The organism is Rhizobium sp. RU36D (genome assembly GCF_900176345.1).
Classification (GTDB): Bacteria; Pseudomonadota; Alphaproteobacteria; order Rhizobiales; family Rhizobiaceae; genus Allorhizobium.
On sequence record NZ_FWXU01000001.1, the window covers coordinates 455,753 to 512,940 of the forward strand.

At 61.3% G+C, this 57,188-nt stretch carries 52 protein-coding genes (2 of these 52 running past the window's edge); 30 read left to right on the forward strand and 22 right to left on the reverse strand.

Going from position 1 to position 57,188, the window contains the following annotated elements; all coding sequences use genetic code 11:
• Positions 1-840 carry the 3' portion of a 2-dehydro-3-deoxygalactonokinase gene (locus tag B9A97_RS02200; protein WP_348532385.1) on the forward strand. Its footprint begins 123 nt before the window's first position, so 840 of the gene's 963 nt are visible here — the last part of the coding sequence; its start codon lies off the left edge, out of view; the stop codon is at positions 838-840.
• Position 841: 1 nt separating this feature from the next.
• A complete protein-coding gene (locus B9A97_RS02205) occupies positions 842-1,480 on the forward strand; it encodes a 2-dehydro-3-deoxy-6-phosphogalactonate aldolase (RefSeq protein WP_084363322.1) in 639 nt (212 codons plus the stop codon).
• Between the two features lie 24 nt (positions 1,481-1,504).
• Here B9A97_RS02205 and glgX read toward each other — a convergent pair whose 3' ends face one another.
• Positions 1,505-3,592, reverse strand: a complete 2,088-nt coding sequence (glgX, locus tag B9A97_RS02210; protein ID WP_084363496.1) for a glycogen debranching protein GlgX — start codon at positions 3,590-3,592, stop codon at positions 1,505-1,507.
• Positions 3,593-3,748: 156 nt separating this feature from the next.
• Here glgX and B9A97_RS02215 point away from each other — a divergent pair, with 156 nt between their 5' ends.
• Positions 3,749-4,531: an SDR family oxidoreductase gene (locus B9A97_RS02215; protein ID WP_084363497.1), complete on the forward strand. Its 783-nt coding sequence runs from the start codon at positions 3,749-3,751 to the stop codon at positions 4,529-4,531.
• Positions 4,532-4,536: 5 nt separating this feature from the next.
• On the opposite strand, the gene B9A97_RS02220 is transcribed toward B9A97_RS02215, so the two are convergent.
• Together B9A97_RS02220 and B9A97_RS02225 are read right to left on the reverse strand one after the other, a co-directional pair.
• Positions 4,537-5,013, reverse strand: coding sequence for an MgtC/SapB family protein (locus B9A97_RS02220; protein WP_084363323.1), 477 nt, complete (start codon positions 5,011-5,013; stop codon positions 4,537-4,539).
• A gap of 62 nt (positions 5,014-5,075) precedes the next feature.
• The gene (locus tag B9A97_RS02225) at positions 5,076-5,462 is read right to left on the reverse strand and encodes a hypothetical protein (protein ID WP_084363324.1); all 387 of its coding nucleotides are present in this window, start codon (positions 5,460-5,462) and stop codon (positions 5,076-5,078) included.
• 155 nt (positions 5,463-5,617) lie between these two features.
• On the opposite strand from B9A97_RS02225, the gene B9A97_RS02230 reads away from it, so the two are divergent.
• Entirely contained in the window at positions 5,618-5,863 is a 246-nt protein-coding gene (locus tag B9A97_RS02230) for a hypothetical protein (RefSeq protein ID WP_084363325.1), read from the forward strand.
• 100 nt (positions 5,864-5,963) lie between these two features.
• Here B9A97_RS02230 and B9A97_RS02235 read toward each other — a convergent pair whose 3' ends face one another.
• From B9A97_RS02235 to B9A97_RS02265, 7 genes are all read right to left on the reverse strand, one after another.
• Complete coding sequence (locus B9A97_RS02235) at positions 5,964-6,275, reverse strand: BON domain-containing protein (protein WP_084363326.1); 312 nt, start codon at positions 6,273-6,275, stop codon at positions 5,964-5,966.
• Between the two features lie 62 nt (positions 6,276-6,337).
• Positions 6,338-7,450: a glycoside hydrolase family 88/105 protein gene (locus B9A97_RS02240; RefSeq protein WP_084363327.1), complete on the reverse strand. Its 1,113-nt coding sequence runs from the start codon at positions 7,448-7,450 to the stop codon at positions 6,338-6,340.
• A gap of 4 nt (positions 7,451-7,454) precedes the next feature.
• Positions 7,455-8,966 (reverse strand): polygalacturonase PglA, encoded by a 1,512-nt coding sequence (locus tag B9A97_RS02245; RefSeq protein WP_084363328.1) that lies wholly within the window; start codon positions 8,964-8,966, stop codon positions 7,455-7,457.
• 51 nt (positions 8,967-9,017) lie between these two features.
• Positions 9,018-10,277 (reverse strand): ABC transporter substrate-binding protein, encoded by a 1,260-nt coding sequence (locus B9A97_RS02250; protein WP_084363329.1) that lies wholly within the window; start codon positions 10,275-10,277, stop codon positions 9,018-9,020.
• The gene (locus tag B9A97_RS02255) at positions 10,274-11,434 is read right to left on the reverse strand and encodes an ABC transporter ATP-binding protein (RefSeq protein ID WP_084363330.1); all 1,161 of its coding nucleotides are present in this window, start codon (positions 11,432-11,434) and stop codon (positions 10,274-10,276) included. The genes B9A97_RS02250 and B9A97_RS02255 overlap by 4 nt, the downstream gene beginning before the upstream one ends.
• Positions 11,435-11,437: 3 nt before the next feature.
• Positions 11,438-12,214 carry a carbohydrate ABC transporter permease gene (locus B9A97_RS02260; RefSeq protein ID WP_348532390.1) on the reverse strand — a complete coding sequence of 259 codons (777 nt, stop codon included), beginning with the start codon at positions 12,212-12,214 and terminating at the stop codon, positions 11,438-11,440.
• Positions 12,215-12,357: 143 nt separating this feature from the next.
• Positions 12,358-13,242, reverse strand: a complete 885-nt coding sequence (locus tag B9A97_RS02265; RefSeq protein WP_084363332.1) for a carbohydrate ABC transporter permease — start codon at positions 13,240-13,242, stop codon at positions 12,358-12,360.
• A gap of 269 nt (positions 13,243-13,511) precedes the next feature.
• On the opposite strand from B9A97_RS02265, the gene B9A97_RS02275 reads away from it, so the two are divergent.
• Positions 13,512-14,435, forward strand: a complete 924-nt coding sequence (locus B9A97_RS02275; RefSeq protein WP_084363334.1) for a helix-turn-helix transcriptional regulator — start codon at positions 13,512-13,514, stop codon at positions 14,433-14,435.
• Between the two features lie 9 nt (positions 14,436-14,444).
• Here B9A97_RS02275 and B9A97_RS02280 read toward each other — a convergent pair whose 3' ends face one another.
• Both B9A97_RS02280 and B9A97_RS02285 read right to left on the reverse strand, forming a co-directional pair.
• Complete coding sequence (locus B9A97_RS02280) at positions 14,445-15,353, reverse strand: sugar kinase (protein WP_084363335.1); 909 nt, start codon at positions 15,351-15,353, stop codon at positions 14,445-14,447.
• Positions 15,350-16,051 (reverse strand): GntR family transcriptional regulator, encoded by a 702-nt coding sequence (locus B9A97_RS02285; RefSeq protein WP_084363336.1) that lies wholly within the window; start codon positions 16,049-16,051, stop codon positions 15,350-15,352. The genes B9A97_RS02280 and B9A97_RS02285 overlap by 4 nt, the downstream gene beginning before the upstream one ends.
• 95 nt (positions 16,052-16,146) lie before the next feature.
• On the opposite strand from B9A97_RS02285, the gene uxaC reads away from it, so the two are divergent.
• From uxaC to B9A97_RS02325, 8 genes are all read left to right on the forward strand, one after another.
• Positions 16,147-17,553 carry a glucuronate isomerase gene (gene uxaC / locus B9A97_RS02290; RefSeq protein WP_084363337.1) on the forward strand — a complete coding sequence of 469 codons (1,407 nt, stop codon included), beginning with the start codon at positions 16,147-16,149 and terminating at the stop codon, positions 17,551-17,553.
• Positions 17,554-17,580: 27 nt separating this feature from the next.
• Positions 17,581-18,570, forward strand: a complete 990-nt coding sequence (locus tag B9A97_RS02295; protein WP_084363338.1) for a TRAP transporter substrate-binding protein — start codon at positions 17,581-17,583, stop codon at positions 18,568-18,570.
• A gap of 148 nt (positions 18,571-18,718) precedes the next feature.
• Complete coding sequence (locus B9A97_RS02300) at positions 18,719-19,156, forward strand: TRAP transporter small permease (RefSeq protein WP_348532386.1); 438 nt, start codon at positions 18,719-18,721, stop codon at positions 19,154-19,156.
• A gap of 2 nt (positions 19,157-19,158) precedes the next feature.
• Positions 19,159-20,439 carry a TRAP transporter large permease gene (locus B9A97_RS02305; RefSeq protein WP_084363339.1) on the forward strand — a complete coding sequence of 427 codons (1,281 nt, stop codon included), beginning with the start codon at positions 19,159-19,161 and terminating at the stop codon, positions 20,437-20,439.
• A gap of 8 nt (positions 20,440-20,447) precedes the next feature.
• Positions 20,448-20,771 carry a cupin domain-containing protein gene (locus tag B9A97_RS02310; protein ID WP_084363340.1) on the forward strand — a complete coding sequence of 108 codons (324 nt, stop codon included), beginning with the start codon at positions 20,448-20,450 and terminating at the stop codon, positions 20,769-20,771.
• A gap of 15 nt (positions 20,772-20,786) precedes the next feature.
• Positions 20,787-21,608: a 5-dehydro-4-deoxy-D-glucuronate isomerase gene (gene kduI, locus B9A97_RS02315; RefSeq protein WP_084363341.1), complete on the forward strand. Its 822-nt coding sequence runs from the start codon at positions 20,787-20,789 to the stop codon at positions 21,606-21,608.
• Entirely contained in the window at positions 21,605-22,351 is a 747-nt protein-coding gene (gene kduD / locus B9A97_RS02320) for a 2-dehydro-3-deoxy-D-gluconate 5-dehydrogenase KduD (protein ID WP_084363342.1), read from the forward strand. Before kduI ends, kduD begins: the two co-directional genes overlap by 4 nt.
• Entirely contained in the window at positions 22,341-23,786 is a 1,446-nt protein-coding gene (locus tag B9A97_RS02325) for a mannitol dehydrogenase family protein (RefSeq protein ID WP_244564088.1), read from the forward strand. Before kduD ends, B9A97_RS02325 begins: the two co-directional genes overlap by 11 nt.
• 91 nt (positions 23,787-23,877) lie before the next feature.
• On the opposite strand, the gene B9A97_RS02330 is transcribed toward B9A97_RS02325, so the two are convergent.
• Positions 23,878-24,795, reverse strand: coding sequence for a LysR family transcriptional regulator (locus B9A97_RS02330; RefSeq protein ID WP_084363344.1), 918 nt, complete (start codon positions 24,793-24,795; stop codon positions 23,878-23,880).
• Positions 24,796-24,887: 92 nt separating this feature from the next.
• Between B9A97_RS02330 and B9A97_RS02335 the strand changes: the two genes are divergently transcribed.
• Complete coding sequence (locus B9A97_RS02335; protein WP_084363345.1) at positions 24,888-26,075, forward strand: acyl-CoA dehydrogenase; 1,188 nt, start codon at positions 24,888-24,890, stop codon at positions 26,073-26,075.
• Positions 26,076-26,111: 36 nt separating this feature from the next.
• Here B9A97_RS02335 and B9A97_RS02340 read toward each other — a convergent pair whose 3' ends face one another.
• Positions 26,112-26,843 (reverse strand): GntR family transcriptional regulator, encoded by a 732-nt coding sequence (locus B9A97_RS02340; protein ID WP_244564089.1) that lies wholly within the window; start codon positions 26,841-26,843, stop codon positions 26,112-26,114.
• A gap of 240 nt (positions 26,844-27,083) precedes the next feature.
• On the opposite strand from B9A97_RS02340, the gene B9A97_RS02345 reads away from it, so the two are divergent.
• The 11 genes from B9A97_RS02345 (at position 27,084) to B9A97_RS02395 (ending at position 39,654) form a co-directional block, all read left to right on the forward strand.
• On the forward strand, positions 27,084-28,160 hold the full coding sequence (locus B9A97_RS02345) for an ABC transporter ATP-binding protein (protein ID WP_244564106.1): 1,077 nt from the start codon (positions 27,084-27,086) through the stop codon (positions 28,158-28,160).
• Positions 28,161-28,162: 2 nt separating this feature from the next.
• Positions 28,163-29,086, forward strand: coding sequence for an ABC transporter permease (locus tag B9A97_RS02350; RefSeq protein ID WP_084363347.1), 924 nt, complete (start codon positions 28,163-28,165; stop codon positions 29,084-29,086).
• Entirely contained in the window at positions 29,079-29,882 is an 804-nt protein-coding gene (locus B9A97_RS02355; RefSeq protein WP_084363348.1) for an ABC transporter permease, read from the forward strand. Before B9A97_RS02350 ends, B9A97_RS02355 begins: the two co-directional genes overlap by 8 nt.
• A 77-nt stretch (positions 29,883-29,959) precedes the next feature.
• Positions 29,960-30,952 carry an extracellular solute-binding protein gene (locus tag B9A97_RS02360; protein ID WP_244564107.1) on the forward strand — a complete coding sequence of 331 codons (993 nt, stop codon included), beginning with the start codon at positions 29,960-29,962 and terminating at the stop codon, positions 30,950-30,952.
• Positions 30,953-31,023: 71 nt separating this feature from the next.
• Positions 31,024-32,205, forward strand: coding sequence for a serine hydrolase domain-containing protein (locus tag B9A97_RS02365; protein ID WP_084363350.1), 1,182 nt, complete (start codon positions 31,024-31,026; stop codon positions 32,203-32,205).
• Positions 32,206-32,226: 21 nt separating this feature from the next.
• Positions 32,227-33,894, forward strand: a complete 1,668-nt coding sequence (locus B9A97_RS02370) for an amidohydrolase (protein WP_084363351.1) — start codon at positions 32,227-32,229, stop codon at positions 33,892-33,894.
• Between the two features lie 10 nt (positions 33,895-33,904).
• Positions 33,905-34,777: an N-carbamoylputrescine amidase gene (aguB, locus tag B9A97_RS02375; RefSeq protein ID WP_084363352.1), complete on the forward strand. Its 873-nt coding sequence runs from the start codon at positions 33,905-33,907 to the stop codon at positions 34,775-34,777.
• 87 nt (positions 34,778-34,864) lie between these two features.
• Positions 34,865-35,674 carry a TIM barrel protein gene (locus B9A97_RS02380; protein WP_084363353.1) on the forward strand — a complete coding sequence of 270 codons (810 nt, stop codon included), beginning with the start codon at positions 34,865-34,867 and terminating at the stop codon, positions 35,672-35,674.
• 385 nt (positions 35,675-36,059) lie between these two features.
• The gene (locus B9A97_RS02385) at positions 36,060-36,989 is read left to right on the forward strand and encodes a sugar ABC transporter substrate-binding protein (protein ID WP_084363354.1); all 930 of its coding nucleotides are present in this window, start codon (positions 36,060-36,062) and stop codon (positions 36,987-36,989) included.
• A gap of 74 nt (positions 36,990-37,063) precedes the next feature.
• The gene (locus tag B9A97_RS02390) at positions 37,064-38,602 is read left to right on the forward strand and encodes a sugar ABC transporter ATP-binding protein (protein WP_084363355.1); all 1,539 of its coding nucleotides are present in this window, start codon (positions 37,064-37,066) and stop codon (positions 38,600-38,602) included.
• Between the two features lie 23 nt (positions 38,603-38,625).
• Complete coding sequence (locus B9A97_RS02395) at positions 38,626-39,654, forward strand: ABC transporter permease (RefSeq protein WP_084363356.1); 1,029 nt, start codon at positions 38,626-38,628, stop codon at positions 39,652-39,654.
• Positions 39,655-39,724: 70 nt separating this feature from the next.
• Here B9A97_RS02395 and B9A97_RS02400 read toward each other — a convergent pair whose 3' ends face one another.
• The 8 genes from B9A97_RS02400 to B9A97_RS02435 form a co-directional block, all read right to left on the reverse strand.
• Positions 39,725-40,219 (reverse strand): DUF3833 family protein, encoded by a 495-nt coding sequence (locus tag B9A97_RS02400; RefSeq protein WP_084363357.1) that lies wholly within the window; start codon positions 40,217-40,219, stop codon positions 39,725-39,727.
• A gap of 193 nt (positions 40,220-40,412) precedes the next feature.
• Positions 40,413-41,525 carry a Gfo/Idh/MocA family protein gene (locus B9A97_RS02405; protein ID WP_084363358.1) on the reverse strand — a complete coding sequence of 371 codons (1,113 nt, stop codon included), beginning with the start codon at positions 41,523-41,525 and terminating at the stop codon, positions 40,413-40,415.
• Positions 41,526-41,549: 24 nt separating this feature from the next.
• Positions 41,550-42,365, reverse strand: coding sequence for a 5-deoxy-glucuronate isomerase (gene iolB / locus B9A97_RS02410; protein ID WP_084363359.1), 816 nt, complete (start codon positions 42,363-42,365; stop codon positions 41,550-41,552).
• Positions 42,362-42,604 (reverse strand): hypothetical protein, encoded by a 243-nt coding sequence (locus B9A97_RS02415; protein WP_084363360.1) that lies wholly within the window; start codon positions 42,602-42,604, stop codon positions 42,362-42,364. The genes iolB and B9A97_RS02415 overlap by 4 nt, the downstream gene beginning before the upstream one ends.
• Positions 42,605-42,606: 2 nt before the next feature.
• Positions 42,607-43,506 (reverse strand): myo-inosose-2 dehydratase, encoded by a 900-nt coding sequence (iolE, locus tag B9A97_RS02420; RefSeq protein WP_084363361.1) that lies wholly within the window; start codon positions 43,504-43,506, stop codon positions 42,607-42,609.
• Positions 43,507-43,508: 2 nt separating this feature from the next.
• The gene (gene iolD / locus B9A97_RS02425; protein WP_084363362.1) at positions 43,509-45,332 is read right to left on the reverse strand and encodes a 3D-(3,5/4)-trihydroxycyclohexane-1,2-dione acylhydrolase (decyclizing); all 1,824 of its coding nucleotides are present in this window, start codon (positions 45,330-45,332) and stop codon (positions 43,509-43,511) included.
• A 4-nt stretch (positions 45,333-45,336) separates the two neighbouring features.
• The gene (gene iolC / locus B9A97_RS02430) at positions 45,337-47,244 is read right to left on the reverse strand and encodes a bifunctional 5-dehydro-2-deoxygluconokinase/5-dehydro-2-deoxyphosphogluconate aldolase (RefSeq protein ID WP_084363363.1); all 1,908 of its coding nucleotides are present in this window, start codon (positions 47,242-47,244) and stop codon (positions 45,337-45,339) included.
• A 131-nt stretch (positions 47,245-47,375) separates the two neighbouring features.
• Positions 47,376-48,194 carry a MurR/RpiR family transcriptional regulator gene (locus B9A97_RS02435; protein ID WP_084363364.1) on the reverse strand — a complete coding sequence of 273 codons (819 nt, stop codon included), beginning with the start codon at positions 48,192-48,194 and terminating at the stop codon, positions 47,376-47,378.
• Between the two features lie 258 nt (positions 48,195-48,452).
• On the opposite strand from B9A97_RS02435, the gene iolG reads away from it, so the two are divergent.
• The 5 genes from iolG to bcsN form a co-directional block, all read left to right on the forward strand.
• Positions 48,453-49,448: an inositol 2-dehydrogenase gene (gene iolG, locus B9A97_RS02440; protein ID WP_084363365.1), complete on the forward strand. Its 996-nt coding sequence runs from the start codon at positions 48,453-48,455 to the stop codon at positions 49,446-49,448.
• Between the two features lie 359 nt (positions 49,449-49,807).
• Positions 49,808-52,060 (forward strand): UDP-forming cellulose synthase catalytic subunit, encoded by a 2,253-nt coding sequence (bcsA, locus tag B9A97_RS02445; protein WP_084363366.1) that lies wholly within the window; start codon positions 49,808-49,810, stop codon positions 52,058-52,060.
• Positions 52,053-54,353 carry a cellulose biosynthesis cyclic di-GMP-binding regulatory protein BcsB gene (locus B9A97_RS02450; RefSeq protein ID WP_084363367.1) on the forward strand — a complete coding sequence of 767 codons (2,301 nt, stop codon included), beginning with the start codon at positions 52,053-52,055 and terminating at the stop codon, positions 54,351-54,353. The genes bcsA and B9A97_RS02450 overlap by 8 nt, the downstream gene beginning before the upstream one ends.
• Positions 54,346-56,394 carry a hypothetical protein gene (locus B9A97_RS02455; RefSeq protein ID WP_084363368.1) on the forward strand — a complete coding sequence of 683 codons (2,049 nt, stop codon included), beginning with the start codon at positions 54,346-54,348 and terminating at the stop codon, positions 56,392-56,394. The genes B9A97_RS02450 and B9A97_RS02455 overlap by 8 nt, the downstream gene beginning before the upstream one ends.
• An 11-nt stretch (positions 56,395-56,405) precedes the next feature.
• Positions 56,406-57,188, forward strand: partial view of a cellulose biosynthesis protein BcsN gene (bcsN, locus tag B9A97_RS02460; protein WP_084363369.1) — the 5' portion only. It continues 72 nt past the right edge of the window; the window shows 783 of its 855 coding nt (coding positions 1-783); the start codon lies at positions 56,406-56,408; the stop codon falls past the right edge of the window.

Sequence of the window (57,188 nt, forward strand, 5' to 3'; positions counted from 1 at the left end):
CAGTCCGGCGAAGGCATGGGCACGATCGCCAATCCCGCCGGTTTCAGCGACGTGCTGGAAGGCCATCTTCAAGCGCTTGCAGCACCGGTGGGCCTGCCCGTGGCCATCGCTGGCATGGCGGGCGCCCGGACGGGCTGGATCGAAGCGCCCTATCTCACCGCCCCTGCCGATCTGCGCGCCCTTTACCAGGGCGCCGTCCGCGCACCCTCGGATCATCGCAAGGCCTTTATCCTTCCTGGAGTGTGCCAGCGAGAGCCCCTGCCCTACGACGTGATGCGCGGCGAGGAAACCCAGCTCGCCGGCGCAGTTTTCGCAGGCAAGGATTCGGGACTGTTCTGCATGCCCGGCACCCATTCCAAATGGGTGCTGTTGAACCAGGGTGTGATCGAGCAATTTGCCACCGTCATGACGGGCGAGCTTTTCGACCTGATCAGCAAGCAGTCCATTCTTCGGCTGTCGATGGCCGGCGCCGAACGTTCTGGCGCCGAACATCCCGCCTTTGTCGCTGCCGCCAAGGAAGCGATGGAACCGGGCTTTTCCATCACCGCACGGCTGTTCTCGATCCGCGCCAGCGGTCTTCTGTCCGGAGCTACCGCAACCGACGCGGCCGCACGCCTATCGGGTCTGCTGATCGGCGCGGAAGTTGCGGCCATGCGTCATCTCGTGCCCACGGGCGGCACTGTCCGCATCGTCGCATCAGAAAGCCTGACGGGTCTCTACAGCGCGGCACTTGCTGCCAGCGGGCTATCGGCAGAGCCGCTGGATGGCTCGGCCCTCGTGCGCAGCGGGCTTTTCGCCGCCGCCACCGCTTTGTTTGCAAACCAGAATACGGATGTCTGACATGACCTCTTCCACCGTCGCATGGCCGAAGCTCCAGCGAAACCTCGTCGCCATCCTGCGCGGCGTCAAGCCGACGGAAATCGAAGGCATGATCGACGTGCTGGTGGAAGCCGGCTTCGAGGCCATCGAGATCCCGCTCAATTCTCCCGACCCGTTCCTGTCGATCGAAATGGCGAGAAAGCGCGCGCCTGCCTCGGTGCTGATCGGCGCGGGCACCGTACTCAGTGTGGAAAATGTCGACCGCCTGAACGATGTCGGCGGCAATATCCTGGTCACGCCCAACACGGATCCGGACGTGATCCGCGCGGCGGGCGGCCATGGCATGGTCACCATGATCGGCGCCTTCACGCCAACCGAGGCGCTGACCGCCATCAAGTCAGGCGCGTCGGCCATCAAGTTCTTCCCGGCCAATGTGCTGGGACCGAAAGGCATTGCCGGCATCAAGAGCATCCTGCCACCAGACGTGCCGATTGGGGCCGTCGGCGGCGTGTCGGAAGTGGACTTCGACGATTATATGAAGGTCGGCGTCAGCGCCTTCGGCCTCGGTTCCAGCCTCTACAAGCCCGGCGCAACGACTTTGGATGTCGCCGCCCGCGCCAAGCTCACGATCGAAGCCTATGACAAGGCCGTCTCGGCCTGATGGCCGAAACGGCTGCAGCCTCTATCACGTATCGCCAACCATGCGGAACAGGGCAAGACTGCGCGGCGGCATCTTGAGGCTCTCGCCGGGATCGAGATGGTCGGCGGTCATGTCGGCATCGCCGGTTGTCAGCTCAAGCACCCAGCGCTTGCCGTTTTCCGGAATGCTGAACTCCATCTCGCTGTCGATGGGGTTGAAGAACACCATGATCTCTGACCAGACACCTTCCTGATCCCGCAGATCATCACGCTGCAGATGCATGACAAGGGCGTTGTCGGCAAGCCAGTCGTCCGGCAACTGGCGCCCGCCGGTATAGTTGTACCAGTCGATGATCATGCCATCGCGCCAGTTTTCGCGACGTAGCAGCGGCTGCTGCCGGCGCATCTCGATCAGCTTGCGGGTAAACTCGCGCAGCTCATCGCAGGTCGGCGGCAGGTTTTCCCAATGCAGCCAGCTGATCTCGCTGTCCTGGCAATAGCCGTTGTTGTTGCCCATCTGCGAGCGGCCGAATTCGTCACCTGCCAGCAGCATCGGCGTACCGTGCGAGAAGAACAGCGTCGCGAGGAAATTGCGCTTTTGCCGCTCGCGCAGGGCAATGATGCCCTCGTCTTCGGTCGGTCCCTCTGCGCCGTAGTTATGGCTGCGATTGTGGTCGTGACCGTCCTTGTTGTCTTCGCCATTGTCCTCGTTGTGCTTGCCGTCATAGGAGACGAGATCGTTGAGCGTGAAGCCGTCATGGGCAGTGATGAAGTTGACGCTGGCCCAGGGGCGCCGGCCACGCTGGTCATAGATGTCACCGGAGCCCAGCAGCCGCGCCGCGAAATCCGGTGCGGTGTTATCGCTGTTCAGCCAGTATTCCCGCGTGGAGTCGCGATACTTGTCGTTCCATTCGGCCCAGCCGGGCGGGAAGCCGCCGACCTGATAGCCACCCGGGCCGATATCCCAGGGCTCGCCGATCAACTTGACGCGCGAAAGGATGGGGCACTGGGTGACAGCATCGAAAAAGCCGCTGCGCTGGTCGAAGCCTTCGGGCTCGCGACCAAGGATGGTTCCGAGATCGAAGCGGAAACCATCGACATGCATGTCCTCCGCCCAGTAGCGCAGGGAATCCATCACCATCTGCAGTACCCGGGGATGGGACGTATTGACCGTGTTTCCGGTGCCGGTGTCATTGATGTAGTAGCGATGCTGGTCCGGCATCGTTCGGTAATAGGAGAAATTGTCGATGCCCTTGAAGGACAAGGTCGGCCCGAGTTCGTTACCCTCGGCGGTATGGTTGTAGACCACGTCGAGGATGACCTCGATACCGCCATCGTGGAAGGCCCGCACCATGTCGCGGAAGCCCTGGATGCCGCGGGGGCCGTAATACCGCGATGCCGGTGAGAAGAAGCCGATCGTGTTGTAGCCCCAATAGTTCTTCAGCCCCTTGTCCAGAAGATGGGCGTCATCGGGGAAGGAATGGATCGGCAGCAGCTCCACCGAGGTAATGCCGAGGCTCTTGATGTAATCGACCGCCGCCTTGTGGCCCAGCCCTTCGAACGTCCCGCGCAGTTCCTGCGGAATCGCCGGATTGAGCATGGTGAAGCCCTTGACGTGGGTTTCGTACACGATGGTGTCGGCCCAGCCGACCGCGGGCCTCCGGTCATTGCCCCAATCGATTGCAGCGGGGTCGATCACCCGGCATTTCGGCATGCCCTGCGCATTGTCTTCGTCGTTGAAGCTGAGGTCCTTGTCCTCGCTATCGAGGATGTAGCCGAAATGCGCCGGCGACCAGGCGATATCGCCAACCAGTTCCCGAGCATAGGGGTCCAGAAGCAGCTTGTTGGCGTTGAAGCGATGCCCGTTTTCCGGATCATAGGGTCCGTGCACCCGGAAGCCATAAAGCGCACCGGGCTTCAGCCCCGGAACATAGCCGTGCCAGACTTCATTTGTATATTCCGGCAGCTCCAGACGCGCGACTTCGATCTTGCCGCTCGCATCATAGATGCAAAGCTCGACCCGCTCCGCGTGAGCCGAAAAGAGTGCGAAGTTCGTACCTTCGCCGTCGAAGTGTGCGCCCAGCCGCTGCCATTCGCCTGAGGTGATTGAGAATTGCATGTTGCGCGCGTCCATGATGGTGCCCCTGTGACTGACTGCGACAACAATTCCGCGCTGCGGCATTTGTTCCGAGGCCAATGAAATCTGGCCGCCGAGAGATGGTTTGATGAAAAGGAACAAAGGCGAATGAACTTGGTTTCCGAACCGGAAATCATGGCAACGGAGAACAAAATGCAGTCAAGCGATACTGTCGCACTCATCACGGGCGCCGGCTCCGGAATTGGCAAAGCCACCGCTACGCTTCTGGCCAAACGCGGCAGTTATGTCGGTCTACTTGGTCGCAACGAGGAAGAACTGCTTGAGACGCTGAACGAGATCCGGGCCGATGGAGGCGACGGCATGGTGCTGACGGCCGACATTGCCGATAGCAAGGAGATGCGCGTGGCAGCGGATCGGCTGTTCGCTGTGCGTGGTCGCCTTGATAGTGTCGTTGCAAGCGCTGGCGTCAACGGCGTCTGGGCCCCGATCGACGACCTGACGCCGGAGGAGTGGGACAAGACCATCGCCATCAATCTGCGCGGCACCTATCTGACGCTTCATCATACGGTTCCGAAGATGAAACAGACCGGCGGCGGCGCCATCGTCGTGGTGTCCTCGATCAACGGCACGCGCACCTTCACATCGCCTGGTGCAACCGCCTATTCGGCGACCAAGGCCGGACAACTGGCCATGGTACAGCAATTAGCGCTTGAACTCGGCCGACACCAGATTCGGATCAACGCGGTGTGCCCCGGCAAAATCGATACCGAGATCAGCGACAACACCGCGCAGCGCGGTAAGGAAGAGACCGAGATCCCGGTGATCTGGCCGGAAGGTGACATACCGCTGACCCAAGGCGCGGCAGGAAAAGCTCAAGACGTTGCAGAGGTCATCGCCTTTCTGTGCTCCAGCGGCGCACGCCATGTCACGGGAAGCCCGGTCTGGATCGATGGCGGCCAGAGCCTGCTGCGATAGAATTGTTATTCAGCGTCTGACGAACCTGATGCGGCAAGGCGGAGCAGCCACAACACGACGATCGCCAGCACCGTGGCGATCACCGCGATCTGCCAAAAGCCGAGACCGCAGGCAAGCCCGATCGCACCGGAGAACCAGAGCCCGGCACCGGTGGTCAAGCCTTTCACCTCTCCCTTGGCAAAGACGATCGTGCCAGCGGCAAGGAAGGCGACACCCGCGGTGACAGCCTCGATGACCCGCAACGGATCGATCCGGGCGGCATCGGAGGCAAAAGCGTCGTGGTGGGTGATTTCTATCGTGAGGATGGCAACGAGTGCGCTCGCCAGGCAGACGAGAATGTGGGTGCGAAATCCGGCCGCGCGGTTGTTGCGCTCGCGCTCAAAGCCAATGGCGGCGCCACACATCATGGAAACGAACAGCCGGACAAGAATGGTTGTCAAAGGCAACCAGGTGTCCGTGAAGTGATAATCTTCCAGGTTCATGGGTTTTGTTCTTGTAAATGCGGCGACCGCCGATCCTCAAGGACCGGCGGTCGACATTCTTATCAGTGGCTGCCGTTCTTCTCACCGCCACCTGCGGTCACCGAATGTGTGACCGAGACGGGGTCACTGGCGGGAAAGCTGTCCTCAAGCCCTTCGTCCAGCTGGTCTTCAAGCTCATCCCGGTCACCGGAACTGCGAGCGCTTTCCGTCGAGGCAGGCTGGTCGCGATGACGAAACTCCAGCGGCGATTTCAGATCGGTTTCATCGAAGTTGGCGGCCTGCAGCAAGATCACCTTCGCCTTTTCCATCGCATTGGCCCTGTTGATGGAGGTGCCGTCGCCCTGGCGCATCTGCACGGATACCACCTCGCCACCATCTCCTACAAACTCAACGATATAGCCGAGCTTGCCGCCCATTTCCTCATGAACCTGTGTTCCGACGATCTGCATCTATGTCACTCCGGTTGAATTTGTCGGGACTCAAACGTCGATCTCGCGGTCCGGTTCCCTCAGGACAGCAAAGCGCCTCGGCAAAAAGTGGCAGAACAGGCGGAACCTTCGCATCCGACAGGCGTTAAAGCGAGAAAAGTAGCGGAGGAGAAACCATGTCTGAAATCTATTGCGATATCCTGCCCCAGCCCACCGGATGGGTCTTCGCAGTCGAAGGCGCACACTCGCCGGCCTATCCCAGCTATCGACTGGCATATGAAGCCGCGCAACGATATCGCGATACGAGCACCGACGATCGCAACCGCATCGTTCTGCGCCACCAGGATCTCAAGGGCCAGATGCGCCGCGTGACGACCGCAATCGCGGTTCCAGCCTTCCATCGCATCCAGAACGGCCATTAAGCAGTGATGACAATCATAAAATATCCGCAAGGGGCTGGTCTCCTGCGGATACTATGCTGTGTAGGGAAGCCCTGGCGGACCGCCGGGGCTTCGCTCATTCTTATCCCTGGCCGCGAGGACCGACCGCCAGATTGACCGACACCTTGCGAACGCCGGGAACGGACAAGGCGATCTCAACAGCTCTGTCGATCTCCGCTGGCCACATCACCGTGCCCGAAAGGCAGATTTCATGGTCGATCGCAGTGACAGAAATTGCTGTTGCATCGACACCATCGGAAACCGCCAGGGCCGTTGCAACGGCACCCTCGATGGCGGTTTTATTGTTGAATTTGATCTCCGTTTCAGGAGTTTCCCCGAAGAACCGCGGCGGCTTTTGTACCATTGTCTCACTCTCCTCGTAGGCCCGAAGCATCAGGCGACGCGCCCCTTCAGCGTGCTAACGCAAGGCGGAGAGATTGGTTCATCTGATTTTTCTCATGATGTCACGGCATCGACCGCCCTGTGGGTCTGGCGCTCCAACAGCTGCTCAGCATAGGCCATCATCATCGGCCCCACTCCCTTGATGTCGTCGTCTCGCAACTCCTCGGTGATGTAATAGGCAGCACTGCCGTCACGATAACGACCGCTAAAACCTCCAAGCCCCGCGACACAGCAGATGCCGCCCAGAACCGGCCGCATACCGGGCCTGCTCTTGAGAGCATGCAGCTCCAAGGCGGAAAGCGCCCTACGCCCGATATCGCCATCCACACCGGCAATCCCCAACCTTTCGGCCTTCTGGAAGACATAGGCAAACATGGCCGTCGCGGAACTCTCGGCGTAATTACCAGGCAAGTCAGGATCATCGACAACCTGCAGCCACCGCCCATCGGCAGTGCGCAATGCGGCGAGCCGTGATAGAAGTGCCGACAGCTTGTCCGCCAATCTCTCCCGCCCCTGCCCCTCGGGCAAAACCGCGACGAGATCGACAAGGGCCATGCTCATCCAGCCGATCGCCCGGCCCCAATGGGCGCTGGACAGCCCCGTTGTGGGATGAGCCCAGGCCTGCAGCCGACGCTCATCATAGCCATGGCGGTAAAGACCAGTCGGCGGGTCGAAGGTCAGGTCCAGGGCCGATAGTGTCTCGTCCACCGCCTCTTGCACCAGAGACGGCATCTGCAGGAGCGCTCCGGCCTCGGCCTTGAACGGCTGGCTCATGTAGAGCCCGTCGAGCCAGACCTGGTGCGGATATCGAAGCTTATGCCAATGGCACCCGGCAGAAATGCGCGGATGAGCCCGCAATTGCTGGATCTGCGCCTCAATGGCCTTGCGATAGCGTTCATCACCGGTCAGGCGGAACAGATAGATCAACGCACGGCCGGAGAGGATATTGTCGATGTTGAATTCCTCGATCGCATAGCCCCTGAGATTGCCGACACTATCGATCTGGCCGTCGACCAGCCGGCGCAGATGCGCCAGCCAGCGGTTGTCGCCGGTCGCCTCATGAAGGGCGATCAGGCCGCGATAGAGACACCCGTCCTCGTAACACCAGGCACCATCCTTGTAATAGGCATAGTCGCGGGCATAATCATCAAAATAGGAGTTCAACATGGTATCAGACGGGTTCTTCGAGTTGCGACCGGGCGATCTCGACGCCTGACCTGAGAGAAAATCGGGTATTCTGGGCAATGATCCCACCATGCCGGATGGGTTCGACATGGCACGCCATGACCGGGACGCCGGCTTTGGCGTCATCCGCATAGGTGACGGAGAAACCGTCGATGACGATATCCTCGATCGGCATTTCCGGAAGACCGAGAAACGCGGCCGCCGCTACATGGACATTTTGGGCGCGCAGGCGCCGGATCGTCACCCCCGCTATGCGCGGCGTGGCGTCCGTTACGTCGAGGGGAAGTCGCGACTGCACATAGTCCGAACGTCCGTCCGCATCGCAAAAGTAGAAGGCATTGACCGCAACTGGCGTGAGCACGCCATCCATGTCGCAGTCCTCCAGAAGGATGTCACGCACCTCGCCGCCCCTGCCGCGTCGTGTCTTGATCCTCAAGCCGCGATCGGTGTCGCGCATGGCGCATCTGACAATCCTGACGTGACGAACCGACCCGCTCATTTCGCTGCCGATGACGACGCCGCCATGGCCGCGCTCCATTAGGCAATTGCGAACCGTCACATGCTCGGTGGGGTGATCGAGTCCCCCCTTGGGATCACGCTTTCCCGCTTTGATGGCGATGCAATCATCCCCGACCGAGAAGCGGATGCCGACAAGGTCGACATCACAGGAGCATTCGGGATTGAGACCATCTGTATTGGGAGACTGCGGATCGCTCTCGATCGTCAGACCCGCAGCGACCACATCGGAGCAAAATACGGGATGAACCGTCCAGGCAGGCGAGTTGCGGACCGTGACCCCGGACAGGTTTATTCGTTTTCCATGGGACAGGAACACCGTGCGCGGACGGCGTGCCCCGTCGCGTGTTTCCTTCGGCCAGGTCCACCAGTCGCCCCGGTCTCCGCCGCCGTCGACAATGCCGCTTCCGGTGATGGCTAAATCCTCGCAATCGAGCGCGGTCAGGAGACTGGCATAACATGGCTCGGCCACACCCTCCCATGTCCCGAGAACGCGCCCATCGCCGTGTCTTGCGGGAAGGATCGGGTAGCGGCTGCGATCGGTCAAAGCCTGCAGCACAGCGCCAGGCGCGAGGAGCAAGGTCATGCGGCTTTTCAGGAAAAGCGGCCCGGTCGCCCAGATGCCCGGCGGCACAAGAAGGGTTCCATGATCAGGCAGGCGATCAATCGCTGATTGGATCGCGACCGTATTGTCTGCGGCACCCGGATCGGCACCGACGTCGGCGATATCGACCAACACGCTTTCGGGACCGGTCGAGAACGCCAGCACCGCGTCATCAACCGACAACCGATACGACGTGGCCGGCAACAAGCCCTCGACATGAAAGACCACGGTCTCCGACAACCCGGCAGCGACCATTTGCCCCTGCGCATCCCGCACCGACCAGGCCAGAGGACGCGACAGATGGTAGTGGTGCCGCGAGGCATCCACGGCAAAAGTGGCGGTTCGGGTCGTGGCGACCAGGAGTTCGATGGTTGTCATGGCGCGTATCCGAGTGATGGGGCGGCTCTCACCGAGCCGCCCCGCTTACGGTCACATCCCTCCGAGCACGTCATCGATACCTTCGATGATCTGCTGCGCGGCGGCCTTCGAATCCAGTTGCCCATAGGAAAACTCTTCCAGCGTATCGATGAAGACGCTGCGGATCTTGGGATGTTCGTTGAGCGGCGAAACCGTGGGGCCGGTGCCTGCCATGATGATCTTGTTGGCAGCCGCCAGTTCCGGCTCCACCGACCCGGCATCCATAAGCGCCTTGGCGGCCGCCTTGCTGGCCGGAAGGCCGCGGCTGGAACCGAGGATCTTGATGCCCTCGGGCTCATTCAACAGGCAGTTCAGGATCTGGGCCGCTGCCTTCGGATCCTTCGAGCGCTTGGAGATGGAGAACACCATCGATGGCTTGCGGTAGACACCCTCGGTCACGGCATTGGCGTTCTTCAGCAGCGGCATGGGCGCCAGCTTCTGGCCGTCCTTCAGCGGATCGGCATACTTGGAATAGGTCGAATCCCACTCATATGACCCGGCGATCCGTCCATCGGCCCATTTCGGGTTTTCGAACAGGTTGATATTGCCTTCACCTGCCGAGTCCTTCTGCGACATGACCACGCCCTCGCTCACCATCTTCCCGTAGAAATCGATGGCCGCTGCAAGTTCGTCCTCTGTCCAGGCCACCTTCTTGGCAGCCGGATCGATCAGATCCTTGCCGGTCGACTGGGTCGCATAGAGTGAGATCAGCAAGACCGCGGTCTCCTTCACCGCATTCATCGGATAGCTGTCCGGCCCGTTCTTTTCCTTCAGCGTCTTGGCCGCTGCGAACAACTCATCCCAGGTCTTAGGCAGCGGCACGCCGGCCTTTTCGAAGCTCGTCGTATTGAAGAAGAAGACGCGACCCGTCGTTGATACCGGCAGGCCATTGAGCTTGCCGTTCATGGAGCCGGCGGCCAGTTCCGCATCGGTCCAGTTCGACAGGTCGATCACGTCCTTGTAATCGCGAAGGTCTGCAAAGCCATCTCCGGTCAGGGAGAACAATGGCAGCCAGGGCCAGTTGATCTGCATGATGTCGGCTTCGGTCCCGCCGGCGAGTTGTGTCGTCACCTTTTCCAGATGACCATCAAAGCCCGTGAATTCGGGAGCGACCGTATGTCCGTGCTTTTCGCCACAAACCTTGAGCGCCTCCTGCGTGGCCTTGTGGCGACTGTCGCCACCCCACCAGGACATGCGCAGGTCAGCCGCGAATGCGCTGCTAAGGCTTGATGCCGCAAGGAATGCGGCCATAGTGCTTGCTACCAATCTCATCTCGTTCCTCCCTGATGTGATTTGGATTGAATGCTGGTCTGGCCGATCGCAGCAGCGAGGGAGATGTTCTCCCCGCTCTGGCGATCGAAGATGTGCGCGGCATCTGGCTGCGGCCTCAGCCAGATCTTGTCGTGGCGCAGACGGCCACGGTCATAGCCGGAAGCTGGCGTAACGACGATGAACTTCTGGCTCTCGACCTGAACATGGAGATAGACCTCGTGGCCCATGAATTCGGCATGCGATACCGTGCCGGCCAGCGCATTGTCCGCATCGCTCTCCACGATCTGCAGATGCTGGGGCCGCACACCGAAGATCACTGCTTTCGGGGCATTGGCGGCGAGCCGGGCTCTCAAGCCATCATCGAGGCGCAAGGTCTGGGAACCGAGCCGCAGCAGGCCGTCCGACAATTCGGCGTCGACCAAGTTCATCTCCGGGGAGCCGATGAAGCCTGCGACAAAGGCATTGGCCGGGTGGTTGTACAGCGTCACCGGATCGGAGACCTGCATGATGCGGCCTTCCTTCATGACGCAGATGCGGTCGCCCATGGTCATGGCTTCGGTCTGGTCGTGGGTGACATAGACGACGGTGGACTGCAGCCCGCCCATCTTCAATTGCTTGTGCAGGTCGGTAATGCGTACGCGCATCGAGGCACGCAGCTTCGCGTCGAGATTGGACAGCGGCTCGTCGAACAGGAAGACCTGCGGCTTCTTGATGAGCGCCCGGCCGACGGCCACGCGCTGGGCCTGCCCGCCGGACAACTGCTTCGGCAGCCGCTCCAGCAGTTCGCCGATTTCCAGGATGCCGGAAACCTCCTGGGTTGCCGCCTCGATCTCAGGTTTTGGCCGCCGCTTCAGCCTGAGGCCGAAAGACAGGTTCTTGCGAACCCGCATATGCGGATAGAGCGCATAGTTCTGGAACACCATGGCAATGCCGCGCTCGCCAGGCGCCCGATCGTTGACAAGGCTGTCGCCGATGCGGATCTCACCGCCGGTCACCCGCTCAAGGCCGGCGATCATCCTGAGCGTCGTGGACTTGGCGCAGCCGGACGGACCGACCAGAACCATGAACTCGCCGTCTTCCACCTCAAGATTGATGCCGTGGACGGCCTTGAACCCGCCATAGCTCTTTTCGAGGTTTTTAAGCTGCAGTCTGGCCATGTCTTATCCTTTGATGCCACCGGTGGAGATGCCCTGGATGAAGTATTTCTGCGCCAGGAAGAACACGATGAGCGCCGGCAGGATGGCGAGCACCGACATGGCGAGAATGCGGTTCCATTCGAAGGCTTCGGTCGTGTCGATCGAGAGCTTGAGCGCGAGCGACACCGGGAACTTGTCGACCGAGGAGATGTAGATCAGCGGCCCGAGGAAATCGTTCATTGTCCACATGAACTGGAACAGGCACACCGAGACCAGCGCCGGCGCCAGCAATGGCACGACGATGAAGATCAGCACCTGCCAGGTATTGGCGCCATCGACGCGCGCTGCCTCTTCCATGTCCCGCGGAATTGCCCGCAGGAACTGGACCAGCATGAACACGAAGAAGGCATCGCCGGCAAAGGCGGAGGGAACCCACAGCGGCAGGAAACTATCCAGCCAGCCCAGATCGCGAAACAGCAGGTATTGCGGGATGCGGGTCACCACATTCGGCAGAAGCAGCGTGGCGATCAGGCTCGCAAACAGGATCTTCTTGCCCGGAAAATCGAAGCGCGCAAAACCATAGGCCACGGCCGTGCAGGAGATTGCGGTGCCGATCATCTTCGGAAATACGATCCAGAAGGTGTTCAGGAAGAAATGGCCGAACGTGTATGGCGTGGATGTCTTCCAGCCCTCGATATAGCCGCTCAGCGTCGGCTCCGCAGGTATGAAGCCGGGATTGGCAAAGATTTCAGAATTTGTCTTGAACGAGGCGCCGATCAGCCAGATCAGCGGATAGAGCATCAGCAGTCCGACCGCCCCCAGCAGGATGTAGCGCAAGATGGCGCCGACCGTCTGCCGCCTTTGCTCGCGCTTGGCGACGAGTTCTGCTTCGCTATTGGAACCAAAGGTGTTCGCGGATGTCGTGATGGCATGATCGGTCATCGTCAGCTCCTCTTGTCGCCGGCGTAGTAGACCCAGTGGCGCGAGGACCAGAAGGCGATGAGCGTGAGCACCATGATGATGGCGAACAGGACCCAGGCAATCGCCGAGGCATAGCCCATGTTGAAGCGCTTGAAGGCCTCATCATAGATGTAGAGCGGCAGCAGGTAGGTGGACTTCAGCGGCCCGCCCTGGGTGATGATGTAGGGACCGTTGAATTCCTGGAACGCCTGGACCATCTGCATGATGAGGTTGAAGAAGATGACCGGGGTGATCAGCGGCAGCGTGATGTGCACGAAGGACCGCCAACGCCCCGCACCATCTATCGACGCGGCCTCATAGAGCGCCGGATCGACACTCTGAAGTGCGGCCAGGAAGATCACCATAGCCGAACCGAACTGCCACAGACGCAGCAGCGTGATGGTGAACAGCGCATTTTCCGGATCGCCGAACCAGTTGACCGGCTCGAAGCCGAACAAGGCAAGGCCCATATTGACCAGCCCGACATCGGCGAAAATATACCGCCAGAGCACCGCAATTGCGATCGACCCGCCGAGAATGGAGGGCACATAAAAGGCCGTGCGGAAGAAATTGATGAATTTCAGCCGGTAGTTCAGGATTACCGCGATGAACAGCGCGAAGGCGAGCTTCAGCGGCACGGTCGTGAACACATAGAACAGCGTGACCCACAGCGCCTTGCGGAAATTCCGATCTGACGTGAAGAGCTTCCAATAGTTCTTCAAGCCGACGAAAACCGGTTCGTTCATCAGGTTATAGTCGGTGAAGCTCAGGTAGAAGGAACCGATGAACGGCAGCGCCGTGAAAACCAGGAGGCCGATGATGTAGGGCGACAGGTAGACAAGCCCCATGAAGCGGCTCTCGCCACTCATGACACCGCCCCTTCCGCCGATGCGGCCTCTTTTCCGGCCATCAGGCCATGCGTGTCCGTCAGGAACCTCATAAGAGGCTCACTCCAATATCCCAGATCGTACATCATTATTTCAGGCAGCTCGGCTCCCCTATCGCCACTCCTCAGCGACAAAGGCCAATAATGCCCATACCTCCCAATCATTCCGGCAAAAGCCGGTGACAAATTCCGTTGTGCCGATATTATCCTTCCCAGAGCTGCGACTTGAAATAGAGGCTTCCGGACAAAAAGATGGATAAAATCGAAGGTAGCGTTCTCGGTGGCATGGCGATGAACGCTCTGAGCCTGACCCTCACCCGGTCGGCGATCAAGATGCAGCATTCGCAAAGCTGGAACATCGACAAGGTCAACAGCGTGCATGACCTTTTGATCTGCCTGACCGGCAAGGGCGAATACGAGATCGGCGGCGAAATCATCCAGATGGTGCCCGGCCAGGCCATGCTGATCGAGGCAAACTGCCGGTTCAGGGGACGCACCCTGTCCACCGAACTCTATACCGGCGTCGCCCAGCACTTCAAACTTGACGTGTTCGGCCGCATGGACCTGATCGGCCAGATGCAACTGAAGCGCAGCGTGATGCTGCCGCGATGGGATATGCTCGGCCCCTTGGTGAGCCACTACCGGGAAACGGTGCCGCTGTCCTCCACCACATTCGCACAGCACCATCTCTTCATGGTCTTGCTGATCGAGTTCATCGAAGCGGCCTTCATCGGATGGAAACGACAACAGGCTGTGCCCGTGAACAACCCCGATGCGCTATCCCTCAGCGTAATGGTGGCCGCCAGCCAGATCGCGGCAGACCCGCTGAACGACGAAACGGTGGACAGGGTTCTTTCGTCCGTTCCCTACAATCTCGATTACTTTCGTCGCGAGTTCAGCCGGCAGGTGGGCCTGACACCGCAGAAATACCAGGAGTTCAAGCGCATGGAGCGCGCCATGGGCCTGCTGGCGAGCGGCCGATCGGTAAAGCAGGCAGCCGAATTCGTCGGCTACCATGACAGCTACTATTTCTCGCGCATGTTCAAGCGCTATATCGGCGTCAGCCCGGCAGGCTACAAGGCGGCCGAGAAACGCCATCGCGACGGCAGTTTCCCACGGGGAGAAGAGGATGGACTGGTCGTCTATCCCATTCTGCAACCGAAGATCGAGGCGTAGGCGCCGCGTTCAGATCTGCACGAGCGCACCGCGCGCCCGGATGACCTTAGCGGAAATCGAAGCCCCTGAAGCAATCGCCGCTTCCAAGGGCTGGCCCGCCAGCCGGGCCGTCAGGAAACCCGCATTGAAGCTATCGCCCGCCGCCGTGGTATCCACCACGTCAGTGACCGGGACCGGCTGATAACGCACTTGCCCTTCCTGCTCATCCTCGGCGACCACCTCGCCGGCACCGTTCTTCACGACGACAGTCCGCACACCGGCCGCGCGGTAGCGGGCGATCGTCGCTTCGGGCGTGGCATCGCCGAAATTGGGACCATCCTCGTCAAAGGAGGGTAGCACGACATCGGCAACCGAGGCTGCTTCGGACACCGCCGCGCACATGGTTGCCACATCCGGCCACAGCCGAAGTCGCATATTCGGATCGAACACCACGAGCGCGCCAGCCGCACGGGCCTCGCGCAAGACGGTCAGAAGGTTGGCGCGATGTTCCGCGGAAAGGATCGCCAGCGTGATGCCGGAGAACAGCAGCAAGGTCTTGCCGGCGACGGCCGCGCGCAGCCGCGCCGGGTCTTCGGCCAGCAGTTTCGCCGCCGAGCGGTCACGCCAGTAGATGAAACTGCGCTCGCCCTTTTCCAGCTCGATCATGTAGAGCCCGACGGTACGATCCCCGACACGCGCCACATGCTGGGTGCCGATACCGGCATCCGCGATGAAGGACAGCATGCGGTCTGAGATCCGGTCGGTACCAACGGCCGAACAATAATCGACCGATGCCCCGGCCGGCAGAAGCCGCCGCAGGTACCAGGCCGAATTGAAGCTGTCTCCGGCGAAGTTGCGATTGAACGTCCCATCCTCGCGGGGAGCCAGTTCAACCATGCATTCGCCGATGGTCATGATGCTGTGGGCGTGTCCCGTCATGTCTCTTCCGTTGCGAAATATTGCCCGTAACTCTCGCGGATGCGACCGATGATCGACTTGATCCGCGACAGATGAATTCTCATGGCAGCAGCAGCTGCGTCGCCATCCTGCTTCCTCAGAGCCGCCATGATGTCCTTGTGGTCGTCTAACGCACTTTGGGCGCCAAAGGAAAGGCTGAGATAACGCACGCGATCCATATGCGCCTTGCTCTCGCGGATCAGCGACCAGGCGAAGTCATGGCCGGACATGTCACAGATACGCTTGTGGAACAGATCGTCCAGGGAGTGAAAAAGCACGCGGTCACCCTTGTCGATGGCCGCCTGCTGCTGGACGATCAGGTCGTCAAGCTCATCCATTTGCGCCCCGGTCAGCCGCTCGCTGGCGGCCCTGACCGTCTCCATCTCCAGCGCCGTTCGGATGAAGCGCGCTTCCAGCACGTCCTTCTCGGAAATCTGCGTGACGATGGTGGCCCGCTGCGGACGAATCAGCAGGAAACCGAGCTGCGAAAGCCGGTAGAACGCGTCGCGTACGGGTTGCCGCGACACCCCCATCTGCTTCGACACTTCGAGTTCCGAAAGCTTGGTGCCGGGCACGAGATCGAGCTCGATGACCCTTTGATAAAGCTGCTCGAAAACGAGGTCCGTGACGGACGGCCCGCGCGGAATGTCCACAGCCCGCAGCTGAACCTGATCAGCCATTTCCCCTCCCATTGACTCGTTTTGCATACTAACATATTAGTTTGCGGGCGAAATGCAATCTGCCTTTCGCGGGAGGTGGCAACAGCTGGGAGGCTATGGCATTGCTGCATGAGGATCGGCTTTTTCCTATCGAACCGACGGCGCGCAGTCTCGCCAGAGAGCTGTATGACGGCGTTCGCAACCTGCCGATCGTAAGTCCGCACGGACATACAGACCCACGCTGGTATGCCGAAAACGAGCCCTTCCCGGATCCCGCGCAGCTTTTCGTCACGCCGGACCATTACGTCTTCCGCATGCTCTGCTCGCAGGGCATTCCGCTCACATCCCTTGGCGTTCCCCGCATCGACGGCGGACCGACCGAGACCGATGGACGCAAGATCTGGAAGCTGTTTGCCGAAAATTTCCACCTGTTTCGCGGCACGCCGAGCCGCCTGTGGGTCGAGCAGTCCTTCGCGGATGTCTTCGGCCTGACCAAGCGCTTTTCCGCCGAGACGGCAGACGAGTTCTACGATCACATCGCCGATTGCCTGGCAAAGCCGGAGTTCCGTCCGCGCGCCCTGTTCGAGCGCTTCAACATTGAGGCGATCGCCACGACGGAAAGCCCGCTCGACGAGCTGAAATGGCATGAGATGATCCGCCAGTCCGGTTGGAAGGGCAAGGTGGTCACCGCCTATCGTCCGGATGCGGTGATCGATCCGGAATTCGAAGGTTTTGCTGGCAATATCGAGCGCTTCGGTGCCTTGGCCGGAACCGATGCAACGACCTGGCAGGGCTATCTCGAAGCCCATCGCAACAGGCGCGCCTTCTTCAAGTCATACGGCGCCACCAGCTCAGACCACGGCCATGCCACCGCCCGCACAGAGGACCTGCCACAGGCAGATGCGGCAGCCCTGTTTGCCAAGGCGCTCAAGGGCCAGTGCAGCCCCGCAGAAGCCGACGCGTTCCGCGGCCATATGCTGACCGAGATGGCGCGCATGAGCCTGGAAGACGGGTTGGTGCTGCAGATCCATCCCGGTTCCTATCGCAATCACTCGTCCGCCACGATGGCTATGCATGGCCGCGACAAGGGCTTCGATATTCCGACCCGCACGGATTATGTCCGCGCCCTGAAGCCGATGCTGGATGCAGTCGGCATGCGGCCGGACCTGACCATCATTCTGTTCACGCTGGATGAGACAAGTTATTCGCGGGAACTCGCGCCGCTGGCCGGAGCCTATCCCGCGCTCAAGCTCGGCCCCGCCTGGTGGTTCTTCGACAGCGCCGAGGGCATGCGCCGTTTCCGCGAATTGACGACCGAAACGGCCGGTTTCTACAACACGGTCGGCTTCAATGACGACACCCGCGCATTCTGCTCGATCCCGGCGCGCCACGACGTGGCCCGGCGCGTGGACTGCGCCTATCTCGCAACGCTTGTCGCAACAGGCCGCCTCGATGAGGACGAGGCACCTGCGGTGGCGCATGACCTGGCCTACCGGCTGGCAAAGGAAGCTTACCGGCTGTGAAATCAGCCATTCAAGAGGAGGAAGGAAATGAATTTGTTGAAGAAGTTTGGCCTGGCCGCAATGGCTTCGGCTGCCGTGATCGCCATGGCGACCATGGCCGGCGCTGCGGAACGCACCCTGCGCTCGTCTGACACCCATCCGGATGGCTACCCGACCGTGGAAGCAGTCAAGCAGATGGGCAAGATCCTGGAACAGAAGACCGGCGGCAAGCTCGGCATCGAAGTGTTCCACTCGGCCCAGCTCGGCCAGGAAAAGGACACGATCGAGCAGACCCAGTTCGGCGTCATCGACCTGAACCGCGTGTCGCTTGGACCGTTCAACAACATCATCGAGGAAACCCAGATTCCCTCGCTGCCCTATATCTTCCGTTCGGTCGACCACATGCACAAGGTCATGGACGGTCCGGTCGGCCAGGAAATCCTCGACGCCTTTGCTGCTCATGACCTGATCGGCCTTGCCTTCTACGACGGCGGCTCGCGCAGCTTCTACAACTCGCAAAAGCCGATCAAGTCGATCGACGACCTGAAGGGCATGAAGTTCCGCGTCATGCAGTCCGACATGTTCGTCGACATGGTCAAGGCGCTCGGCGCCAACGCAACGCCGATGCCCTATGGCGAAGTCTACTCGTCGATCCAGACCGGGGTCATCGACGGTGCTGAAAACAACTGGCCGTCCTATGACAGCTCGGGCCACTTCGAAGTCGCCAAGCACTATACGCTCGACCAGCACCTGATCGTCCCGGAAGTGCTCGTGATGTCCAAGAAGACCTGGGATGGCCTCTCGCCGGACGAGCAGAAGGCCGTGAAGGAAGCCGCCAAGGAATCCGTGCCTTACATGCGCGAACTCTGGGCGGCCCAGGAAAAGAAGTCGGAAGAGAAGATCCGTGCGGCCGGTGCCGAGATCGTCACCGAGATCGACAAGAAGCCGTTCATCGATGCCATGAAGCCGGTCTATGACAAGTACCTCAAGTCCGACAAGCTGAAGGACATGGTGACCCGCATCCAGGCAACACAGTAAGCGATACCGGTGGCCCGCAGCTGACGTTGCGGGCCACACTTCACGCTGGAGGGAGTTTGACGTGCAGGATCTCATGAAAAGGACCGCCACCGTTTTAGGCTGGCTGTCTAAAATCGCGCTTTATGTCGCAGGATTTGGTCTTGTCCTGATGACCGTTTTCATCGGCTGGCAGGTGTTCGGCCGGTTCGTTCTCAATGACAGTCCCTCCTGGACGGAACCGATGGCCATCCTCTTGATGAGTTGGTTCATCTTCCTCGGCGCAGCCGTCGGCGTGCGCGAAGGTTATCACATGAGCTTTGAGGTATTGCTTTACGTTCTGCCCGAAGGCGGTCGTCGCGCGCTCAACTACATCTCCGATCTGGCCGTCCTGGGCTTCGGTTTCGGCATGGCATTCTACGGCTGGCAGATGGCTGCCAAGACATGGTCCTCCACCATTCCCGGCCTGGGCTACTCCGGCGCCGTGACCTTCTTCGCCCTGATCGGTGGCGGAGTTCTGATCACCCTGTTCTCCCTTGAGCGCATCGTCGTGCGCGCAGCTGGCGCAGAAAAGCCTGTCGAGGCTCACGCTCTGCCGACGGAAATCTGACCATGGCCCTTACAATTCTCTTCGGCAGCTTCGCATTCCTGCTGCTCATCGGCACCCCCGTGGCCTTCTGCCTGGGCATCGCCTCGCTCGCGACCATCCTGTATATGGGCCTGCCGCCCATGGTCGTGTTCCAGCAGATGAACTCCGGCATGTCGGCCTTTGCGCTGATCGCCATCCCCTTCTTCATCTTCGCCGGCGACCTGATGGTGCGCGGCGGCATTGCAGCCAAGATCATCTCGCTCGCCGGCTCGCTGGTCGGCCATGTGCGCGGCGGCCTGGGTCAGGTCAACATCGCAACGGCAACCCTGTTCGGCGGCATCTCCGGATCGGCGGTTGCCGAAGCCGCCGCCGTCGGCGGCATCATGATCCCGCAGATGAAGGCCCGCGGCTATGGCGCCGACTATGCGGTGAACGTCACCTCCATGGCGGCCCTGATCGCGCTGCTCATCCCGCCGTCCCACAACATGATCCTCTACTCGCTTTCGGCGGGCGGCACGATTTCCATCGCCGACCTGTTCACGGCCGGCATCATTCCGGGGATGCTGCTCGCCGGTTCGTTGATGGTCACGGCCTATATCGTCGCCCGCCATCGCGGTTATCCGACCGAGCCCTTTCCGGGCTTCCACATGGTGCTGCGGCTCGCGGTGATCGCGATCCCGGGGCTACTGTTGATTGCCGTCATGTTCGGCGGCGTTCGCTCCGGCGTCTTCACCGCGACCGAAAGTTCCTGCGTTGCGGTTCTCTATGCCCTTCTGGTCGCGGCCTTCGTCTATCGCCAGCTGGACTGGGCCGCTTTCGTCGATGCGACGCTGGGCGCCGTGCGCACCACCGCCATGGTGCTGCTGATCATCGGCACGGCCAGCGCCTTTTCGTGGCTGATGGCCTATCACAAGGTTCCGACGCTGCTCATCGAATGGATGAACACGATTTCGGACAACCCGATCATCATTCTGCTGATGCTCAACGTGATCATGCTGGTGCTCGGCACCTTCATGGACATGGGCCCGACGATCATCATCACCACGCCAATCTTCTTGCCGATCGTGAAGGCCTATGGCATCGACCCGGTACACTTCGGCGTCATCATGATCCTGAACTTCGGCATCGGCCTCAACACGCCTCCGGTCGGAGCGGTTCAGTTTGTCGCCTGCGCGGTGGGCAAGATCAGTGTCGGCCAGGCGATGAAATCGATCTGGCCATTCTACGGCGCGGGTGTCGCCACGCTGCTGCTGGTAACCTATATACCGGCACTGTCTCTCTGGCTGCCCTCGCTGTTCAAGTAGGAGTTTTTATGACGCAAGCCTTTGTCCAAAAGTTTCCGGCGGTCGACGCCGGAAACAACGTTACGCGCCAGGTGGTGGCCGACAGTCCCGAACTCATGGTGGTGGAATTCCGCTTTGCCGAAGGCGGGGTCGGTGCCCTGCACAACCATCCCCACGTCCAGTCCACCTACGTCAAATCGGGCCGCTTCGAGTTTACCATTGGTGATACGAGCTTCGAGGTTCGCCCCGGCGACAGCTTCGTCATTCCCAGCATGGCCGTGCATGGATGCCGCGCCATCGAACCCGGCATTCTCGTGGATACCTTCACGCCCCGCCGCGACGACTTTCTTTAAAATCAGGAGTACCGAATGCTCAGCGTTGAGATCCGCCACGCCATTGACCCGCAAACCGCGAGAACCTTCGACACCACGGAACTGCGCGACAATTTCCACGTCAGCGACATCTTCCGCACGGGCGAGATCACACTGATCTACACCCATTACGACCGCATGATCGTCGGCGGCGCTGTTCCCGGCGACGCTGCGCTGACGCTGGACGAGGTGAAGCCCTGCGGCACGAAATCCATTCTGGATCGCCGCGAGATGGTGATCGTCAATATCGGCGGCACCGGCAGCGTCAAGGCCGATGCCGACTACACCATGGCCAAGGGCGACATGCTGTATCTCGGCATGGGTGCCGGCCCGGTGACCTTCTCGGGCGAAGGCCGCTTCTACATCCTCTCGGCGCCTGCGCACCACACCTATCCGTCGCGCCTCATCAAGATCGATGAAGCCGCGAATGTGAGCCTCGGGGCAGCCGAAACCTCAAACGAGCGCACCATCTACCAGTTCGTGCATCCCGACGTCATGAAGTCGTGCCAGCTTGTGGTCGGCATGACCAAGCTCAAGGCCGGCTCCGTCTGGAACACCATGCCGGCCCATGTGCACGACCGTCGCATGGAAGCCTATCTCTATTTCGACCTGCCCGAAAACCAGCGCGTTCTCCACCTGATGGGCGAACCGGATGAGACCCGCCATCTCGTTATCAAGAACGAGGAAGGCGCGATCTCGCCACCCTGGTCGATCCACTCCGGTGCCGGAACCAGCTCCTACACCTTCATCTGGGCCATGGCCGGCGACAATGTCGACTACAAGGATGTAGAGATGGTCTCGATGGAGAAGCTGAAGTGACCGATATATTCTCTCTCGCCGGCAAGCGCGCGCTTGTCACCGGCTCCAACACCGGCATCGGCCAGGCCATCGCCATATCTCTGGCCAAGGCGGGTGCGGACGTCGTCTGCGCCGGCCGCTCTTCGGTCGACGAAACCGTTGGTCTGATCGGCGCTGAAGGCGGCAAGGCGCAGGGCCTCAAGCTGGACCTGGGCGACCCGATGGCTGGCAAGGACCTGTTCCAGACGCTCGATCCGATCGACATCCTGATCAACAATGCCGGCATCATCAGGCGTGCTGATGCCGTCGATTTCACCGAAGCCGACTGGGATGATGTCATGGACGTCAACCTGAAGGCCGTGTTCTTCCTCTGCCAGGCCTTCGCGAAGTCGGTTTTCGCCCGCGGCGGCAGCGGCAAGGTGGTCAACATCGCTTCGCTGCTGTCCTTCCAGGGCGGCATTCGCGTGCCATCCTACACGGCCTCGAAGAGCGGTGTGGCGGGCCTTACTAAGCTTCTGGCCAATGAATGGGCCGCCAAGGGCATCAACGTCAACGCCATCGCGCCGGGCTATATCACCACCAACAACACCGAAGCGTTGCGCAACGATGAAAACCGCAACAAGGCGATCCTCGACCGCATTCCGGCCGGCCGCTGGGGCGATGCCGCCGATATCGGCGGTGCCGCCGTGTTCCTGTCGTCTCCCGCCGCAAACTACATCCACGGCGCGATCCTCAATGTCGATGGAGGCTGGCTTGCCCGCTGACCTCCCGCGCCTCAAGCCATCCGCGGGCAAGCGCGCGGCCACCGGGATCGTCCATTTGGGCCTGGGCGCCTTCTACCGCGCCCATGGGGCGATCTACATCGCCGAAGCCATGGAAAAATCCGGTGGCGACTGGGGCATTGCTGGCGTCAGCCTCGTGCGCCCGGACCAGCGCGATGCGCTGGCCCCGCAGGGCTTTGCCTATACCGCCGTCGAACTCGGGCCTGATGGGGAAATCCCACGGGTCATTTCCGTCATCAATAACGTGCTTGTCGCAAGGGAAGATCCCGATGCCGTGCTCTCGCAGATGGCGGATCCAAAGGTCAAGATCGTCACCCTGACGGTTACGGAGAAAGGCTATTGCCACGAGCCGGCAACCGGCAAGCTCAACCGCCAGCATCCCGACATCCTGCATGATCTGGAAAACCCGGCCAAGCCCGTCTCGGCCATCGGCTTTCTGACGCGAGCCCTGGAGCGGCGCTACAAGGCAGGCCTGCGGCCCTTCACCGTGCTTTGCTGCGACAACCTGCCCGACAACGGCAAGGTCGTGCGCGGCGTCGTGCTGGAATTCGCTGGACTGATCGATGCGGGACTTGCCGACTGGATTGCCTCGCAAGGCGCGTTCCCCTCGACGATGGTCGATCGCATCGTGCCGGCCACCAAGCCCGAGGATATCGAGCGGCTTTCCGAAAAGACCGGCGTGCTGGACCAGTCCCCGGTCATGCATGAGCCCTTCCGCCAGTGGGTCGTGGAAGATCACTTCGTCGATGGCGAGCGACCGGATTTTGCATCCGTCGGCGTCCAACTGGTCAGCGAAGTCGCACCGTTCGAGAACATGAAGCTGCGCTGCCTGAACGGCACGCACTCGTCGCTGGCCTATCTCGGCTATCTCTCGGGCTATGAGACGATCAGCGAAACCATCGCCGATCCTGCCTTCAGCCGCTTTTGCCAGCATCTCTGGACCAACGAGATCATCCCCTGCCTGACACCACCGGAAGGCGTGAAGCTCTCCGACTATGCCGATGCCCTGCTGAAGCGCTACCAGAACCCGGCCATTCGTCACCGCACGTGGCAGATCGCCATGGACGGATCGCAGAAGCTACCGCAGCGCATCCTCGGCACCATCCGCGACAACCTCGCGGCAGGTCGTCGCCCGGAAGGCCTCATCCTCGCGGTCGCCGCCTGGATGCGCTATGTCGGCGGCGTGGACGAGAAGGGGCAGGCCATCGACGTCCGTGATCCGCTTGCGGCACGGTTGAAGGCCTTGTCCGACGGCGCCGATACACCAGAAGCCAAGGTGGCTGCCTTCCTGTCCGTCAGCGAGGTCTTTGATGCCGGCCTTGCCGCCCACGAGACATTCCGGATCGGCCTCGTCGATGCCTATCGCGGCCTGACCACACGTGGCGCAAAGGCGATGGTCGAAGTGACAGGTTCCTGACGGACGGCTGTCAAGACGAGACACGAGGCGGCGGTGCTCCCAGGCATCGCCGCCTATTCTTTTGCAATAATGAGCAGCGAATCCGGGCCGCCTACTCCGTCAATGGCCCACCATTGAACTCCGCCGCCGCCTCGCTGATCCAGTCGCGGAAGGCCGCGACCGGCTTGTAGGCCCGCCTTGTCCAGGGTGACACGAGGTAATAGCTGCTTGGACTACGGATCGCATGATTGAAGGCCGGAACAAGCTGGCCCGCCTGCAATTCCGGCTGGATGAGGAAGGGCGGCATGAGAGCTACGCCGACACCGGCGATACAGGCCTGCGCCACGTTGAGGAACTGTTCGAAGCGCATGCCGCGACCGACCTCCTCCTCCAGTCCGAGGCTGGCGAACCAGTGCTGCCAGGCGCCGGGCCGCGAGGCCATGTGCAGCAACGGCAAAGACACGAGATCCGCGGCCTCACGGATCGGATGCTCCCGCAGGAAGTCCGGACTGCAGACCGGCTGCATCGTTTCGTGCATCAAGAGCTTGCTGTCCGCCTTTGGCCAGTTCGGCGCACCGATATGGATGGCGGCGTCGATCTTCTCGGAATCGAAGTCGAATTGCCCGATGCGCGTCGCGAAATTGACAATCACGTCAGGATGCCGGGCGATGAAGCCTGGCAGGCGCGGCATCAGCCAGCGCGTGCCGAAGGTCGGCAGGATCGCGAGGTTGAGCACATTGCCCTCGACGCCAGACATGACGGCAAGGGATGACTCGCGAATGATCGTCAAGGCCTCGCCAATGCGCTTGGCATAGTTGGCGCCGGCCGCCGTCAGCACCACGCCGCGACTGGTGCGTTCCAGTAACCGTTGGCCAAGCTGATCCTCCAGCACCGCCACCTGTCGGCTGATGGCGCCCTGGGTCAGCGCCAGGTCATCGGCCGCTGCCGAAAAACTGCCAAGCCTGGCGACCGCTTCGAAGGCGGAAAGCGCACTGGTGGAAGGCGTCAAACGGCGTGGGGCAAAGGGCATGAGCCATTCCTAATGGTAATGGCCCTATCTGTAAAGTTCGCTTGCCTTCGCGCGTTCCGGGACGTAACCAACGGAAAACCGGAGGCATTGATATGAGCGACAAGCATCCTTTTTCCTGGACCGATCCTTTCCTGCTGGAAGACCAGCTTTCCGAAGATGAGCGCATGATCCGCGATTCCGCGGCAGCCTTTGCGAAGGCTGAACTCATGCCGCGGATCAAGGACGCCTATCTTGATGAAAAGACCGATGCCGGCCTCTTCCGGCTGATGGGCCAGGCAGGCCTTCTCGGCGTCACCGTGCCCGACACCTATGGCGCCGCCGGTGCCAACTACGTGTCCTATGGTCTGGTTGCGCGGGAAGTCGAACGCGTCGATTCCGGCTATCGCTCGATGATGAGCGTGCAGTCCTCGCTCGTCATCTATCCGATCTATGCCTATGGCAATGAAGAGCAGCGGCAGAAATATCTGCCGGGCCTGGTCAGCGGCGAACTGATCGGCTGCTTCGGCCTGACCGAGCCGGATGCCGGCTCTGACCCGGGCGGCATGAAGACCCGCGCGGAAAAGATCGAAGGCGGCTACCGCCTGCGCGGATCCAAGATGTGGATCTCGAACGCCCCGATCGCTGACGTCTTCGTCGTCTGGGCGAAGTCCGAGGCACACAACAATGAGATCCGCGGCTTTGTGCTGGAAAAGGGCATGAAGGGTCTGTCCGCTCCGAAGATCGGCGGCAAGCTGTCGCTGCGCGCCTCGATCACGGGCGAAATCGTCATGGACGGCGTCGAAGTCGGCGAAGATGCGCTGCTGCCGAATGTATCCGGTCTCAAGGGTCCCTTCGGCTGCCTCAACCGCGCCCGCTATGGCATTTCCTGGGGCGTCATGGGTGCGGCAGAGGATTGCTGGATCCGCGCCCGCGACTACGGCATGGACCGCAAGCAGTTCGGCAAGCCGCTGGCCGGCACGCAGCTCTTCCAGAAGAAGCTCGCCGACATGCAGACTGAAATCGCACTCGGCCTGCAGGGTAGCCTGCGAGTCGGCCGCCTGATGGATGAGCACAAGATGGCGCCGGAGATGATCTCGATCGTCAAGCGCAACAATTGCGGCAAGGCGCTCGACATCGCCCGCAACGCTCGCGACATGCATGGCGGCAACGGCATCCAGATCGAATATCACGTGATGCGCCACGCCCAGAACCTGGAAACGGTCAACACCTACGAGGGCACCCATGACGTGCACGCCCTGATCCTCGGCCGTGCCCAGACCGGCATCCAGGCGTTCTTCTGATCCGCCTTCACGGCAGGCGCCGAGAGGCTCCTAAATCTACATGTCTTCGGCCGGGTTATGCCCGGCCGATGCCGTTTCCAGGAACTGTGTTCGCCCGAGATAGCCGACGCCGTCCTGGATGTCGGCCGCAATGGCTGCCTTCAATGCGGCCGCATCTTTGTGGCGGATGGCGTCCAGTGCCTCCGCATGGCGATCGACGATATAATGCTCCCGCAGGTTTTCCGAGGCCAGCCGCATGAATGGGCCGAGCCGCAACCACAGGGATTCGATGAGCGGCAGCAGCACCGCCGAGGACCGGGTTTCGTAGAGAAAACGATGAAACTCGAAGTTGGCGGCAATCCCGCCCTCCAGGTCGCCGCTGTCATAGATCTCGTCGCATCGGGCATCGAGTTGCTGCAACCGTGCGAGCCGCACGAAATTGATATGCGGAAGAGCACGCTCGGCAGCCACCGTTTCCAGCGCGATGCGGGTGGCCAGGATCTCATCGAAACGGTCGGGATCAACAAGCGGCACCCGCACCCGCCTGTTATCCAGGGATTCGAGCGCGCCATCGGCCACCAGCCTGTGGAGCGCCTCGCGCACCGGCATGGCGCTGACCTTGAGACTATCCGCCAGCCCATTGATCGTTACGGGATCGCCAGGCTTGAAGCGCCCTGTCATGATGGCAGACCGAAGCACGCGATAGACCCACTGTTTGACGGTCTCTGAACTGCGGCGCTTGTCCATCATCAGCATCTGCGCATCACCCCGTCCACCCAGCAGTCCCATGCGAATCTATAGGGAAGGCAGGTCGCAGGAGCAACAAAACGGCCTGTCTAAATTCTTCGCATGCCCAAAAAATAGCTCTTACAGTTTTGATCAAGTTATGATTTGTTGTGATCATAAGCAAGCAGTGCATAGCAAGCGAGAGCCGCAGAAGCGGCCAGGGAACAGCACGCCCTCAGGGGCAAAAGGGCATTCGCCCGAACGCAATACGGGGACTTCATGCAGCAATCCCACGCAGGAAACATGCATGGCGGCGCCATAGGCATGCAGGGCGTGTCGAAGTGGTTTGGCCATTTCCAGGCCGTTGACGACATCTTTCTTGACATCAGGCCGAACGAATTTTTCACGCTGCTGGGGCCATCCGGCTGCGGCAAGACCACGCTACTGAGGATGATCGCTGGCTTCGAACTGCCTTCCAGCGGCGAGATTCGTCTCGATGGAACCGATATTTCCAGCCTGCCGCCAAACCAGCGGCCCGTGAACACCGTGTTTCAGAACTATGCGCTCTTTCCCCATCTGACGGTCGGCGAGAATATCGGCTTCGGGTTGAAGATGCTCGGCCGCAGCAAGGCCGATATAGCCGCCGTGGTGGAGCGCATGCTGAAGCTCGTCCATCTGGAGGGGCGCGGCGACAAGCCGGTCACGCAGTTGTCAGGCGGCCAGCAACAGCGTGTGGCGTTGGCCCGTGCGCTGGCACCGCAGCCGAAAGTGCTGTTGCTGGACGAGCCGCTATCGGCGCTGGACCTGAAGCTGCGCAAGAACATGCAGATCGAGCTGAAACGTCTGCAATCCGAAACCGGCATCACCTTCGTCTTCGTCACCCACGACCAGGAAGAAGCATTGACGATGTCAGACCGCATCGCGGTGATGTCGCAGGGCAAGGTGCGCCAGGTCGGCGCGCCGCGGGAGATCTACCAGCGCCCGGCCGACCGCTTCGTGGCCGATTTCATCGGCGAGACGAATTTTTTGGAAATTGATGTGCAATCCGTCCACGGCACCCAGGCGACTGTCCGCTTGCCCTCGGGCCAGACGGTCACTGCGAGCTATCCGGAGGGCTTGGCACCCGCCGGCAGGATGACGATCGTGATCCGCCCGGAGCATGCGGCCATCGTCGAGACCTCGGCCTCGGCAAAGCTCGAGGGCACCATCGAGAGCATCGTCTATCTCGGGACCGACACCAGTGTGACGGTCAAGCTGGATGCAGGTCCGCATTTCGCGGTACGGCAGCAGAACAGCAGCAATGGCCTGTCCACTTACGCTACCGGCCAGCGGGTCGGGATCGTGTTCGGGGACAGCATAGCCCAGATCCTGAAGGATTGAGCATGAGCGGCGCAGATGAAGCCGCTCTTGCGGCAAGAAAACAGGATATCCGCTCCCGCTGGCTGCTCAGCACCCCGGCGCTCGTCATCATTTTCTTCGCGGCAGCCGGCCCGCTGCTCGTCATGCTGCTCTATTCCTTCATGGCAAAGGGCGACTATGGCGATGTCCGTTTCGGGGAATTCTCGCTGGAAGGCTGGATATCGGTCTTCTTTCAGCGAGACATTTTCGACGACACGCTGGGCCTTGCGGATGCCCATCTCTCCATCATCTGGCGCTCGATCCAGCTTTCCTTCGTCACGACCATCCTGACCCTGATCCTTGGCTTTCCAACCGCTTATTTCATCGCGACCCGCCCGCCGCACACGCGGGAAGTCTGGGTTTTCCTGGTCACGATCCCGTTCTGGACTAATCTCCTGATCCGAACATTCGCGATGCAGCAGGTCATCCGCAACGAAGGCCTGCTCAACAACGCCCTGATCTGGCTCGGCGTGATCGAAAGCCCCTTGCAGATCATGTATACCGATACCGCAAACCTGCTCGGCATGACCTATGTCTATCTGCCGTTGATGGTGCTGCCGCTCTATGCCGCCATTGAGAAGCTGGATTTCCGGCTGGTGGAAGCGGGCTACGATCTCTACGCCACCCGCTTCCAGGTCTTGAGGCGCATCGTCATTCCCCTGGTCAAACCGGGCATCATCGCCGGCTCGATCCTCGTCTTCATCCCGTCGCTCGGCGCCTATGTCATTCCGCGCGTGCTGGGCGGAGGCAAGAACATGATGCTCGGCAACCTCATCGAAATGCAGTTCGGCTCGGGGCGCAACTGGCCGCTCGGTGCCGCCATGTCCATCACGCTGATGGCGTTCGTGATGATCGCGCTGCTGATCTATGTCCGCAATGCCTCCCGCGGAGGTTCGGGCCATGTTTAGCCGCCGCTTCAATATCCGCAGCCAACCCGGCTTCGGTCTGATCGCGCTCTTCACCTTCTTCGCGCTCTATCTGCCGATTGCTGCCCTCGTCGCCTATTCTTTCAACGGTGCGGAATCCCTGTCGCGATGGGACGGGTTTTCGCTCCGGTGGTTCGTCTCGGCCTGGAACAACGCGGCCGTCCAGGACGCGGCCATTCGCTCACTCGTCATAGCCACCTGGGCCGCTGTGCTGGCCACGATCACGGCCACCATGGCGGCGCTGGCCACGACCCGGACGCAGCCCTATCCGGGGCTGACCTTCAAATATGCCCTCATCAACCAGCCGATCATGGTGCCGGAAATCGTCACCGGCGTTGCCCTGCTGATCGTCTTCTCGCGCATCAAGGTCTGGACCGGTTATTCCGGCCTTGGCTACCTCATCGCCGCCCACACGGCCTTCTGCATTCCTTTCGCTTATCTGCCGATCCGGGCGCGGCTGGAGAGCATGGACCTGACGCTGGAGCGGGCGGCGGCCGACCTCTATGCCACGCCATGGATGACATTCCGGCATGTCACCCTGCCCCTGTTACGCCCGGCCATCATTGCCGGCTTCATGCTCGCCTTCGTCATCTCGCTGGATGATGTCGTCATCACCGAGTTCGTGAAATCGGGCGGTCAGGATACGCTGCCGACCTACATGCTGGGCCAGCTGAGGCGTGAGACGACGCCGGAGATCAACGCCATCGCGACAGTTTTCTTGGCGCTATCGACAGCATTGGTGGTCATATTTTTCTTCATCAACCGACGAAAACAATAATCGGACGACAGGCAAAGAGAGGAACTGAGATGCATACGAAATGGAAGATGATGGCTGCAACGGCAGCGATTTCCATCATGGCCTTCGCCAATTCCGCGTCTGCGGCGGGCGAGCTCAACATCTATAACTGGGGCGACTACACGAGCCCGGAACTGATCAAGAAGTTCGAGGAACAATTCGGCGTCAAGGTCACGATCACCGACTACGACTCCAATGACACGGCGCTTGCCAAGGTTCGCGCAGGCGGCCACGGTTTCGATATCGTCGTGCCCTCAGCCAATTATATGCCGATCTGGATCAAGGAAGGCCTGCTCCTGGAGGCCCGTCCCGACCAGATGGAAAACTTCAAGAATGTCGATGCCCGCTGGGCTGATGTCGAATGGGATCCGGGCCGCCACTACTCTGTTCCGTGGCAGTGGGGCGTTACCGGCATCGGCGTCAACACCAAGGTTTATGGTGGCGACATCAACACCTCGGCCATCTTCCTCGATCCGCCGGCCGAACTCGTCGGCAAGATCAACGTCACCCCCGAGATGAACGACGTGCTGTTCGCCACCATCAAGTATTTTGGCGGCGCATGGTGCACCACCGACAAGGACGTGTTGCGCAAGGTGCGCGACAAGCTGGTGGAAGCCAAGGCCAAGTGGCTGGCCATGGACTACAGCGTCACGGAAAAGCTGCCCGCGGGCGACTATTCGGGCGTCTATTACTGGAACGGCGCTATCATGCGCGCCCGCGAGAAAAACGCGGACATCAAGTTTGGTTACCCGAAGGAAGGCTTCCCCGTCTTCATGGATAGCGTCACTATCCTGAAGGACGCCAAGAACGTCGAGAATGCCAAGCTGTTCATGAACTTTATCATGGACCCGCAGAACGCGGCGCTGATCTCGAACTTCGCCAAATATGCCAATGGCATCAAGGGATCGGAGCAGTACATGCTGCCGCAGATGCAGAGCGCGCCGGAACTCGTCATTCCCGCAGAACTGGAAAAGGCAGGCGAGTTCCTGCTGACCTGCGAGCCTGACGTCCAGCAGCTCTACACCAAGATCTGGACGGAAGTTCAGAAGTAATCACCGGTCTTCCGGCAATGCGACTGGCGGGAAAGGCCTCGTGCCCTTCCCGCCAGCAAGGAGCGATTTTCATGACCACCGATTTTGCTCGCGCCTACGGCTTCGAGCGCAAAGACGTTACGCTTGCCAACTGGCGCACCGCCCCCTTCAGCCGCTGGAGCTTTGCCCATGCCGGCGAAGTGGTGCCGAGCGCCCAGCTTCGCGCGGAGGCCGAACGGCCGGAAACGGCGCTGGCGCAGTCTCCGCTGCTCGACCAGCCCATGGAAACCGGCCTTGCCGGACATGGATCCGCCCGTGAATTCCTCGCCTATGCCCATACCGATGCCTTCGTGCTGATGCGGCGCGGCGAGATCATCGCCGAGCACTATGCACCTCATGCGGACGTGAACCAGCCGCACCTGATCTTCTCCATCAGCAAGTCCCTGACGGCGCTACTGCTGGCCAGCCTGGAGGCTGACGGACTTGTCGATCCGGACAAGCCTGTCACAAGCCTGCTGCCGGAAGCGGCGGACTGCGTCTATGGTGGCTGCACCATTCGCAATCTCTTGGACATGCGGGTCAGCCTCGCCTTCGACGAGGCCTATCTCAATGCCGATGGCGATTATGACCGCTACCGGCGGGCCACCCTCTGGAACCCGGCCAAGCTGGACCGGCCCGCGGAAAGCCTGCTCGCCTTCCTGCTGACGCTCAAGAAGGCCGCACACGATCACGGCGGTCCGCATTTCTATGCCTCGCCGAATTCCGACATGCTGGGCATTCTGGTCGAGCGGGCCAGCGGCAAGCGCTATGCCGAGGTATTTTCGGAACGGCTCTGGAAGCCGCTCGGCGCGCGCAACCACGGCAGCATCACCGTGGATGCCGAGGGATCGCCCCGCGCCGCCGGCGGCATCTCGATCACCGCCCGCGACCTGGCACGGGTCGGCGAGATGCTGCGCAACAACGGCATGGTGGATGGACGGCCAGTGATACCGCAGGACTGGGTAGCCGACATGCTGACGGCCGGCGATCACAAAGCCTGGGTCGACGGCAAGCCGAACCTGCTGCCCAATGGACGCTATCGCAGCCAATGGTATCAGACCGGCGAGCCGAACGGAGCTTTCTGCGCCATCGGCATCCACGGCCAGTGGCTCTATGTCGACCCCTCCACCGAAACCGTGCTTGTGAAACTCTCCTCCCAGCCCAATCCGCTAGACGACGAGTTGAAGCAGGATAATTTCGCCTTTTTCCGCGCCATCTGCGCCCTGAAGGCCTGAACAAATAATCCGGATATCCCGATGTCACAGACCGCCGACCTGATCATCAACAATGCCATCGTCCTCACCATGGATCCCGACAATCCACGCGCCGAGGCCGTGGCGGTCAACGGCAATCGCATTCTGGCAGTGGGCAACACCGCCGCCATCAAAGAACTCGCCGGCCCATCCACCAAGACGATCGATGCGGCCGGCGCCACCGTCCTGCCGGGCTTTAACGAAGCGCATATGCATATCTTCCCAGGCTCCGTCTCGCTGACGCAGCTCAACCTGCATGGCGTGCAGGGCTTCGATGCCCTTAAAAAGGCGATGCAGGACTATGCCTCCGCCAATCCCGATGAACCGCTGCTGATGGGCTTTTCGGCCGATTACTCGATCCTCGGCGCCAACAGGCCCGTCACGCGGCAGGATCTGGATGCGGCACTTCCTGACAGGCCCTTCATGATGTTTGCGCCTGACCATCACACGGCCTGGGCCAACACACCGGCCCTGGAAAAGGCCGGCCTATTGCATGGCAAGGATGTCGGCGTCGGCAACGAGATCGTCATGGCAGCCGATGGAACGGCAAGCGGCGAACTGCGCGAGGGCAATGCCTTCGGCCCGGTGGCTGCACTGGCCTCGACCGGCGGCCGCGAAGAACTCGGCCTTCTGACCGGACGGGACCCGGAAAACGTAACGCCGGAGCAATATGCCCTCGACCGCGCCATCCTCAAGAAGGGCCTGGACTACTGCGCCTCCTGGGGAGTCACCTCGATCCAGAATTTCGACGGCAATCATTATCAGCTGCGCCTGATGCGCGACCTGGAATTGGCGGGCGAACTGCCCTGCCGCATCCGCATCCCCTTCCACATGAAGAATTTCATGGACCTGTCCGAACTGGACAAGGCGGCGGCTTGGAAAGTGGAATTTGCGACTGACATGGTGCGCAGCGATTTCGTCAAGGTGTTCATGGATGGCGTGCTCGACAGCCAGACGGCCTATATGCTTGATGGTTATGGCGACCGGCCGGGCTATACCTACGAACCGCTCTTCACCCCTGATGCTTTCGATGCCATCGCAACCAGGGCTGATGCCCTGGGGCTGCAGGTTGCCGTTCATGCCATTGGCAGTGCAGCGGTTCGCCAGACGCTGGACGGCTATGAAGCCGCCGCCAAGGTGAACGGAAAGAGCGGCAACCGCCACCGCATCGAGCATATCGAAGTCATCCACCCCGACGATATCGGCCGCTTTGCGGAGTTCGGCATCGTCGCCTCCATGCAGCCGGTTCATTATCCCGGCGGCACCTGTTTTCCGGCAGAGCCGACAACAGCCAGGATCGGCGAGGATCGCTGGCCTTACGCCTATGCCTGGCGCACCATGAAGGAAGCAGGCGCGCCCGTCGTCTTCGCCTCGGACTGGCCGGTGTCGCCCATTTCTCCCTTCCAGTGCATCCAGGATGCGGTCAACCGCAAGCCATGGAAGGACGGGCTCCCCGACGAGCGCTTTACCCTGTCGGAGGCCTTGCACGCCTATACGGCCGTGGGCGCCTGGGTCGAATTCATGGAAGATCGAAAAGGCATGCTCAAGGCGGGTTATCTCGCCGACATCGTGATATTGTCGACTGACATTGAGCAGGTGTCGCCGGGGTCCATCATCGATGTGAGGGCAGCAACCACCATCTGCGACGGACGCATCACCTATCAGGCGTAAGGAGCGGGAAATGAGAAAGGTCACCGTCGCAGCCACGCAAATGGCCTGCAGCTGGGATATCGAGGAAAATATCACCCGGGCGGAGGACCTGGTGCGCCAGGCGGCGGCGAAGGGCGCGAATATCGCGTTGATCCAGGAACTCTTCGCCACGCCGTATTTCTGCCAGGACATGGATCCGGAATATTTTGCGCTGGCGCTGCCGCTGGAAGACAATCCGATGATCAGCCATTTCTCGGCCCTGGCAGCGGAACTCGGCGTCGTCCTGCCGATCAGCTATTTCGAGAAAGCCGGCAAGGCCTATTTCAATTCGCTGGCCGTGATCGATGCCGATGGCACGGTCCTGGGCAACTACCGCAAGAGCCATATCCCTGACGGCCCTGGCTATACCGAGAAATACTACTTCTCCCCCGGGGATACCGGCTTGAAGGTCTGGAAGACACGCTTCGGCACGATCGGCTGCGGCATCTGCTGGGACCAGTGGTTTCCCGAGGCAGCGCGCGGCATGGCGCTGATGGGCGCCGAGATGCTGCTGTACCCGACCGCGATCGGCAGCGAGCCGCAAGATCCCCTGCTCGACAGCGCGCCCCATTGGCAACGCGTGATGCAAGGGCATGCCGCAGCAAATCTGGTGCCTGTCATCGCATCCAACCGCATCGGACGGGAAGAAGGTCGCAATGGCACATCGATCACGTTCTACGGTTCCTCCTTCATTGCCGACCAGACCGGGCTGAAGCTCCGGGAAGCCGATCGCGATACGGAAAGCCTGTTGGTGGAAATATTCGATCTCGACGCCATCGAGCGGCAACGCTCCGCCTGGGGGCTGTTTCGCGATCGCCGGCCCGATCTCTACGGGGTTGTGGGCTCGCTCGACGGTCAGGTCTGACAGTCAGCTTTTCGCGACGGCAAGGGCGATGAGGAGGCGTCGACCTTGCCGGATATTAGAGTGCCGACACGGGAGGAGAACCCAGTCATGCAACCCCTGAAGTTCGCCATCAATCACATGACGGCGCCCAAACTGCCGCTCGCGCAATTCCTCGATCTTGCGAAAAATCTCGGGCTTGACGCTGTCGAAATTCGCAACGATCTGACCGGCAATGCGATCCTGGATGGCACCTCGCCCAAACAAGTGCGAGCCTTGGCGACCGAACGCGGCATCGAGATCATCTCGATCAACGCGCTGCAGCGCTTCAATGACTGGACGGACGAGCGGAAACGCGAAGCCGAAGATCTGATCGCCTATGCCAGCGAGTGTGGCGCAAAGGCCCTGGTGCTGGTGCCGAAGAATGACGGTACCGGCTTGGGTGAAATGGAGCGTCGCGACAATCTGGACATGGCACTCAACGCCCTGGCACCTCTGCTCCAGAACGCAGGGCTCATCGGCCTGGTGGAGCCGCTCGGTTTCGAGATTTGCTCCCTGCGCCTGAAAAGCGAGGCCGCCGCCGCAATCGGTAAGATCGGTGGCGACACCTTCCGGCTAGTGCATGACACCTTCCACCATCATCTGGCGGGAGAGACTGCGGCATTCCCCGAACTGACCGGGCTCGTGCATATTTCCGGTGTCACGGATGGCTCAGTGGCTGTGTCCGAAATGCGCGATCCTCACCGCGTCCTGATCGATGCCTCGGATCGGCTCGGCAATGTCGCACAGATCAAAGCCTTGCGCGCCGCGGGCTATAATAATCATCTCTCGTTTGAGCCTTTCGCAGCCGAAGTGCACGCCCTCAGCGACCCACTTGCAGCGGTGCGGCAGAGCATGGATTTCATCCGCGCGGCGGTCTGAGCCAACAGGGCGAGCAGCGTTCTGCGTTACCTGGCTCGCGTGGTCTCTTCGGCCAGGGCGGCCTGTTTTGCTGTTCGTTTTGACGCAAGCATCCAAGCCGCCAGTCCCAGAGCAATTGTGACTAATGGAACAAATGTTCCATATGGATCTGGCGCAGCAGCGTCAGCATCGCGACAATTCGGCGCTTTTCCATAATTTTTATTCCAATCGCTCGCCAGCGCGTTGACGCGCCCGCCAAAAAATGGAATAAATTATCTGCATTTTGAGAGCGGCGGTCTGTTTGTTCCGTTTCCTCTCACGCGTTGGAGGCGTGAAAATGCGCGATCGGCGTTCAGGTCGATCTCCGGGAAACCTGGTGGACCGGACACCATCTGAGGAGGAAGTCATGAAGAAATTTATCCTGGGCGCTGCCATGTCCGTGATGCTGAGCACGGCCGCTCATGCGGAGACGATCGGCGTGTCGATGGCGCTGTTCGACGACAACTTTCTGACCGTTCTGCGCAACGGCATGCAGGACTATGCCAAGACCGTGCCCGGCGTCACGCTGCAGGTCGAGGACGCACAGAACGACGTGGCCAAGCAGCAGAGCCAGATCCAGAACTTTATCGCCGCCGGCGTGGACGCAATCATCGTCAACCCCGTCGACACGGATGCGACCGCAGCCATGTCGAAGATCGCTGCCGATGCCGGCATTCCGCTGGTCTACGTCAATCGCGAGCCGATCAACGTCAATGAGCTGCCGGAGAAGCAGTCATTCGTCGCGTCTGAAGAAATCGTCGCCGGCACGCTCCAGGCCAAGGAAGTTTGCCGCCTGCTGGGTGGCAAGGGCAACGCCGTGGTCATGATGGGTGAATTGTCCAACCAGGGCGCGCGCATGCGCACCAAGGCCGTGCATGACGTGTTTGCCACCCCCGAATGCAGCGGCATCAAGATTGTAGAAGAGCAGACCGCCAACTGGCAGCGCACCCAGGGTGCCGACCTCGTGACCAACTGGCTGTCCAGCGGCATCGAGTTTGACGCCGTGATCGCCAACAACGACGAAATGGCCATCGGCGCCGTCCAGGCGCTGAAGGCGGCTGGCCGCAAGATGGATTCCGTCGTGGTCGGCGGCGTGGACGCCACCCAGGACGCCCTGGCCGCCATGGCCGCTGGCGATATGGACGTCACCGTCTTCCAGAACGCAGCCGGCCAGGGCAAGGGGGCACTCGATGCTGCCTTGAAGCTGGTGAAGGGTGAGAAGGTCGAGAAGAAGGTCTACATTCCCTTCGAACTCGTCACCCCGGCCAACCTCAAGGACTACCAGGCCAAGAACTGACGTTAGTCGCCAGGCGAGCGGATGCGGCATCGGCCGCATCCGCAGCCATTGGCATTGTCCAGGGAGTCGACGCGATGGTCAGCCCATCCACCATGGCTGCGGTGCGCAAGAGCGGCGCCATACCGAATGCCGAATATTTGCTGAGCGCCGAAGGCGTGCGCAAGGAATTTCCGGGCGTCGTGGCGCTTGATGATGTCACCTTCAGGCTGAAGCGCGGCAGCGTGCATGCCCTGATGGGTGAAAATGGCGCCGGCAAATCGACCCTCATGAAAATCCTGGCCGGCATCTACCAGCCGGACAAGGGCCGCGTGCAGTTGAAGGGCGTCGATATCCGTCTTACATCGCCGCTGGATGCGCTCGAAAACGGCATCGCCATGATCCATCAGGAACTGAACCTGATGGCCTATATGACGGTCGCCGAGAATATCTGGATCCGCCGCGAGCCGCTGACCCGTTTCGGCTTTGTCGATCACGCGGAAATGCGCCGCAAGACCACGGCCCTGTTCGAGCGGCTGAACATCTCCATCGACCCGGAAACCAACGTCGGCGATCTCTCGGTTGCCAACAGACAGATGGTCGAGATCGCCAAGGCGGTTTCCTACGAGTCCGACGTGCTGATCATGGACGAGCCGACATCGGCGCTCACCGAGCGCGAGGTCGAGCACCTGTTCCAGATCATCAGGGGCCTGAGGGACCAGGGCATCGGCATCGTCTACATCACCCACAAGATGAACGAGCTGTTCGAGATCGCCGACGAGTTCTCGGTGTTCCGCGACGGCAAGTATATCGCCACCCATGCCTCGAGCGAGGTGACCCGCGACGACATCATCAGAATGATGGTCGGCCGCGAGATCACCCAGATGTTTCCCAAGGAGGAAGTGCCGCTCGGCAAGACAGTGCTTTCCGTCAAGAACCTGACCCTGAACGGCGTCTTCCGCGACGTGTCCTTCGAGGTGCGCGCAGGCGAGATCCTGGGCGTCGCAGGCCTCGTCGGCTCCGGCCGCTCGAATGTCGCGGAAACCTTGTTCGGCGTTACCCCTGCCTCTTCGGGCACCATCGAGATCGATGGGAAGCCTGTCGCAATCTCCAGCCCGACGGAAGCGATCCGCAACCGCATGGCCTTCCTGACGGAGGACCGCAAGGAAACCGGCTGCCTGCTGGTGCTGGATGTGCTGGAAAACATGCAGCTCGCCGTGCTCCAGGACCGCTATGTCAGACATGGCTTCGTGCAGGCCCGCGAGATTGAAGAACAATGCGAGGAGATGTGCCGCAAGCTCAGGGTGAAGACCCCGAGCCTCAACGAGAGGATCGAAAACCTCTCCGGTGGCAACCAGCAGAAGGCCCTGATCGGGCGCTGGATGCTGACCAATCCGCGCATCCTGATCCTCGATGAGCCGACACGCGGCATCGATGTTGGAGCCAAGGCGGAGATCCATCGCCTGGTCTGCGAGATGACCAGAAACGGCGTCGCCGTCATCATGATCTCCTCCGAAATGCCGGAGGTGCTGGGCATGAGCGACCGCATCATGGTCATGCATGAAGGCCGCGTTACCGGTTTTCTCGACCGCGCAGAAGCCACACAGATAAAGGTCATGGATCTGGCGTCGCGCTGATCCATAACCGCAGGGAGGAATATATGAGCAGCGAAACAGCGGCCAAGACGAAGGTCGACATGCGCGCGCCGCAGCCCCATCGGCGGCTTCCGCCGGAGGCCAACATCTTCTTCGTGCTGATCGGAATTGCCCTGGTCTACGAAATCCTGGGATGGCTCTTCATCGGCCAGAGCTTTCTGTTCAACCAGCAGCGCCTGACCATCATGATCCTGCAGGTCTCGGTCATCGGCATCATTGCCGTTGGTGTCACGCAGGTCATCATCACAGGCGGCATCGACCTGTCATCGGGATCGGTGGTCGGCATGACGGCCATGTTCTCGGCAAGCGTCGCCCAGGCCTCCACATGGCCGCGCGCGCTGTATCCGGGCCTGACCGACCTACCCTTCTTCATCCCGATCTTCGTCGGCATCGCCGTCGGCCTGCTGGCCGGCTATATCAACGGGCAATTGATTGCCCGCACCAAGATCCCGCCGTTCATCGCTACGCTCGGCATGATGGTCACCGCGCGCGGCATCTCCAAATGGTATACGAAGGGACAGCCGGTTTCCGGCCTTACCGACCAGTTCAACTTCATCGGCACCGGCATCTGGCCTGTCGTCGTCTTCCTGGTTGTCGCGGCCATCTTCCACGTGGCGCTGCGGTATACCCGCTATGGCAAGTTCACCTATGCCATCGGCGCCAATGTGCAGGCGGCACGGGTATCCGGCATCAATGTCGAAAGCCATCTGATCAAGGTCTATGCCATCGCCGGCATGCTGGCGGGCTTGGCAGGCGTCGTCACCGCGGCCCGTGCCCAGACGGCTCAGTCAGGCATGGGCGTGATGTACGAACTCGACGCCATCGCAGCTGCAGTTATCGGCGGAACCTCCTTGGCCGGCGGCGCAGGCCGCATCACCGGCACAGTCATCGGCACCATCATCCTTGGCGTCATGACCTCGGGCTTCACGTTCCTGCGGGTAGACGCCTACTACCAGGAAATCGTCAAGGGCATGATCATCGTCGCGGCCGTCATTACCGACGTCTACCGGCAGAAGAAGCGAACCAAGAAATAACAATAACCTCCCTTCCTCACCGACTGGCGGCGCCCCGGCGCCGCCATTTTCGTTGGGGGAGACCCGTGGACTACCGGCTGAACTCAACCGTTGTCTTGGCGACGGGCAGGCCGAACTTGGTGACCCAGGCGGTGTTCAGAACCGTGCCATCCTTGCGCAGCACCATCGTGTCGTAGAACCGCACCTTATTGGCTTGCTTGGCGGAATCGAGATAGACGAGATACGTGAACTTCGCCGTGTCGCCTTCGATCGTGACCTTGGTCTCCCCGATCACATCTTCCCGGGTGCCGCTGTAGCGGCCGGGACCGGTCTTGACGAAGCGCCAGGTCTTGCGGTCGCGCGTGCCATCATCAAACACGAAGTCCTCGCGCAACGTCAGCATGCGCCCATCCCAGGTGCCGGTGAGGTCAACGGAAAACTTCCGCTTCACGCCGTTGATGGCGCTGAAGCTGCCGACCGCCTTCGTCTTTCCAGCAAAATAGCTTTCAAAGGTGAATTCCTTCGCCCCGGCCTGGCTGGTGAGGCTGAGTGAGAGGCCCAACAGGGCCGCTGCCAACTTGATCATCGCTCCATCTCCATTGCGTGCGTTTTGGCCTCTCTACGCAACGGCTCTGGAACTGGATTGGCCGCGGCGCAGCAAAAGCGCGCGGACTTGTCTTCCGTCAAGAATGACTGGTTTCTGCACAACGAAATGCGCAAATCGCGACGCCGGAACGCCCGTCGCAATAGCGAGAGATAGCGATGGGCTTTAGGTCATGTCAGACATCGATCCAGCGCCGCTCCACGAAGGAACGCGCCATGGCATGCACGCTCTGCTCGATGCGCAGACCCTGCTGGAAATCGATCACATGGGCGCTTTCACCCTGGATTGCCCCGATCAACTCGCGGCATTCGATGATCTTGAGATCATTGAAACCCAGGCCATGTCCGGGTGCCGGAATGAAGCGGTCGTAAGGCTTGTGCGCCGGTGCCGTCAGCACCCTTGCAAATCCCTGCTCGGTGGAGCGTCCGCTCGCCTGATAGAGTTCAAACTCGTTCATGCGCTCCTGGTCGAAAAGGATCGCCCCCTTGGAGCCGTAGATCTGCAGAGCGATGCGGCTCTTGCGCCCCCAGGCGGAGCGGTTCGCCATCAGCACCGCGGACACGCCCCCTTCGAGCCGCATCAGCACGGAGGCCAGGTCATGGTTCTCGACCTTGCGGGCTCCGCCCGCGGCGGTCGGTCGTTCGGCATAGGGTTTGGCCATGTCGGCAATCACAGACTTCGGATGACCGAAGAGGACCGAGAGCAGCGACAAGGGATGAACGGCAAAATCATCGAGTGCGCCATAACCGGACGACGCCTCGCTCTTCCAGTAGAACAGGGCCTGGGGATCGGCCATGAAGTCCTCGTCCATCTCGACGCGGACATGGTTGACGGCGCCGATCGCCCCTTCCTGGATCAGTGTCCTGATATGCCGGATGACGGGGTTCTGGATGTAGTTGTAGCCCATGACGGCCACCTTGCCGGCCCGCCGTGCGGCAGCGGCCATGCGCTCGGCATCGACAAGCGCCGGCGCCATCGGCTTTTCGCACCAGACATGCTTTCCGGCCTCAAGCGCCGCAACCGCCATTTCCGCATGGAAGGCATTGGGCGTGGTCACAGAGATCACGTCGATGTCGGGATCATCAAGGAGATCGCGCCAGTTGCCGGTGGATTTCGCAAAGCCGAGCTCCGCCGCCTTGCGGGTTGCGGTTTCCGCATCCACCTCCGCCAGTGAGACGAGGCGAGGCCGGGCGACGTCACCAAAGGTGCTGGCAACGCCATTCCAGGCCAGCGCATGGCATTTTCCCATATAGCCGGTCCCGATGAGACCGATACCAAGTCCCGACATGCTCCCCTCCTAAGGTCTTTCAGTCTATGTTTGTGGATTGTCCCGGCGGAAGATCCAGTCGTGATCAGGATGGTTCTGGAACCGCCATTTGCGCAGCGGCCCGGCCATGACATTCAGGTAATACATGTCGTAGCCATAGGGCGCGCCGCAGGGATGATGGCCTTTCGGCACCAGCACCACGTCGCCATCGGACACGGCCATGGTCTCGTCCAGCGACCCATCCTCCGTGAACACCCGCTGGAAGCCGAAGCCCTGGGCGGGGTTGAGCCGGTGGTAATAACTCTCCTCCAGATAGGTCATCTCGGGAAAGCGATCCTCGTCGTGGCGATGCGGCGGATAGGACGACCAGTTGCCCGAGGGCGTGAAGACTTCCGTCACCAGCAGGCTGTCGGCCACATCGCGCTCTTCCATCGCGATGGGGAAAATGTAGCGCGTATTGGCGCCCTGCCCGCGCTGGGTGAGCGCAATACCGGAAGGACCGATGACGGTCGCTTCGCGGCCGGGCATGGCCGGCGCCGTGCAGACCGCCAGTGTGCAGTCGGTGGTCGCGTTTGCAGACCATGAGGCCCCGGCGGGAATATAGACGCAGTGCGGCGGCTTCTGCTCGAACACGTTCATGCGGTCGCCGAGTTCGCCGAACACCTTGCCGCCGCCTTCGATTTCCGCCTTGCCCTCCACCAGCACCAGGATCACTTCCGTGTCACCGGTTGCCTCGGCAGCGCTATCGCCCGCTTTCAGCCTGTAGAGCCCGAAACCGACATAGCCCCAGCCGGCGCTTTCAGGCGTGATGTCATGCACCTTGCCGGTTGTCGCGACTGGCTTGCGCAGCAGATCGCTCATTCCTCATCTCCGCCTTTGTCGGTTGAAGCTTCGCCCGCGGCCGGCGGCCGGGGTTTATTTTTTTCATACATGTAGATGAGTTCGTAGGCCGCATAACCGGCAGCGGCCAGGAACATGATCGCCCATGCGATCTGGTTGTTCGCCAACTCCACCACCCCCCAGACTGCCGGCGCCACCACAGTGACGATACGAACCCAGAGCTTCTGGAACATGGGGTGGTTGGAATCGAGAAACTTCACGTTCAATCCTTGTCCAGGCCAGCCTCCCGGGCCATGGCCTTCAGCGATGTCAAACCGAGGCTCTGGTATTCGAAGGGGTTGCGGACATCAGGGTCCTGCTCGGCTTCGATTACCAGCCAGCCTTCATAGCCGTGTTCGGCGGCGATTTTAAGCACCGGCGGGAAATTCACGCCGCCCTCGCTGTCGCCAGGCACCGTGAACACGCCACGACGCACGCCTTCGAGGAAGGACAGCTTTTCGTTGCGCACCTGCGCTGCGATCACGGGACGCACATTCTTGGCATGGATATGGCTCACGCGGCCCATGTGGTTGCGGGCCAGCCGCTCCGGATCGCCACCGCCGAACAGGCAATGTCCCGTATCCAGCAGCAAACGCGCATGCGGGCCGGTATGGGCCATCAGCCTGTCGATTTCCTCTTCGCTCTCGACTATCGTACCCATGTGATGGTGGTAGACCAGCGAGATCCCTTGGGCTGCCGCATATTCGGCAAGAGCCTCGACACCCGCCCCGAAGCTCGTCCAGTCGCCATCGGCAAGCCTGGGCCGGTCGTTGACCGGCTTGCTGTCATCGCCGTGAATGGCGTTCGACGTCTCGCAGACGATGATGACCTTGCAGCCCATCGCCTTCAACAGGTCGAGCGCCGGCTGCATCGCAGCCTTTTCCTCCTCCACCGAATGGGTCAGGAGGTTCAGCGAGTGCCAGCCGGAGACATAGCGGAGACCGCGCGGCTCCAGCACGGCCTTGAGACCAGCAGGGTCCTGCGGAAACTTGTGGCCCTTCTCGATGCCGTCGAAGCCGATCTTCGCGGTTTCATCAAGGCACTGCGCGAGGCTGATATGGGCGCCAAGCGTGCGGTCGTCGTCGTTGGACCAGGCAATGGGGTTCGTACCGTAGGAGATCATGATCAGCGTCTTTCCTTCAGCGCCGCCTCATAGGCCGCGCGGGCATTGTTGACTTCGGCACGCGCCGAGACCTGGGGGACGGCAACGTCCCACCAATAGCCACCGGCGCCAGGGGTTGGATAGGGATCCGTATCGATGACGATGACGGTGGCAACCGTCGCGTCGCGCGCGGCATCCAGCGCGGCTTCGAGTTCGGCGATGGACGAGACTTTGTTTGACTGCGCCCCCATGGCGGCCGCATGGGCGGCAAAGTCGATCGCGACGGGGTTCACATGGCTGGTATGGGCATAGAGGTTGTTGAACTCGGCGCCACCGGTCGCCATCTGCAACCGGTTGATGCAGCCATAGCCGCGGTTGTCGGTGATCACGACTGTGATCTTCACGCCAAGCGCGACGGCTGTCGCCAGCTCCGAATTCATCATCATGTAGGAGCCATCGCCCACCATGACGACCACATCGCGGCCGGGCTCCGCCATCTTGATGCCGAGACCGCCGGCAATCTCATAACCCATGCAGGAGAAGCCATATTCCATGTGATAGGAAAGCGGCAGCTTGGCCTTCCAGAGCTGATGAAGCTCGCCCGGCATGGTGCCGGCGGCACACATGACGACGGTATTCTCCCGCGAGGCCCGCTGCACCGCGCCGATGACCTGCATGTCCGTCGGCAGTTGGTTGCCATCTTTGGGCGCCGCCGTCACCGCATCTGCCTTGGCAAACCAGGCGTCCTTGATGGCGGCGTCAGGCGCATCAAAGCTGATGTCGCCGAGGGCAGCGCTCAGCATCTCCAACCCGATCCGGGCATCCGCCACCAGCGGCAGCGCGTCATGCTTGGCGCTGTCATAGGGCTGCACGTTCAGCGCCAGGATGCGTCGATCCGGGTTCTTGAACAGCGCCCAGGAACCGGTGGTGAAATCCTGGAAACGGGTGCCGACCCCGATCACCAGGTCGGCCTTTTCGCTGACGATATTGGCGCTTTCCGCCCCGGTCACGCCAACCGGCCCAAAATTCAATCCGTGATCCCAGGCCAGGGCCGATTTGCCGGCCTGGGTCTCGACCACAGGTATCCGATGCTTCTCCACGAAGTTCTTGAGGGTTTCCGTCGCGCCGGAAAAATGCACGCCACCGCCGGCGACGATCACGGGGTTTTTCGCAGCACGGATCGCGGCCACAGCCTCCGCCAGTTCTGCCTCGTCGGGCCGCGGACGGCGCTGGCGCCAGACCTTCTTCTCGAAGAAGCTTTCCGGAAAATCATAGGCCTCGGCCTGCACATCCTGGCAGAAGGACAGGGTCACCGGACCGCATTCCGCCGGATCGGTCATCACCCGGAAGGCGCGCGGCAGGGCCGTCAGCAATTGCTCGGGGCGCATGATCCGGTCGAAATAGCGGCTGACTGGCTTAAAGCAGTCATTGACCGTCATCGTGCCGTCGCCGAAATCCTCAAGTTGCTGCAAAACGGGATCGGGTCCGCGGTTGGCGAAGACATCGCCCGGCATGAGCAACACAGGCAGGCGATTGACATGGGCGAGTGCTGCCGCCGTCACCATATTGGCGGCCCCCGGGCCGATCGACGACGTCACCGCCATGGCGCGCTGGCGGCGCAACTGCTTGGCATAGGCAATCGCCGCATGGGCCATCGACTGCTCGTTCTGCCCGCGATAGGTCTTGAGCCTGTCACGGACGCCATAAAGCGCCTCGCCAATCCCCGCGACATTGCCATGGCCGAAGATAGCCCAGACGCCGGCAATGAAGGTATCGCCTTCTTCGTTGTACTGGTTGGCGATATAGAGCATGGCGGCCTGCGCCGCCGTCAGTCGGATCGTCTTCATCGCGTCAATTCCTCCCCGAACGGGCGCGGTCCCATGTCTCGCAAAGCCCGCGATACTTTTCCGCCATGGCGGCCACGGCCGCCTCATCGGTCATGGCGCCGGCAAGCCATCGGCGGGCGGCATCGCCAAAAATGGTGCGGCCGACGGCAAATCCCTTGACCAGGTCGAACCGGGCGGCGGTCGCAAAGCTCTCCTCCAACTCCGCCGTCGGCGCATCAAGCCCGAGAACAACGATGCCGCGCACATAGGGATCGTGCTTCTTGATGGCCGCACAGGCATTGGCCCAGGACGCCTCGGATTTCATCGGCTCCAGCTTCCACCAGTCGGGATAGACCCCGATCTGGTAAAACCGATCGATGATGCGGGCAACCGTTTGGTCGTCGGTCGCCGATACCTTGGAGGGAATGACCTCCAGCAGCATTTCCAGCCGGTTGCGGCGTGCGGCGGCAAACAGTCGCTTGACCGTCTCCTCCTGTCCGGTCCGCATCTCCTCGCTGTCATCAGGATGATAGAAACAGAGAACCTTGACGACGTTTTCGACCGGCCACTCCGAAAGGCCGCCAAAATCGGGGCCAAGTTCCGGCTCCAGCGTCAAAGGACGGGAGCCCGGCCACTCGACCGGCCGGCCGATCCAGAGCCCCGTGCCCGTGGCCTCGAACAAGGCATCGCGGCCCAGGCGGCCGTCGCACAGGATGCCATAACCCGACTTGCCGCCGGAAACCGTAAGGGCCGCCTTCAGGCAGAGCCGCTTGAACGCGCCGATCCGTTCCGTCGGCACCCCCGCTTCCTCGGCGATCGCTTCGAGCTGCATGCGGTGATCAAAGGCAAAGACCCGCATTTGCGGCCACTCAACCTTGCGATTGGTCGACCAATGCACCTGCTCCAAGGCCTCGTCCTTGCGCAGGGCGGGATTGCGAATGCCGGTACGGAAGAAATATTGCAGCTCTTCCCAGCTGGGATAAGCCGGGGTGCAGCCATGACGGGACACAGCAAAGGCACCGCAGGCATTGGCGTATTTCAGCGATGTCGGCCAGTCCTCACCGGTCAGCCATCCCTTGAGCAGCCCTGACATGAAGCCGTCGCCGGCACCCAGTACGTTGAAAACCTCGATCGGGAAGCCCTGCCCCGTCTGGCCTTTGTCGAGACTGTCGGCGATCTCGCCGTCAAACACCACGGCACCCATCGGCCCGCGCTTGCAGACCAGCGTGGCCTTCGACACCTTGCGAACAGCCTTCAGCGCCTCGATGGTATCGGTAGAACCGCCGGCAATGTGGAATTCCTCTTCCGTGCCGACGATCAGGTCGAACAGGTGAAGTGTGGCTTGCAACTTCGCGGTCACGGCCTGGCTTTCGATGAACCGGCTTTCCCCTGCGCCATGTCCGGCAAGCCCCCAGAGATTGGGGCGATAGTCGATGTCGAGCGCGGTCTTGGCACCGTTCCTGCGGGCCAGGTTCAAGGCCTTCAGAACAGCCGCTTCCGTGCGCGGATGCGACAGATGCGTGCCCGTCGCGCAGACGCACCGGGCTTCCGCGATGTAGGCCGGATCGATATCGTCTTCGCACAGCGCCATGTCGGCGCAGTTCTCGCGATAGAAGATCAGCGGGAACTGATGCTGATCGCGGATGCCAAGCAGAACCAGGGCGGTCAGCCGCTCCGGGTCGGTCTTGACGCCCCTGATATCGACGCCCTCGCGGATGAGTTGTTCGCGAATGAAGCGCCCCATATGCTCGTCGCCCACCCGCGTCAGCAAGCCCGAGCGAAGGCCAAGCCGCGCCGTGCCGGCAGCGATATTGGTGGGGGAGCCGCCGATATACTTGTTGAACGAGGCCATGTCTTCAAGGCGCCCGCCGACCTGCGCGCCATAAAGATCCACAGACGATCGGCCGATCGTGATCAGGTCGAGTGATGACAAGACTACCTCCCTGCCGACATCAGTGCTGACGACGCCGCTTCTGCTCCGGGCGCTCTCTCCCAGGGGATGAACACCTCTTCCTCTTGTTATTGGACTTTAAATTCTATTTTTGCATTTTTCAATACAAATATTCAGTCTTCTTGCCGGGCCGTTCCAACGGCGACCGACAGGGTGATGGCAAGACAGAGGGTCGCGGACAAGGAACGGAAGGCTCCAAAATCCACCTCGGACACGGAGAGCGTCACGGCATTGAATTTCCGCAGCGGACTGACAATCGTATCGGTCACGGCAACGACCGGGATATTCCGCGCCGAAACCGATTCCACTAGGTCGACGGTCTCTGCCGAATAGGGCGAGAAGGTAATCGCCAGCAGGACATCGCCGGGACGGATCGCGTGGTGATTGTCGAGCTTGCCGACCGCGCTGTGCAGCATGGCCGGAACGTTCATCTTCTCAAACGCATAGGCCATGTAGCTGGCCACTGGGAAGGAGCGGCGCATGCCGATGATATGGATCATCTGCGCCTTGGCCAGCAACTGCACTGCCTGTTCCAGCGCCTGCGGCTCTACCGTCTTGAGCAGGCCCTCCAGGGAGGTGCGACCTGCCTCGACGAATTCCGCCAGAAGCGCGCTGGGGCTTCCCTCCGCCTTTTCACGCAGGTGATGCAGACGCGTGCTGTAGTCCGGCCAGCCGCCGACAAAGGATTCGCGGAACAGCTTCTGCATCTCGGAAAAGCCGGTAAAGCCGAGAATCTGGCAGAACCGCATGAAGGCGGACGGCTGCACGCCAGCACCTTCGGCCATTTCCGCAACCGTCGAAACGGCAATCCGGTCCTTGTTCGCGGCGACGAAATCTGCGCATTGGCGGAGCCGTTTTGGCAGGCCCTCCGACACCTCCAGCAGCCTCTCCTCAAATGCCTTGATCGTGGCCGGCGCGCCCGTATCTCCCATGTCGTTCCTTCCGAGGATATCTTGAGCATCCAGGTTTGCCCCAAATGCCCTATCCCTTTGTTTTAATGCAATTCCCGATGCAAACCGGTTGCCGCTCCTGAGGTCAATAGTCTATTGACATAAACGATATCGCAATCTAGCAAAATAGAATATACATTCCAAACGAAGATTTCGACGACGCACTCGTGCACGCCGAATCTCTCGAGCTAGAGGCGATCCCGCTCGCACAATAGGGCGTGGACGAGGGAGGAAAACAAGATGGTAACGAAACTCGCCCTGCTGGGCGCCGGACGCATCGGCAAGGTACATGCCAAGGCGATTGCCGAAGACAAGCGCGCCAAGCTGGTGGCCGTGGCAGATGCCTTTCCCGAGGCCGCCAATGCCATCGCCGCCCAGACCGGCTGCGCGGTAAAGACGATCGACGAGATCGAAGCCGACAAGGATATCGATGCGGTCATCATCTGCACCCCGACGAACACCCATGCGGACCTGATCGAGCGCTTTGCCCGCGCCGGCAAGGCGATCTTCTGCGAAAAACCGATCGACCTCGATGTCGCCAGGGCCAAGGCCTGCCTGGAAGTCGTCCGCTCGGTCGGCGGCAAGGTCATGCTGGGTTTCAACCGTCGCTTCGACCCGCATTTCCGCGCCGTGCGCAAAGCCATTGATGATGGCACCATCGGCAAGGTCGAGATGGTGACCATCACCAGCCGCGATCCCGGTCCGCCCCCGGCCGAATACATCAAGGTCTCCGGCGGCATTTTCCGTGACATGACGATCCACGATTTCGACATGGCGCGCTTCCTTCTCGGCGAGGAGATCGACACGGTCATGGCCTCCGCATCGGTGCTGGTCGATCCTGTCATCGGCGAACTGGGCGACTACGACAGCGCAAGCCTGATCCTGACGACCAAGAGCGGCCGCCAGGCGGTGATCTCAAACTCCCGCCGCGCTTCCTATGGCTATGACCAGCGGATCGAGGTTCACGGGTCGCTTGGCTCTGTCGCAGCCGAGAACCAACGCCCGGTTTCGATCGAGGTGGCGACCAAGGATGGCTATACCAGGCCGCCCCTGCACGACTTCTTCATGACGCGCTACACCTCGGCCTATGCCGCCGAAATCTCTGCCTTCATCGACAGCCTGGAAAACGGCACGCCGATGGCGCCCTCGGCGGAAGACGGGCTCATTGCGCTCGCTCTTGCGGATGCCGCCATCCGGGCTGCGAAGGAAGGAAAGACCGTCAAGGTCGCGTCCTAAACGCCCCTTCCAGGTTTTTGAATTTGGAGAAGGTCCGTCCGCAAGGGCGGACCTTTTTTGGTGCGTTAAGCCGGTGGTAATATCTTGAACCCGCAAAGCGAGGGTCGCCAAGGCCATCCCCATATTTGCTAATACAAGAGCAGCCACTGGTTTCGCCCCGTTTTGGGGCATTCTTGATCCGTTCGACGCACCAGATCTAAGCAATTAATGGCGCCTTAACCAACCATCTATCGCCTTTTTCCGCAGCGCCTCAAATTAGGGATTCGTTGAGATTTCAAACCCTAGCCTAAAGGCCATGTTCCGAAATGGAACCTCCGCACATGATGTGGCGGGGTGGTGAAAAATGGGGATTGGGGCACATGAAGTGCGCAAAATTGCCTGCAATCATTGCGGGCGTATTCGGCTTGTTTTTGCTATGGCTGCCGCTCAGCCAGCAAGCCCAGATCGTATTGAGCGTGACCGTTCTCGGCATGATGTTTCTTTTCATGCGGCGCCCCGAGAACAAGACGCTGAGGTTGATGACCTTCGTCTTTGCCGCAATCCTGGCCCTGCGCTACGCCTTCTGGCGCACGACCGAAACATTGCCGAACTTTTCCGAACCGCTGAATTTCATTCCCGGCATCGTCTTGTACGGGGCGGAGATGTATTGCCTGCTGATGCTGGCCATCAGCTTCTTCATCGTCGCCGATCCGGTCAAGCGCAAGACGCCCGAGCGCATGCCCGCCGAGAAGTGCCCGACCGTCGACGTCTTCGTTCCGAGCTATAACGAGGACGCCGAGCTTCTGGCGCTGACGCTAGCCGCCGCCAAGTCGATGAACTATCCGAAGGACAAGTTCCAGGTCTATCTGCTCGATGACGGCGGCACGGATGCCAAGTGCAACCACAAGGATCCGCTGACCGCGCTTGCGGCCCGGCGCCGTCGCCAGCAATTGACCGCGCTCTGCGAGGCGCTTGACGTGCGCTACCACGCGCGTGCCGAGAACACCCACGCCAAGGCCGGCAATCTCAATGCCGGCATGGAAATCTCTTCAGGCGAATTGATCGTTGTCTTCGACGCCGATCATGCGCCGGTGCGGGAATTCCTCAACGAAACGGTTGGCTTCTTCCGCAGGGATGAGCGGCTGTTCCTCGTCCAGACGCCGCATTTCTTCCTGAACCCCGATCCGCTGGAAAAGAACCTCGAGACCTTTGCGACCATGCCGTCGGAAAACGAGATGTTCTATTCCATCGTCCAGCGCGGTCTCGACAAATGGGACGCCTCCTTCTTCTGCGGTTCGGCGGCCGTGCTGCGTCGCGAAGCCCTTCTGGAAACCCAGGGTTTTTCCGGCCAGTCGATTACCGAGGATTGCGAGACGGCATTGTCGCTGCATAGCCGCGGCTGGCACAGCCTCTATGTCGACAAGCCCTTGATTGCGGGCCTGCAGCCGGAAACCTTCGTGTCCTTCATCGGCCAGCGCGCCCGCTGGAGCCAGGGCATGCTGCAGATCCTCATCCTCAACCGCCCGTTCCTGGCCCGCGGCCTGACGATGGCACAGCGCATCTGCTATGCCGGCACGAACCTGTTCTGGCTGTTCCCGCTGACGCGGCTCACCTTCATGTTCGCGCCGCTGCTCTACATCTTCTTCTCGCTGGAAATCTTCCAGGCGAACATCATGGAGTTCGGCGCCTACACGGCGACCTACCTGATCTCCTCCTTCGCCATGCAGAGCTATCTTTATGGTCGCGTGCGCTGGCCCTGGATTTCCGAACTCTATGAATATGTCCAATCGGTGCTGCTGCTCGGCTCGATCTTTAGCGTCGTGCGCAACCCGCGCAAGCCGACCTTCAACGTCACCGCCAAGGGCCAGACGCTGGACGAAAGCAAGCTCTCGCCTCTGGCGCGGCCTTACTTCGCCATCTTCTTCCTTCTGCTGGCTGCGACCGGTTATGCCATTTGGCGCTACTTCACCGAGCCGATGGCATCGGAACTGCTGTTGATTGTCGCGGCCTGGAACACCATCAATCTCGGCATTGCCGGCGCCGCCCTGGGCGTGGTCTCCGAGCGTCGCGAACGCCGCCGCAACCAGCGCCTGCCCGTCAAGCGCCACGCCCTGATGCGCCATGCCGGCAAGGTCCACACCGTCCTGATCCAGGATGCCTCCAGCGGCGGTGTTTCCATCCAGTTCATCGACGGCAAGCCGGAGCTGGATACGGCAGAACCGTTCGAGGCCAGCGTCGAACTGCGCCGCAACGGCCAGGTCATGACCTTCGATGTGGTCTATCGCAGCACCCGCAAGCGGGATGGCGAACAGGTCTTCGGCTTTGCCTATGCCAAGCGCAACCCGAAAACCTTCATGGTGATCGCGGAACTGATGTATTCCGACCAGTCCGTGCTCCAGGAACGCCTGACGCGCCGTCAGAAGCCGCTGAATTTCTTCCTCGGCACGCTACGCTTCGCCCGCTGGACGATCACCGAGACCTTCCGCTCCATGCAATATGCCAGCGGCCTGGTGCGGGAGCAGACGGTCAAGTCCTTCGCCGATGCGCCGATGATCCTCGCTGAACGGGCCGATCAAGCTCCCGATACCAGCGGCAACCACCTCACCCTGTTCGGAACGCCCAACTATGCGTAAATCCTCTACGGCAACGCTGACCGGCCTTCTGTTGTTGGCCGCATCGACCACCTGTGCCCAGACATTGACGCTGGCACCCTCCGCAAGGCTTGCGAACCCCGCGCAGCTGGCGCCACCGGCTTCTCCCGTCGCCGGCCAGCCCTCGGGTCTCGTGCCCTTCGAACAGGCAACCGGCGACCTGACGCTGACGGGTGAGGACGACACACGCATCCTCACCTTCCACCTGACGGAGGCCGAGGCAAAGGCCGGAGGGACACTCCGTCTCGCCTACCAGAATGCCGTGTCCGTCATGCCCGATGACGCGATCATGGACGTGGAAATCAACGGACGCAATCTCGGCTCCTTCGCCATCCGCTCCCCCCAGGGCTACCATCCGGAGACCTTGCTCGTCGCGGCGGAAGCGCTCATTCCGGGCAGAAACACGGTGCGGCTGCGGGCGCGCCAGCACCACCGCGTCGATTGCTCGGCAGAAGCCGTCTACGAACTCTGGACCCGGCTTGATCCGGCAGACAGCGGTTTCGTATCCCAGGCGCGCGCGGGCTTCTCCAGCGTGGACGACCTTTTGGCCGTCGGCCGAAACAGCGACGGCATTACCGAAATCAGGCTGATAGCTCCCGAGGGCGATCGGCTTGCGATTGCACGCGACAGCTTGAAGACGATCGAGGCGCTGGCGCTGTTCCTCAACCGCCAGGATATCAAGGTCACCGTCGCCGACCGCCCCGGCGAGACCGCGGGCATCGACCTCGTTTTCGGCGACACCGGCACCTATCCGCAGACCGCGCGCGCCCAGCAGATCCTGGCGGCCGCTCCCGCGGGCTTGTCGGTGCGCAACGGCGATATTTCAGGTCGCGCCACGGTGGTCATGCGCGGCGGCAACCCCGCCGCCCTTCAGGCAGCGCTGGTGACGGCCGTCAATGGCCCCATGCGGATGGGCCTGCAACAGGGCTTGCTGACACCACCCGCCGGCACGATCATTGCCGGCCAGCCGACCCGCTTCACACTGCGCGAGGCGGGCTACAGGACTGCCCCTTTCCACGGCCGCCTGTCTCGCACCGATTTCAAGCTCGAAATGCCGGCGGACTTCTATCCGGGCGACTATGACACCATCAATGTCCACCTGACGGCGGCCACCGCCCCCGGTCTGGCGCCGGAAGCGCAATTCCTGGTCAGGGTCAACGACCGTGCCGTGAGCAGCTATCGTTTCCGCGGCAGCGAGGGACAGAAGTTCGACGGCAAGCGCATCGAACTGCCATTGCGGGCCTTCCATGCCGGCGTCAACCGCGTGGAGCTATTGGCCGAGCTGCCAACGGCAAGCGACGCAAGCTGCGCACCCGACACCCGTGACGAGAGCAAGCCGCGCTTCATCCTGCTGGACGATACGGAAATCGAAGTGCCGAAGGTTGCGCATATCGGCCGCATGCCCGATCTCGCAGCGCTCGCGGGTGCCGCCTACCCGTTCAATCAGGGCAAGGCCTTCGACGTCGTTCTTGACAAGGCCGATCCCGCATCGCTGTCTTCGGCATTGACGCTGGTCACCAAGCTGTCGCTCTCCGCCCGCAAGCCGCTTGACGCGACGTTGCGGCTTGGCAAAGGCGCCGTCGATCCCGACCGCGACGCGCTGATCCTCAAGGCCACCGGCACCACGCCGATGGCGAGCAAGGCCGAGGACGCAACCGGCGGCGTCGATCCGCTGTTCACCTCGGCGATCGAAGCCCCGGACACTGGCACCCTCCAGGTTGCCAGCACAGGATCTGACGCACTTCTGCAAGCCTTCGAGGCCAGCACGGCGCTGACCGAGGAGCATCTTTCGCTCAAGACACGCCTGCTCAACCTCCTGGCCAAGCCCTTGCCGGCCATCGGACGCTGGCTAAGCTACCAGGAAGGCGTGGACCCCGCCGCAAGCCTGAACCGCGGCGACGTGCTGATCGAGATGAAGCAGCAGCGGGCGCCGCTGGGCGACGGCACCTGGACGGTGATCGAAGCGCCAAGCACCGGCGACCTGCAGGCCGGAGTCGACAGGCTGACAAACCCGACCGTCTGGGCCTCCCTGAACGGGGGAAGCGCCCTGTTGCGTCGGTCCACCGACGAGGTGGTGATCACCGCCACCGCCGACTATCAGGTCGTGGAAATCACCGACACCAGCTTCTCCAATTTGCGCCGCCTGGCCGCAGCCTGGCTCTCCGATCACTTCGGCATCTATGTCGCGCTCGTCGTCGGCTGCCTTGGGCTGTTCGGACTGTGGTTGGGATATGCGGTGCCGCGCAACGGCGTAAGGACCAATAGCGATGACTGATCTGATCTTCCTGCGCCGCCTCGCGGCGTCCTGCAGCCTGGCAGCGCTCGTGGCTGCTACACCCATTCTCGCCCTGCCATCCGCCCGGGCGGACAGCCTATCGCCCATGCCCGTAGCACTGGTGCTGGCGCCACCTGCTGACGCACAACAACCGCCGTCCGCGGTAAGCGATGCCAAGCCTTCCGGGCCTGACCTGGTGGATTTGGCTGCGCTCTATTACTATGCCAGCGAGGGCAGCACGGACCGCGTGCAAGCCGAAACGCTGCGGCTCCAGGCAAAATATCCAGGCTTTGTGACCCCAGGCGATCTCTACGAGCCCGCGGATCGCCACGTCGTCGATGAAACGCCGCTATGGAACCTCTACAAGCTGAATGATTTCGCCGGTATCGAAGCCGAGATCGAACGCATGTCTGCCCAGAATCCAGGTTGGGTGCCGACGGAAGACTTTGCGACCAAGCTTGCGAGAGCCAAACAACGGCAGGCGATGACCGAAGCCTTCGAGCGCAAGGATTGGGATGGTCTCCTGCTCGCCGCCAAGGACATCGATGCGAAGCAAGAGCCCGAAATCGACCTTCTGTGGATGATGGTTGACGCAGCGAGGGGCTTGCAGCGCACGGATGACCTGGCACGCATCTATCAGGGCATTCTCTACCGCGATGCTGCCAATGCCTTTGCTCCGGGCGAGCGGCTGACGACACTGGAAAAAGCTGTCGAAGACTTTCCCGCTGACGAGGTCCGCGCCGCGCTTGCGGCTCTCAACCTGCCAGCCGAGATGTCGGAAAAGGTCGAGGCACTAAAGCGCAACCTGCTGCGCCGTGACGTCGCCGCCTTCAACGCGTCCACGGAGCGCACCGATCCGCTGCCAGCCGCCACCGTTGATCCGCTGCGGCGGACGGCTGATGTCACCGACATGAAGCTGCTTGGCTGGTATACGCTTAAGATCGGCCGGCCGGCAGAGGCCGAGACCTGGTTTCGCCGGGCCATGGACCGCCAGCGGGAGGCCGAGAGCATCAAGGGCCTGTTCCTCAGCCTGAAACAGGACAAGCGGGAGCCTGAGGCGCGCGACCTGGTCACGGCCAACCTTGCCACCCTCGCTGACGACAGCGATTTCATGCTGGATGCGCTGTCAGCCGGTTTCACACAGCCCGGCGAAGCGGCGATCGCGCCTGCGGTCGTCGAGGCCTATTCCACGGCCATCCAGCGCGCTCAATCCCCGGAACACGCAGAAATCCTGGGCTGGTATGCCTATAACGGCCACCAGTTTGAGGCCGCCTCCGCCTGGTTTGGCAAATCCTGGGAATGGAAACAACAGGCCTCCAGCCTGAAAGGCCTGGCCCTTTCGGCCATGCAACTCAAGGACAAGGCAACGCTCGAAAACCTGCGCCGGGACTTCGCGGGCCAGTTCCCGGAGGCCTTTGCCGATCTGAAGTCGGTCGTCCCGCCGAAGGGAAACAAGGGCTCCGGCGTTGCGGCACCGGTAAGCGGCGTGGACGCCGGCTATGTCGCCGATTTCAGGGCCAAGCGTTACGGCGATTGCATCATGGGCCTGCGCAAGCAGGAAGCACGTGGAAGGCTGACGGCCGGCGCGCAACTGATCAAGGGCTGGTGCCATCTGGAGCTCAGCCACCTCGCGGAGGCGCGGACCGCATTCGGCGCCGCCCTGGATGCAGGTGGCAAGACGAGCCAGGACGCCGCCTACGGCATGGCCTTGACCCTGATGCGCACGCGGCTGACGGACGAGGCCGAAGCCCTGCTCGCCAGATACCCGCTGTCAGCAGCTCGCGACAAGGAAATCCGCAGTGAAATCTATTGGCAGCGCGCGCGCTCAGCCTTCGATTCCAAGCAGTACCAGCAGGTGCTGAACGCGCTTAATCTGCGGCTGCAACTGGTTCAGGAGCCCATGGACATGTCGCGCATGCGCGGCTGGGCCCACTACCATCTCGGGCATCGGGCAGAGGCCCGCGCCATCTTCACCCGGCTCAACATGCTGGTAAGCGACAATGCCAACCGCCAGGCATTGGCGATCATCAACGGCAACTGAGGAGCAGCCCGATGCGATCCTGTATCCTCACTTTGCTTGCCTTGGCTGCCCTGGCGCCCGTCACCGGCTGCACATCCGTCCAGGATCCGTTCCTGACCGGATCAACCAGCCCCATGACCGCCGCCGCCCTCAGTGGCAGCCGCGAAGTCGGTGCCCATCTCGCGCTCGCCTCCGTGCCTGGCGCCGGCACGGTACTGGCGGTTCGGCAGACCATCGATCCCGACGCGACGCGCCAGACCATCGTCTTCGCCAATCCCCTGGCCGTCGCGGGAGAAGACGTGCTGACAATCGAGGTCGCATCTGGGAACAGCAGGCGGTTTCGCCAGGCACCAAGCCGCGGCGAGCTCCAGTCCGAGATGAACAAGGCATTACCCGGCATCGCCATGACCATCAGCAATACGATGAACGACAATGCCTATGGCGTCTTTGGATATGCATCGGGCAACACGGCGGGCGGTCAGTGCGTCTATGCATGGCAGGTGATCGATGGCGGTAGCAGCTCACCGATCGGCAGCTCTCACGGCGCCAGCATTCGCCTGCGGCTATGCAGAGCCGGCGTGTCCGCAGAAAACCTGGCGGCCTTGATGCGGGGCCTGAGCGTTAAACCACTCGACGCGGCAACGCTCGCCGCGCTGCGCTTCGCAGCCCCGACAGAGCCAAGATCGGTTCGCGCCGGTGTCGATGAGGAACTAAATGACGTGACGCCAGAGAGACGGGACGACGTCGAGCAGAACATCGTCACGCGTCCACTGGCGGTCAACGCAGCTTCTACTGCCACTATCTCGATGCCCGAC

What these genes read in the sequence shown, in the direction of transcription:
- B9A97_RS02355 (WP_084363348.1), top strand. Translation starts at nt 29,079, where the DNA reads ATGTTTAGCCGCCGCTTCAATATCCGCAGCCAACCCGGCTTCGGTCTG.
- B9A97_RS02345 (WP_244564106.1), top strand. Translation starts at nt 27,084, where the DNA reads ATGCATGGCGGCGCCATAGGCATGCAGGGCGTGTCGAAGTGGTTTGGC.
- uxaC (WP_084363337.1), top strand. Translation starts at nt 16,147, where the DNA reads ATGGCATTGCTGCATGAGGATCGGCTTTTTCCTATCGAACCGACGGCG.
- B9A97_RS02250 (WP_084363329.1), bottom strand. Translation starts at nt 10,277, where the DNA reads ATGAGATTGGTAGCAAGCACTATGGCCGCATTCCTTGCGGCATCAAGC.
- B9A97_RS02220 (WP_084363323.1), bottom strand. Translation starts at nt 5,013, where the DNA reads ATGAACCTGGAAGATTATCACTTCACGGACACCTGGTTGCCTTTGACA.
- B9A97_RS02215 (WP_084363497.1), top strand. Translation starts at nt 3,749, where the DNA reads ATGCAGTCAAGCGATACTGTCGCACTCATCACGGGCGCCGGCTCCGGA.
- B9A97_RS02255 (WP_084363330.1), bottom strand. Translation starts at nt 11,434, where the DNA reads ATGGCCAGACTGCAGCTTAAAAACCTCGAAAAGAGCTATGGCGGGTTC.
- B9A97_RS02455 (WP_084363368.1), top strand. Translation starts at nt 54,346, where the DNA reads ATGACTGATCTGATCTTCCTGCGCCGCCTCGCGGCGTCCTGCAGCCTG.
- B9A97_RS02350 (WP_084363347.1), top strand. Translation starts at nt 28,163, where the DNA reads ATGAGCGGCGCAGATGAAGCCGCTCTTGCGGCAAGAAAACAGGATATC.
- B9A97_RS02435 (WP_084363364.1), bottom strand. Translation starts at nt 48,194, where the DNA reads ATGGGAGATACGGGCGCGCCGGCCACGATCAAGGCATTTGAGGAGAGG.
- B9A97_RS02365 (WP_084363350.1), top strand. Translation starts at nt 31,024, where the DNA reads ATGACCACCGATTTTGCTCGCGCCTACGGCTTCGAGCGCAAAGACGTT.
- B9A97_RS02280 (WP_084363335.1), bottom strand. Translation starts at nt 15,353, where the DNA reads ATGACGGGACACGCCCACAGCATCATGACCATCGGCGAATGCATGGTT.
- aguB (WP_084363352.1), top strand. Translation starts at nt 33,905, where the DNA reads ATGAGAAAGGTCACCGTCGCAGCCACGCAAATGGCCTGCAGCTGGGAT.
- B9A97_RS02340 (WP_244564089.1), bottom strand. Translation starts at nt 26,843, where the DNA reads ATGGGACTGCTGGGTGGACGGGGTGATGCGCAGATGCTGATGATGGAC.
- glgX (WP_084363496.1), bottom strand. Translation starts at nt 3,592, where the DNA reads ATGGACGCGCGCAACATGCAATTCTCAATCACCTCAGGCGAATGGCAG.
- iolB (WP_084363359.1), bottom strand. Translation starts at nt 42,365, where the DNA reads ATGAGCGATCTGCTGCGCAAGCCAGTCGCGACAACCGGCAAGGTGCAT.
- B9A97_RS02235 (WP_084363326.1), bottom strand. Translation starts at nt 6,275, where the DNA reads ATGCTTCGGGCCTACGAGGAGAGTGAGACAATGGTACAAAAGCCGCCG.
- B9A97_RS02450 (WP_084363367.1), top strand. Translation starts at nt 52,053, where the DNA reads ATGCGTAAATCCTCTACGGCAACGCTGACCGGCCTTCTGTTGTTGGCC.
- B9A97_RS02380 (WP_084363353.1), top strand. Translation starts at nt 34,865, where the DNA reads ATGCAACCCCTGAAGTTCGCCATCAATCACATGACGGCGCCCAAACTG.
- kduI (WP_084363341.1), top strand. Translation starts at nt 20,787, where the DNA reads ATGCTCAGCGTTGAGATCCGCCACGCCATTGACCCGCAAACCGCGAGA.
- B9A97_RS02240 (WP_084363327.1), bottom strand. Translation starts at nt 7,450, where the DNA reads ATGTTGAACTCCTATTTTGATGATTATGCCCGCGACTATGCCTATTAC.
- B9A97_RS02330 (WP_084363344.1), bottom strand. Translation starts at nt 24,795, where the DNA reads ATGCCCTTTGCCCCACGCCGTTTGACGCCTTCCACCAGTGCGCTTTCC.
- iolG (WP_084363365.1), top strand. Translation starts at nt 48,453, where the DNA reads ATGGTAACGAAACTCGCCCTGCTGGGCGCCGGACGCATCGGCAAGGTA.
- B9A97_RS02405 (WP_084363358.1), bottom strand. Translation starts at nt 41,525, where the DNA reads ATGTCGGGACTTGGTATCGGTCTCATCGGGACCGGCTATATGGGAAAA.
- B9A97_RS02225 (WP_084363324.1), bottom strand. Translation starts at nt 5,462, where the DNA reads ATGCAGATCGTCGGAACACAGGTTCATGAGGAAATGGGCGGCAAGCTC.
- bcsA (WP_084363366.1), top strand. Translation starts at nt 49,808, where the DNA reads ATGAAGTGCGCAAAATTGCCTGCAATCATTGCGGGCGTATTCGGCTTG.
- B9A97_RS02335 (WP_084363345.1), top strand. Translation starts at nt 24,888, where the DNA reads ATGAGCGACAAGCATCCTTTTTCCTGGACCGATCCTTTCCTGCTGGAA.
- B9A97_RS02300 (WP_348532386.1), top strand. Translation starts at nt 18,719, where the DNA reads ATGACCGTTTTCATCGGCTGGCAGGTGTTCGGCCGGTTCGTTCTCAAT.
- B9A97_RS02310 (WP_084363340.1), top strand. Translation starts at nt 20,448, where the DNA reads ATGACGCAAGCCTTTGTCCAAAAGTTTCCGGCGGTCGACGCCGGAAAC.
- B9A97_RS02395 (WP_084363356.1), top strand. Translation starts at nt 38,626, where the DNA reads ATGAGCAGCGAAACAGCGGCCAAGACGAAGGTCGACATGCGCGCGCCG.
- B9A97_RS02295 (WP_084363338.1), top strand. Translation starts at nt 17,581, where the DNA reads ATGAATTTGTTGAAGAAGTTTGGCCTGGCCGCAATGGCTTCGGCTGCC.
- B9A97_RS02285 (WP_084363336.1), bottom strand. Translation starts at nt 16,051, where the DNA reads ATGGCTGATCAGGTTCAGCTGCGGGCTGTGGACATTCCGCGCGGGCCG.
- B9A97_RS02390 (WP_084363355.1), top strand. Translation starts at nt 37,064, where the DNA reads ATGGTCAGCCCATCCACCATGGCTGCGGTGCGCAAGAGCGGCGCCATA.
- B9A97_RS02205 (WP_084363322.1), top strand. Translation starts at nt 842, where the DNA reads ATGACCTCTTCCACCGTCGCATGGCCGAAGCTCCAGCGAAACCTCGTC.
- B9A97_RS02245 (WP_084363328.1), bottom strand. Translation starts at nt 8,966, where the DNA reads ATGACAACCATCGAACTCCTGGTCGCCACGACCCGAACCGCCACTTTT.
- B9A97_RS02275 (WP_084363334.1), top strand. Translation starts at nt 13,512, where the DNA reads ATGGATAAAATCGAAGGTAGCGTTCTCGGTGGCATGGCGATGAACGCT.
- B9A97_RS02360 (WP_244564107.1), top strand. Translation starts at nt 29,960, where the DNA reads ATGGCCTTCGCCAATTCCGCGTCTGCGGCGGGCGAGCTCAACATCTAT.
- iolE (WP_084363361.1), bottom strand. Translation starts at nt 43,506, where the DNA reads ATGATCTCCTACGGTACGAACCCCATTGCCTGGTCCAACGACGACGAC.
- B9A97_RS02370 (WP_084363351.1), top strand. Translation starts at nt 32,227, where the DNA reads ATGTCACAGACCGCCGACCTGATCATCAACAATGCCATCGTCCTCACC.
- B9A97_RS02385 (WP_084363354.1), top strand. Translation starts at nt 36,060, where the DNA reads ATGAAGAAATTTATCCTGGGCGCTGCCATGTCCGTGATGCTGAGCACG.
- B9A97_RS02265 (WP_084363332.1), bottom strand. Translation starts at nt 13,242, where the DNA reads ATGAGTGGCGAGAGCCGCTTCATGGGGCTTGTCTACCTGTCGCCCTAC.
- B9A97_RS02230 (WP_084363325.1), top strand. Translation starts at nt 5,618, where the DNA reads ATGTCTGAAATCTATTGCGATATCCTGCCCCAGCCCACCGGATGGGTC.
- B9A97_RS02260 (WP_348532390.1), bottom strand. Translation starts at nt 12,214, where the DNA reads ATGCTCTATCCGCTGATCTGGCTGATCGGCGCCTCGTTCAAGACAAAT.
- B9A97_RS02400 (WP_084363357.1), bottom strand. Translation starts at nt 40,219, where the DNA reads ATGATCAAGTTGGCAGCGGCCCTGTTGGGCCTCTCACTCAGCCTCACC.
- B9A97_RS02305 (WP_084363339.1), top strand. Translation starts at nt 19,159, where the DNA reads ATGGCCCTTACAATTCTCTTCGGCAGCTTCGCATTCCTGCTGCTCATC.
- iolD (WP_084363362.1), bottom strand. Translation starts at nt 45,332, where the DNA reads ATGAAGACGATCCGACTGACGGCGGCGCAGGCCGCCATGCTCTATATC.